57 protein-coding genes (1 of these 57 only partly in view) are annotated in these 55,305 nt (G+C 66.7%); 18 read left to right on the top strand and 39 right to left on the bottom strand.

The features are described from left to right. From GH664_RS18740 to GH664_RS18730, 3 genes are all read left to right on the top strand, one after another. Positions 1-1,327: the 3' portion of a sensor histidine kinase gene (locus GH664_RS18740; RefSeq protein ID WP_194270443.1), read on the top strand. Its footprint begins 134 nt before the window's first position; 1,327 of the gene's 1,461 nt are visible here — the last part of the coding sequence; its start codon lies beyond the left edge, outside the window; the stop codon is at positions 1,325-1,327. Then, positions 1,324-1,986, top strand: coding sequence for a response regulator transcription factor (locus tag GH664_RS18735; protein WP_153169585.1), 663 nt, complete (start codon positions 1,324-1,326; stop codon positions 1,984-1,986). The genes GH664_RS18740 and GH664_RS18735 overlap by 4 nt, the downstream gene beginning before the upstream one ends. 123 nt (positions 1,987-2,109) lie before the next feature. Beyond that, complete coding sequence (locus tag GH664_RS18730; RefSeq protein ID WP_153169584.1) at positions 2,110-2,598, top strand: heme-binding protein; 489 nt, start codon at positions 2,110-2,112, stop codon at positions 2,596-2,598. Between the two features lie 165 nt (positions 2,599-2,763). Here GH664_RS18730 and GH664_RS18725 read toward each other — a convergent pair whose 3' ends face one another. Further along, positions 2,764-3,753, bottom strand: coding sequence for a porin (locus GH664_RS18725; protein WP_228111613.1), 990 nt, complete (start codon positions 3,751-3,753; stop codon positions 2,764-2,766). 257 nt (positions 3,754-4,010) lie between these two features. Between GH664_RS18725 and GH664_RS18720 the strand changes: the two genes are divergently transcribed. Beyond that, positions 4,011-4,931, top strand: a complete 921-nt coding sequence (locus GH664_RS18720; protein ID WP_153169582.1) for a LysR family transcriptional regulator — start codon at positions 4,011-4,013, stop codon at positions 4,929-4,931. 89 nt (positions 4,932-5,020) lie between these two features. Here GH664_RS18720 and GH664_RS18715 read toward each other — a convergent pair whose 3' ends face one another. Together GH664_RS18715 and GH664_RS18710 are read right to left on the bottom strand one after the other, a co-directional pair. Then, positions 5,021-6,445 carry an MFS transporter gene (locus GH664_RS18715; RefSeq protein WP_153169581.1) on the bottom strand — a complete coding sequence of 475 codons (1,425 nt, stop codon included), beginning with the start codon at positions 6,443-6,445 and terminating at the stop codon, positions 5,021-5,023. A 120-nt stretch (positions 6,446-6,565) separates the two neighbouring features. Next, on the bottom strand, positions 6,566-7,495 hold the full coding sequence (locus GH664_RS18710; RefSeq protein WP_153169580.1) for a dihydrodipicolinate synthase family protein: 930 nt from the start codon (positions 7,493-7,495) through the stop codon (positions 6,566-6,568). A gap of 406 nt (positions 7,496-7,901) precedes the next feature. Between GH664_RS18710 and GH664_RS18705 the strand changes: the two genes are divergently transcribed. Continuing rightward, positions 7,902-9,119, top strand: a complete 1,218-nt coding sequence (locus GH664_RS18705) for an MFS transporter (RefSeq protein WP_153169579.1) — start codon at positions 7,902-7,904, stop codon at positions 9,117-9,119. Here the strand turns inward: GH664_RS18705 and GH664_RS18700 are convergent. Beyond that, entirely contained in the window at positions 9,116-9,823 is a 708-nt protein-coding gene (locus GH664_RS18700; RefSeq protein ID WP_153169578.1) for a hypothetical protein, read from the bottom strand. The genes GH664_RS18705 and GH664_RS18700 overlap by 4 nt on opposite strands. 280 nt (positions 9,824-10,103) lie before the next feature. Here GH664_RS18700 and GH664_RS18695 point away from each other — a divergent pair, with 280 nt between their 5' ends. Continuing rightward, the gene (locus GH664_RS18695; RefSeq protein ID WP_153169577.1) at positions 10,104-11,168 is read left to right on the top strand and encodes a hypothetical protein; all 1,065 of its coding nucleotides are present in this window, start codon (positions 10,104-10,106) and stop codon (positions 11,166-11,168) included. Positions 11,169-11,217: 49 nt separating this feature from the next. On the opposite strand, the gene GH664_RS18690 is transcribed toward GH664_RS18695, so the two are convergent. The 10 genes from GH664_RS18690 to GH664_RS18645 all read right to left on the bottom strand — a co-directional run bounded on the left by GH664_RS18690 (position 11,218) and on the right by GH664_RS18645 (position 18,717). Next, complete coding sequence (locus GH664_RS18690) at positions 11,218-11,544, bottom strand: thioredoxin family protein (RefSeq protein WP_228111612.1); 327 nt, start codon at positions 11,542-11,544, stop codon at positions 11,218-11,220. A 14-nt stretch (positions 11,545-11,558) separates the two neighbouring features. After that, positions 11,559-11,801 (bottom strand): thioredoxin family protein, encoded by a 243-nt coding sequence (locus GH664_RS18685; protein ID WP_153169576.1) that lies wholly within the window; start codon positions 11,799-11,801, stop codon positions 11,559-11,561. 2 nt (positions 11,802-11,803) lie between these two features. Continuing rightward, positions 11,804-13,273 (bottom strand): permease, encoded by a 1,470-nt coding sequence (locus GH664_RS18680; protein WP_153169575.1) that lies wholly within the window; start codon positions 13,271-13,273, stop codon positions 11,804-11,806. Positions 13,274-13,358: 85 nt separating this feature from the next. Next, positions 13,359-14,081, bottom strand: a complete 723-nt coding sequence (gene arsH, locus GH664_RS18675) for an arsenical resistance protein ArsH (protein ID WP_153169574.1) — start codon at positions 14,079-14,081, stop codon at positions 13,359-13,361. Next, positions 14,074-15,165: an ACR3 family arsenite efflux transporter gene (arsB, locus tag GH664_RS18670; RefSeq protein WP_228111611.1), complete on the bottom strand. Its 1,092-nt coding sequence runs from the start codon at positions 15,163-15,165 to the stop codon at positions 14,074-14,076. The genes arsH and arsB overlap by 8 nt, the downstream gene beginning before the upstream one ends. 1 nt (position 15,166) lies before the next feature. Next, positions 15,167-16,954, bottom strand: a complete 1,788-nt coding sequence (gene arsA, locus GH664_RS18665) for an arsenical pump-driving ATPase (protein ID WP_153169573.1) — start codon at positions 16,952-16,954, stop codon at positions 15,167-15,169. Between the two features lie 16 nt (positions 16,955-16,970). Further along, positions 16,971-17,336, bottom strand: a complete 366-nt coding sequence (gene arsD, locus GH664_RS18660) for an arsenite efflux transporter metallochaperone ArsD (RefSeq protein ID WP_153169572.1) — start codon at positions 17,334-17,336, stop codon at positions 16,971-16,973. Between the two features lie 38 nt (positions 17,337-17,374). Further along, on the bottom strand, positions 17,375-17,854 hold the full coding sequence (locus GH664_RS18655; RefSeq protein WP_153169571.1) for an arsenate reductase ArsC: 480 nt from the start codon (positions 17,852-17,854) through the stop codon (positions 17,375-17,377). 35 nt (positions 17,855-17,889) lie between these two features. Beyond that, a complete protein-coding gene (locus GH664_RS18650; RefSeq protein ID WP_153169570.1) occupies positions 17,890-18,312 on the bottom strand; it encodes a DUF2703 domain-containing protein in 423 nt (140 codons plus the stop codon). 42 nt (positions 18,313-18,354) lie between these two features. After that, entirely contained in the window at positions 18,355-18,717 is a 363-nt protein-coding gene (locus GH664_RS18645) for a helix-turn-helix transcriptional regulator (RefSeq protein ID WP_153169569.1), read from the bottom strand. A gap of 278 nt (positions 18,718-18,995) precedes the next feature. On the opposite strand from GH664_RS18645, the gene GH664_RS18640 reads away from it, so the two are divergent. Both GH664_RS18640 and GH664_RS18635 read left to right on the top strand, forming a co-directional pair. Next, a complete protein-coding gene (locus GH664_RS18640) occupies positions 18,996-19,652 on the top strand; it encodes an HAD family hydrolase (RefSeq protein ID WP_153169568.1) in 657 nt (218 codons plus the stop codon). Positions 19,653-19,669: 17 nt separating this feature from the next. Then, on the top strand, positions 19,670-20,113 hold the full coding sequence (locus GH664_RS18635; RefSeq protein WP_153169567.1) for a gamma-glutamylcyclotransferase family protein: 444 nt from the start codon (positions 19,670-19,672) through the stop codon (positions 20,111-20,113). Between the two features lie 161 nt (positions 20,114-20,274). Here the strand turns inward: GH664_RS18635 and GH664_RS18630 are convergent, their stop codons facing one another. The 4 genes from GH664_RS18630 to aroE form a co-directional block, all read right to left on the bottom strand. Continuing rightward, the gene (locus GH664_RS18630; RefSeq protein ID WP_228111610.1) at positions 20,275-21,027 is read right to left on the bottom strand and encodes a lytic transglycosylase domain-containing protein; all 753 of its coding nucleotides are present in this window, start codon (positions 21,025-21,027) and stop codon (positions 20,275-20,277) included. A 346-nt stretch (positions 21,028-21,373) separates the two neighbouring features. Beyond that, on the bottom strand, positions 21,374-21,928 hold the full coding sequence (gene ampD / locus GH664_RS18625) for a 1,6-anhydro-N-acetylmuramyl-L-alanine amidase AmpD (RefSeq protein ID WP_153169565.1): 555 nt from the start codon (positions 21,926-21,928) through the stop codon (positions 21,374-21,376). Positions 21,929-22,062: 134 nt separating this feature from the next. Next, positions 22,063-22,305, bottom strand: coding sequence for a hypothetical protein (locus tag GH664_RS18620; protein WP_153169564.1), 243 nt, complete (start codon positions 22,303-22,305; stop codon positions 22,063-22,065). A gap of 106 nt (positions 22,306-22,411) precedes the next feature. Then, positions 22,412-23,230, bottom strand: a complete 819-nt coding sequence (gene aroE, locus GH664_RS18615) for a shikimate dehydrogenase (protein WP_153169563.1) — start codon at positions 23,228-23,230, stop codon at positions 22,412-22,414. 63 nt (positions 23,231-23,293) lie between these two features. Here aroE and GH664_RS18610 point away from each other — a divergent pair, with 63 nt between their 5' ends. Continuing rightward, complete coding sequence (locus GH664_RS18610) at positions 23,294-23,467, top strand: type II toxin-antitoxin system YoeB family toxin (RefSeq protein ID WP_153169562.1); 174 nt, start codon at positions 23,294-23,296, stop codon at positions 23,465-23,467. A gap of 214 nt (positions 23,468-23,681) precedes the next feature. Here the strand turns inward: GH664_RS18610 and GH664_RS18605 are convergent, their stop codons facing one another. The 4 genes from GH664_RS18605 to GH664_RS18590 all read right to left on the bottom strand — a co-directional run bounded on the left by GH664_RS18605 (position 23,682) and on the right by GH664_RS18590 (position 27,214). After that, positions 23,682-24,866 (bottom strand): porin, encoded by a 1,185-nt coding sequence (locus tag GH664_RS18605; RefSeq protein WP_153169561.1) that lies wholly within the window; start codon positions 24,864-24,866, stop codon positions 23,682-23,684. 235 nt (positions 24,867-25,101) lie between these two features. Continuing rightward, complete coding sequence (locus tag GH664_RS18600) at positions 25,102-26,226, bottom strand: porin (protein WP_153169560.1); 1,125 nt, start codon at positions 26,224-26,226, stop codon at positions 25,102-25,104. A gap of 326 nt (positions 26,227-26,552) precedes the next feature. Further along, a complete protein-coding gene (locus GH664_RS18595) occupies positions 26,553-26,975 on the bottom strand; it encodes a type II toxin-antitoxin system VapC family toxin (protein WP_153169559.1) in 423 nt (140 codons plus the stop codon). A gap of 2 nt (positions 26,976-26,977) precedes the next feature. Next, positions 26,978-27,214 carry a type II toxin-antitoxin system Phd/YefM family antitoxin gene (locus GH664_RS18590; protein ID WP_153169558.1) on the bottom strand — a complete coding sequence of 79 codons (237 nt, stop codon included), beginning with the start codon at positions 27,212-27,214 and terminating at the stop codon, positions 26,978-26,980. A 148-nt stretch (positions 27,215-27,362) separates the two neighbouring features. Between GH664_RS18590 and rpoH the strand changes: the two genes are divergently transcribed. The 3 genes from rpoH to GH664_RS18575 all read left to right on the top strand — a co-directional run bounded on the left by rpoH (position 27,363) and on the right by GH664_RS18575 (position 28,856). Continuing rightward, on the top strand, positions 27,363-28,214 hold the full coding sequence (gene rpoH / locus GH664_RS18585; protein WP_153169557.1) for an RNA polymerase sigma factor RpoH: 852 nt from the start codon (positions 27,363-27,365) through the stop codon (positions 28,212-28,214). A 76-nt stretch (positions 28,215-28,290) separates the two neighbouring features. Further along, positions 28,291-28,527: a DUF433 domain-containing protein gene (locus tag GH664_RS18580; protein WP_153169556.1), complete on the top strand. Its 237-nt coding sequence runs from the start codon at positions 28,291-28,293 to the stop codon at positions 28,525-28,527. Beyond that, positions 28,524-28,856, top strand: a complete 333-nt coding sequence (locus tag GH664_RS18575; RefSeq protein WP_153169555.1) for a DUF5615 family PIN-like protein — start codon at positions 28,524-28,526, stop codon at positions 28,854-28,856. Before GH664_RS18580 ends, GH664_RS18575 begins: the two co-directional genes overlap by 4 nt. A gap of 17 nt (positions 28,857-28,873) precedes the next feature. Here GH664_RS18575 and GH664_RS18570 read toward each other — a convergent pair whose 3' ends face one another. The 5 genes from GH664_RS18570 to GH664_RS18550 form a co-directional block, all read right to left on the bottom strand. Beyond that, positions 28,874-29,461 (bottom strand): SCO family protein, encoded by a 588-nt coding sequence (locus tag GH664_RS18570; RefSeq protein ID WP_153169608.1) that lies wholly within the window; start codon positions 29,459-29,461, stop codon positions 28,874-28,876. Positions 29,462-29,600: 139 nt separating this feature from the next. Beyond that, positions 29,601-30,500: a heme o synthase gene (cyoE, locus tag GH664_RS18565; RefSeq protein ID WP_153169554.1), complete on the bottom strand. Its 900-nt coding sequence runs from the start codon at positions 30,498-30,500 to the stop codon at positions 29,601-29,603. Between the two features lie 11 nt (positions 30,501-30,511). Next, positions 30,512-31,555: a heme A synthase gene (locus GH664_RS18560; RefSeq protein ID WP_228111609.1), complete on the bottom strand. Its 1,044-nt coding sequence runs from the start codon at positions 31,553-31,555 to the stop codon at positions 30,512-30,514. Positions 31,556-31,562: 7 nt separating this feature from the next. Continuing rightward, a complete protein-coding gene (locus tag GH664_RS18555) occupies positions 31,563-32,216 on the bottom strand; it encodes a hypothetical protein (RefSeq protein ID WP_228111608.1) in 654 nt (217 codons plus the stop codon). Further along, complete coding sequence (locus GH664_RS18550; RefSeq protein WP_228111607.1) at positions 32,206-33,021, bottom strand: SURF1 family protein; 816 nt, start codon at positions 33,019-33,021, stop codon at positions 32,206-32,208. The genes GH664_RS18555 and GH664_RS18550 overlap by 11 nt, the downstream gene beginning before the upstream one ends. Before the next feature lie 54 nt (positions 33,022-33,075). Between GH664_RS18550 and GH664_RS18545 the strand changes: the two genes are divergently transcribed. Further along, the gene (locus GH664_RS18545; RefSeq protein WP_153169553.1) at positions 33,076-33,273 is read left to right on the top strand and encodes a twin transmembrane helix small protein; all 198 of its coding nucleotides are present in this window, start codon (positions 33,076-33,078) and stop codon (positions 33,271-33,273) included. 6 nt (positions 33,274-33,279) lie between these two features. Here GH664_RS18545 and GH664_RS18540 read toward each other — a convergent pair whose 3' ends face one another. The 6 genes from GH664_RS18540 to coxB form a co-directional block, all read right to left on the bottom strand. After that, entirely contained in the window at positions 33,280-34,146 is an 867-nt protein-coding gene (locus tag GH664_RS18540) for a cytochrome c oxidase subunit 3 (protein WP_153169552.1), read from the bottom strand. 101 nt (positions 34,147-34,247) lie between these two features. Continuing rightward, entirely contained in the window at positions 34,248-34,421 is a 174-nt protein-coding gene (locus tag GH664_RS18535) for a DUF2970 domain-containing protein (protein WP_153169604.1), read from the bottom strand. Between the two features lie 35 nt (positions 34,422-34,456). Further along, positions 34,457-35,056: a cytochrome c oxidase assembly protein gene (locus tag GH664_RS18530; RefSeq protein WP_153169551.1), complete on the bottom strand. Its 600-nt coding sequence runs from the start codon at positions 35,054-35,056 to the stop codon at positions 34,457-34,459. Beyond that, positions 35,053-35,184 carry a cytochrome oxidase small assembly protein gene (locus GH664_RS18525; protein ID WP_228111606.1) on the bottom strand — a complete coding sequence of 44 codons (132 nt, stop codon included), beginning with the start codon at positions 35,182-35,184 and terminating at the stop codon, positions 35,053-35,055. The genes GH664_RS18530 and GH664_RS18525 overlap by 4 nt, the downstream gene beginning before the upstream one ends. Positions 35,185-35,342: 158 nt before the next feature. Beyond that, entirely contained in the window at positions 35,343-36,917 is a 1,575-nt protein-coding gene (gene ctaD, locus GH664_RS18520) for a cytochrome c oxidase subunit I (RefSeq protein WP_153169550.1), read from the bottom strand. Between the two features lie 84 nt (positions 36,918-37,001). Then, positions 37,002-37,859 carry a cytochrome c oxidase subunit II gene (coxB, locus tag GH664_RS18515; protein WP_153169549.1) on the bottom strand — a complete coding sequence of 286 codons (858 nt, stop codon included), beginning with the start codon at positions 37,857-37,859 and terminating at the stop codon, positions 37,002-37,004. A gap of 334 nt (positions 37,860-38,193) precedes the next feature. Between coxB and GH664_RS18510 the strand changes: the two genes are divergently transcribed. Beyond that, a complete protein-coding gene (locus GH664_RS18510) occupies positions 38,194-39,882 on the top strand; it encodes a Na/Pi symporter (protein WP_308445478.1) in 1,689 nt (562 codons plus the stop codon). A gap of 148 nt (positions 39,883-40,030) precedes the next feature. After that, the gene (rfaE2, locus tag GH664_RS18505; RefSeq protein ID WP_153169548.1) at positions 40,031-40,519 is read left to right on the top strand and encodes a D-glycero-beta-D-manno-heptose 1-phosphate adenylyltransferase; all 489 of its coding nucleotides are present in this window, start codon (positions 40,031-40,033) and stop codon (positions 40,517-40,519) included. 60 nt (positions 40,520-40,579) lie between these two features. On the opposite strand, the gene GH664_RS18500 is transcribed toward rfaE2, so the two are convergent. Further along, positions 40,580-43,828 carry a hypothetical protein gene (locus GH664_RS18500; RefSeq protein WP_153169547.1) on the bottom strand — a complete coding sequence of 1,083 codons (3,249 nt, stop codon included), beginning with the start codon at positions 43,826-43,828 and terminating at the stop codon, positions 40,580-40,582. A 68-nt stretch (positions 43,829-43,896) separates the two neighbouring features. Further along, complete coding sequence (locus GH664_RS18495) at positions 43,897-45,381, bottom strand: hypothetical protein (protein WP_153169546.1); 1,485 nt, start codon at positions 45,379-45,381, stop codon at positions 43,897-43,899. Positions 45,382-45,529: 148 nt separating this feature from the next. Between GH664_RS18495 and GH664_RS18490 the strand changes: the two genes are divergently transcribed. The 3 genes from GH664_RS18490 to GH664_RS18480 all read left to right on the top strand — a co-directional run bounded on the left by GH664_RS18490 (position 45,530) and on the right by GH664_RS18480 (position 49,456). After that, positions 45,530-46,660, top strand: a complete 1,131-nt coding sequence (locus GH664_RS18490; protein ID WP_153169545.1) for a helix-turn-helix transcriptional regulator — start codon at positions 45,530-45,532, stop codon at positions 46,658-46,660. A 74-nt stretch (positions 46,661-46,734) separates the two neighbouring features. Next, entirely contained in the window at positions 46,735-48,564 is a 1,830-nt protein-coding gene (gene recQ / locus GH664_RS18485; RefSeq protein WP_153169544.1) for a DNA helicase RecQ, read from the top strand. A 55-nt stretch (positions 48,565-48,619) separates the two neighbouring features. Then, positions 48,620-49,456 (top strand): alpha/beta hydrolase, encoded by an 837-nt coding sequence (locus GH664_RS18480; protein WP_153169543.1) that lies wholly within the window; start codon positions 48,620-48,622, stop codon positions 49,454-49,456. A 79-nt stretch (positions 49,457-49,535) separates the two neighbouring features. On the opposite strand, the gene GH664_RS18475 is transcribed toward GH664_RS18480, so the two are convergent. The 4 genes from GH664_RS18475 to GH664_RS18460 all read right to left on the bottom strand — a co-directional run bounded on the left by GH664_RS18475 (position 49,536) and on the right by GH664_RS18460 (position 55,028). After that, on the bottom strand, positions 49,536-50,759 hold the full coding sequence (locus GH664_RS18475; RefSeq protein WP_153169542.1) for a FecR family protein: 1,224 nt from the start codon (positions 50,757-50,759) through the stop codon (positions 49,536-49,538). After that, a complete protein-coding gene (locus tag GH664_RS18470) occupies positions 50,756-52,534 on the bottom strand; it encodes a CHASE2 domain-containing protein (RefSeq protein WP_228111605.1) in 1,779 nt (592 codons plus the stop codon). The genes GH664_RS18475 and GH664_RS18470 overlap by 4 nt, the downstream gene beginning before the upstream one ends. A 249-nt stretch (positions 52,535-52,783) precedes the next feature. Beyond that, positions 52,784-53,773: a transporter gene (locus GH664_RS18465; protein WP_194270441.1), complete on the bottom strand. Its 990-nt coding sequence runs from the start codon at positions 53,771-53,773 to the stop codon at positions 52,784-52,786. A gap of 205 nt (positions 53,774-53,978) precedes the next feature. Then, positions 53,979-55,028, bottom strand: a complete 1,050-nt coding sequence (locus GH664_RS18460; protein ID WP_153169539.1) for a Glu/Leu/Phe/Val dehydrogenase dimerization domain-containing protein — start codon at positions 55,026-55,028, stop codon at positions 53,979-53,981. Positions 55,029-55,305 lie beyond the last annotated feature (277 nt).

The following is a 55,305-nucleotide window of genomic DNA, read 5'->3' as shown; positions in this document are numbered from 1 at the left end:
GACGGACGCACGCATTGCTCACCGCCTGATGTCCCAGCGTGCCGTGCAGCATGAGGCAATCCTGGCGATGCTCCAGCTTGTGCAGCCGGATTCGGCGCATGAGCTCGCCCGGCGCTTGGCTGCGGTCTATCCGCAGGTGCTCGACATACGTCGGGGCGATCCTGAGGTTGATGGAGCGCTTGGCGAGGCCCCGAGCGTGCCGCGATTGCGTGTGGATTGGTCCGCAGGTCGGTTCTGGATGGCAACGCCACCGGCGGAGACGGGAACCGCATATGCGCTGGAGATTTCCTTGCCGCTCATGGTGCCGTGGTCCGAGTGGCCATTCGGGGCAAGCCCGGAAAGAGGTACGGCCGAGGTGGCCCTCGTGATCGGACCCGACCGCTGGGTGGTGCAGAAGCGGCCAGCGGAAGAGGCGTTGTGGCGGTTCGAGTTCCGCAAGCATCTGGCCGCACCGAGCCAGCCCTTCGATCTGGTGGCTGTGCGCGCTTTTCTCTGGCGCGACCTTCCCTGGATGCCGCTGCTGCTTGCGTGGGCGATATGGGCAGCCCTCGCCTTCATGGCGCTGCTGCTGCGACGTCAGCGCGAAGCGCGGCAGCATGCCGAGGCCTTGCTGCGGCTCGGTCAGGTGTCGCGGCTGAATGCCCTGGGCGAGCTGGCGGCCGGGCTGGCGCACGAGCTAAATCAGCCGCTGACGGCGGTGCTGGCAGGTGCGCAAGCGAGCCGGCGGCTGCTCGCGGATGCACCGCCCGATGTCGAGGCGGCCCGCGACGCGATGCAGCAGGTGGTCGGCCAGGCACGCCGCGCGGCTGACGTGGTGGCGCGCCTGCGGCGGACAATCGACCGCCCGGGCGCACACGAGCGAGAAGCGGTCGAACTGCGGAGCGTGGTGCGCGAGGTGATGCAGTTGATGGCGACGGAGTGCAAGCGTCGCGGCGTCGCGGTGCACTTGCCCGCCGAAGAGGGCTGGGCGTTCGCGGATACGGTGGCGGTCGAGCAGATCGTGCACAACCTGGCGAGCAATGCCTTGCACGCGCTTGAAGACACCCCCACGCCCCAACTGACCTGGACACTGCAAGCGGGCGGCGGGCGAGTGCGCCTGTCGTTGCGCGACAACGGCCCGGGCCTGCCGCCCGAGGTGGCGGCGCGGATCTTCGAGCCCTTCGTGACCGCCCGACCCGGCGGGCTGGGGCTGGGACTGAGCCTGTGCGAAACATTGGCGCAGGAGATGAACGGCAGGCTTTGGCATGAAAAGCCGGCCGACGGTTCCGGGGCGATTTTCGTGCTCGAGTTGCCGGCGGCGTCGCCGGCACCGGAGGGAAGATCATGACCGCTGCACAGAATCCGGTTGCGTCGCTGTCGCCCCTGATCCACCTGGTCGACGACGATGCCGCCGTGCGCGAATCGCTCGCGCTCCTGATCGGCACCGTGGGCCTGCGGGTGCAGACCTGGGGCGATCCGGAACGCTTCCTGGCCGAGTTCGACCGACACTGCATCGGCGCCATCGTGCTCGATGTGCGCATGCCCGGCGTGTCCGGCCTTTCGGTGCTGGACACGCTGCAGGCAGCAGGCGTCGACCAGCCGACCATCATGCTCACCGGCCACGGCACGGTCGACTTGTGCCGGCGTGCCTTCAAGGCAGGCGCGGCTGAATTCCTGGAGAAGCCGGTCGATGACGAACTGTTGCTCGATGCCTTGCAGCAGGCCGTGCGCCGGCACGTCAGGTCGCGCGAGCGGCAGGCTGCGGATCGCGATGCCCAGCATCGCTACGCCGCGTTGAGCGAGCGCGAGCGGGAAGTGCTCGGCCTCATCGTCGAGGGGCTGACCAACAAGGAAATTGCCCGCGCCCTGGTGCTTTCACCCAGGACGGTGGAAACCCATCGCGCCAACCTGTTCGAGAAGCTGGCGGTGCCCTCGCTGGCGCACCTGATCCGACGCTACGCCGCCCTGGTGGAACAAGTGGATTCCAGCCGGGAGGCTCGCAACTGACGGCTCCGTAGTTTTACGGAGCATCGGGCGTAGCGCTACGCATGGCTCCGCAACGGCGGGTCAAATAAAGTTCTTTTCAACGGCGGAGCGGTTTCGCCGTACCCCGCACCGAGGAGAACTCTCATGAAACGACAACTGGCAATCCTTCTTGTTTCGGCCCTGGCGACTTCGGGCGCTTCGGCGCAGGCCATCCGTACGGAACGCAACATGTCGCTGGAACTGGCGAACCAGCTGGCCTCGGCCGCCGTGGCCGCGTGCGAGGAAAAGGGGTACGCCGTGGCCGTCACGGTGGTGGATCGCGCCAGCCAGGTGCGGGCCGTGCAGCGCGCCGACAATGCAGGCACGCACACCCTGGAGGCCAGCCGCGCCAAGGCCTTCACCTCTGCATCGGCGAAGAACACGACGCTTGCAATGATGGAAGGCGCCCAGAAGAACCCTGCGGCCGCGAATCTCGTGAATATCCCCGGCTTCCTGCTGCTTGGCGGCGGCGTACCGGTCAAGGTCGGAAACGAGGTGATCGGCGCCATCGGCATCGGCGGCGCGCCCGGCGGGCATCTGGACGAACAGTGCGCGATGGCCGCCCTCGAGAAGCACAAGGATCTGCTGAAGTAAGCCGGCTGCAGGAAGAGCCAGGGAATTCATCCTGGCTCATCCCAAGCGAGCCTCATTCTGCATTGCCAGCGCGCGGGGAATTGCCCCGGCGTCGCGGACGGGACGACATGCCTGAGCCCCCGTCTCACCCACGCCTGGTTCCTCCCTCGAGCAGATAGGCAGGCCTCAGAATGCGTGACGTATGCCGAAGGCCACGGTGTTGCCCGACGACGCGTCCGTTTTCTTGTCATACGAATAGACGGCATACACATCGGTGCGCTTCGAGAGCCGGTGGTCATAGCCGAACGAAGTCGTGGTGCGATGCTTTTCGACGCCGTTCGGCAGGTCGATACGCGAGCGCGCCCCTTCGAGCAGCAGGGTGCCGGCAGCGGACACCGGCACGGACAAGCCTGCATCATAGAGGCGCGTATCCGCCCCGCTGTCGATGCGGGTGCCTGCCGCGCTACCGTATAACTTCAGGGGACCGAAGTCGTAGTTCGCGCCCGCCAGCCACGAGTCCTGCGCCTCGGGCAACGGTCGATTGACGTTGATGCGCACGCGCTGCATCGACAGCGCCGCCATGAACGGTCCGTCGCGATAGGTGCCGTGCACGCCGAGGTTGGCTTGCCCGGTATGCCCCGGCACCTCTCCGGTGCCGTAAAGCACCGAGCCGCGCAGGCCCTTCAATTCGGGTGTGCTGTATTGCACAGTGTTGTTCCACACCGTGTCGCCGATGATGTTGCTGCCATAGGCCGCAACGAAGGATTGGACGGCCAGGGGCGAGAACACCACCGAGCTGCCGAACGGGCTCAACTGCGACATCACCGCATAGGTGGGATTGGTCTGGCGCCCGAGCGTCACACGACCGTAGGCGCTGTCGACGCCAACCCAGGCATTGCGCGAGAACAACGGATCGGCGGGCGTGCGGCCCTGCTCCCCCGTGTCCGGGCGGAAGAAGCTCTCCAGCGAGAAGATCATCTTCAGTCCGTTTCCAAGGTCTTCCTCCCCCCTGAAGCCCAGATACGATGTGGTCAGCCCCCCCGCACCCAGTTGCTTCGTTCCTTCCCTTTCGCCGCTACGCTGCACGCTGCCGGCAAACACCCCGATCAGGCCATACACTTCCACGGCCTGCGCACTGGCTTCGCCCGCCACCAGGCAAGTCAGCATTGCGGCCATCAGCACCTTCGGTGCCGTCGATCTGCACTTCATCCCTGTCTCCATCCACGTCGTCTTTTGAATTCATCCGGTCGGCATGCCCCCGCGCGGGATGAGCACTGCCTGACCAAACACCGGATGCCACCGAGCTCTCGTGTGAATCTGCGGTTCGGTCAGCAGCCATGAATGCAGTCTAGGGATGCGCTAGCCATGCAAGAAGTAGCAGATCTTGTATTTCAGATATACTTTTTTTGTATATAAAAGTGCGAGGCTCAGGCATGGATTACGCGACCTGGAAGCTCTTCATCGACGCCACCGAACTGGGCAGCCTGAGCAAGGTCGCCACGGCCTACGGCACCAGTCAGCCGCACATCAGCCGACAGATCGCCGAACTCGAAAGGGAATGCGGCGGGCGGTTGTTCCAGCGCACCGGTCGTGGCGTCGTGTTGACGGAACTCGGCCAGCGCGTTGCGCCGATGGTGCGTGCCTGGCTGGCGGGGACGGATCAGTTGGTCAACGACATCCGCACCACGGCGGGCAAACCGATCGGCCGGGTGAGGATCGGCATCCTGCCGTCGATGGCACATCCGCTGGTCAGTGCGCTGTACTACCGGATGCGCGAGCGCTACCCGCTGGTGCAGCTCATGGTGCGCGAAGGACAGGGCGCGCAACTGGAAACCTGGCTGGAAAACGGCAACGTCGACCTCGCCATCCTGTATCGCTACAGCGCGGCGCCCATGAACGGGGACATCTACCTTTTCGAGACGGCGACCTACCTCGTCGGTGCCGAGGGCGACAGCCTGACCGCCCAGCCGACGGTCCCCTTTTCGAGCCTGGACAAGCTCCCGCTCGTGCTGTTCTGCCGCCCCAACAGTTGGCGCGACCGGCTCGACCAGCTCTGCCTCGAACACGGCATCTCGCTCAACGTCGCCGTCGAAGCCGACTCCCTGAGCCTGCAGACGCACATCGCCGCCGACGGCGGCGCTCATGCCCTGCTCGGCCCTTATGCCTACGCGGCTGCCGCCCGGGAGTGCCGGCTGCAATCCTCGATGCTGGTCGAACCTGTTGTATTGCGCCACATCGCGCTGGCAATGTCACCTCACGGCGAACTGACGCTCGCATGCCGCACGGTCATGCAGGTGACGCAGGAAATCGCGAGGACGAGCGGGACGACATTGCCGCAGATCGCTGCGGACTGAGCACCCGTCGCGAGTGGGCGCGCCTGCGCCGCCGCCCCCATGCACGACCGATCCGCCTCTGCGACGGATCGGCACGGAACGCGATGCGATCAGGGCGACAGCTCCTCAAGCACGCGGCCCTTGGTCTCGATGGCGAAGAACAGCGTCACCAGGCCGCCCACCAGGGCCACCGCGGCGAAGGCGGAGAACACGTAGCGGATGCCGAAATCGCCGACGATGAAGCCGACGGTGATCGGCCCCAGCGCCGACCCCGCCCGCAGCCACGCACTGCCGAAGCCGGTGCCGACCGCCCGCAGCCGAGTCGGGTACAGCTCCGAGGAGTACAGGTACAGCGAGAACGACACCGTCTGCAGGATCGCGTAGGCGGCCGTGGCCAGGATCAGCACCTGGACCGCGGAGGTGGCGCCCAGCGACGTCAGCGTCAGCAGCGGGATCATCGCCAGCAGGAAGGCCGCCGCATACCAGGGCTTGCGGCCCACCTTGTCGATCATCAGTGCGCAGATGATCGAGGCGATGACGCCCACGCCCGAGGTGATCCAGCCGTAGGCGAGGCTGGTCTGCAGCGGCAGATGGAAGACCTGCTTGTACAGCGTCGGCAGCCAGGTAATGAGGCCGTTGTTGACCATGTACACACACATCCAAAGGCCCCAGATGGTGAAGGTCCGCTTGCGGTAGATGCCCTGGAACAGCTCGCGCCAGTCGGACTTGGCGGTCGCCCGCGGATCGAGCGGCTTGACCGCCGGCTCGCGCAACACGCCACCCCGCCTGGTCACGTCGTTCTCCAGCAGTTGCACGACGGCCTCGGCCTCCTTGATGCGCCCGCGCGAGGCTAGCCAGCGCGGCGACTCGGGCAGGAACCAGCGCAGCGGGATGGTCAGGATCGATGGCACCAGACCCACCACGAACATCGCCTTCCAGCCGTAGATCGGCACCAGGAAGTAGCCCGCCATGCCGGCGAACATCAGCCCGATCGGAAAGATGACTTCGTACAGCAGGAAGAAGCGGCCGCGCTTCTCGGCCCCCACGAACTCGTTGATGTAGGCACTGGCCACCGGCACTTCGCCCCCGGTCCCCAGCCCCTGCAGGAAGCGGAAGAGCATCAGTGATGCACCGCTCCACGCGAACAGGCAGGCGATGTCCATCGACACGAACAGCACGATGGTGATGAACAGCGTCTTCAGGCGCCCGAATTTCTCGGCCAGCGAGCCGAAGATCACCGCCCCGAAAAGTTGGCCGACGTAGCCCGCCGAGATGATGAGGCCGACCTCGGTCGGCGACAGCTTCCATTCGGACACCAGTTGCGGCATCGCGAAGGCGATCGCCAACACCGTGTACGCATCGAAGAAAGTGGCGATGCCCACGATCACGCGGATGAGCATCAGCCGGCGCGTCACCGGCAGCCGCTCCAGCCGCGCCACCAGTTCGGCGTTCGCGGCGCCGTGGGCGGCCGAGCCACCCGTTACAAGTTGATCCGCCCGTAGTGCTGCGGCGCCATTGGCGACGAGTCCCGACATGGCTTTTGTCTCCTCTCATTATGAAGACGGCGGAGCGGAAGCCCGCTCCGCCGTCCGGCGATTTCGCCTCAGTCTGCCGATCGACACCTCACCGGCATGACGCTTCTGTCGTCAGATGGATCACACCACCCGGCCCAGGCCGGCCGCGCGCATGGCGTCGGCGATCTCCTTGTCGGCACCTTCGGCCAGCGGCAGCAGCGGCGAGCGCACGGTGGCATGGTCCAGAATGCCCCGGGCAACCAGCGCCCACTTCAATGCGACCGAGCCTTCCATGTGGGAGCCGCGGTGATAGACGTTGGCGGTCACCGGCAGCAGCCGATCGTGCAGCTCGCGCGCCTTCTTGTAGTCCTTGGCCTTGCCGGCGGCGATCATCTCCACCAGCAGCTCGGGGGCGATGCAGCCATAGCCGACCAGCGCGCCATCGACGTCGAACATCGTGTGCAGCAGGTACTCGTCGTGGCAGGTCAGCACCGGCACGTTGGGACGCTCCTTGCGGAACACAGGGATCTCGCGGTCCCAGCGCTTCATGTTGCGCACGCCGTTCTTCATGGCGACCACACCGGGCAGCGCGGCGATGTCGAGCTGGGTTTCCAGGTCATAGGTGCACTTGGTGGCATCCGGGTACTGGAACAGGATCATCGGCAGGCCGCTGCCGTCATAGATCGCCTTGTAGCGGTCCTGCGGAGCGCCCTTCTGGTAACCGAAGCGCAGCCAGCCGTGGGACGGATAGATGAGGCCGACCGAGGCACCGGCTTCCTTGGCGCGCTTCGCTTCGTCGGCAGCGACCTTCGTGCCCTCCAGCGTGATGCCGGCGATGATGGGGATGCGGTCATCGACGGACTTGCGGAAGGCTTCGATGACCTTGAGCTGCTCGTCGCGCTCCAGGAAAGTGCCTTCGCCGGCGTGACCCAGCACCGTCAGACTCTTGACACCCTCGATGCTGGCGAGCCAGGCGCCCAGGCGCTGGATGGCGGCGTAATCGACGGCGCCGTCGCGGGTGAAGGGGGTCACGGGGGCGGGGTTCAGGCCGCGCAGGTCGATCGTGGTCATGGCTTTTCCTTTAGGGTGTGTGAGTGCTGCAATGCTCGTCTCCACCGTTGGGCCGGGCATCTCCGGATGCCCCGGCGCCACCACTTGATGGCACCTCGCACAACGACAGCTCGCCGCCTGTTTCGCTTGAAGCTCTGGTTTCCGACAGCGTGCGAGACGCAGTGTAGGGAGGCCCATGTCATGCCGGAACTGGCAGATTTGACATTACAGCTATGCGTCACCTGTATTTCAGATCATGCTCCTCTGACAATGCCGACGAGAGGCGCCGCCTGGATGGATTTCCTCTTGCAGCAGCGCGTGCATCGATCAGGCTGCGATGCGCAGCCCGGCATCACCTCGATGAACACCGCGACCGACGCGCAGATGGGTACACTCGAGTCCCTCCAAAGCCTCGAGAATGCGCCACATGAGCCAAGGCCCCCCCGTCCCACCGCAGGACCGACGCATGGTCCTGCTGCTGATCGGCATCCTGCTGGTCGCCACCAACCTGCGTGCGCCGATCACCGGCCTGGCGCCGGTGCTGTCCCTGATCCAGGACGCGTTCAACCTCTCGACCGCGCGCGCCGGCCTGCTCACCACCTTGCCGCTGCTTGCCTTCGCGCTGGGTTCGCCGGTGGCGCCGTGGCTGGCGCACCGCTTCGGGCTGGAGCGCTCGCTGTTCGGCGCGCTCGTGCTGATCGCCGGCGGCGTGGTGTTGCGTTCTGCCGGGCCGGCATGGAGCCTTTTTGCGGGCACGGCGGCGATCGGCGCGGGTATCGCGGTAGGCAACGTCCTGCTGCCCAGCCTGCTGAAGCGCGACTTCCCGAGCCGCATCGCCACCGTCACCGGCGCCTACGCGCTGACGATGGGCATCGCCGCCGCCGTGGCCTCGGCGACGGTGTATCCGCTCGCGACCACCGTCGGGCTGGGCTGGGCGGGCGCATTGCTGGCCATGGTGCTGCTGCCGGTGGCGGCCATGCTGTTGTGGTGGCCGCAGCTCGGCAAACCTGCCGTCGGCCAGGCCACCGCCGCGGCGCAGGCCGGCAGCCCCATCTGGCACCACGCGCTGGCCTGGCAGGTGACGCTGTTCATGGGCCTCAACTCGTTCATCTACTACGTGATGATCGGCTGGCTGCCCGCCATCCTGGCCAGCCTCGGCTATTCGGCTGCCGAGGCCGGCTCGCTGCATGGGCTGATGCAGCTCGCCTCCGCGGTGCCCGGCCTGCTGCTGGGGCCGCTGATCCAGCGCCTGAAGGATCAGAAGTTGGTCGCGCTCGTGATGTCGCTGCTGGTCGCCGCCGGGCTGCTGGGCCTGCAACTGCTGCCAGGCCTGGCGAGCCTGTGGGTGGCCTGCTTCGGCTTCGGCGCGGGAGCGTGCATCATCCTGGCGCTGATGTTCATGGGCCTGCGCACCGAGAACCCGCGCCAGGCGGCAGCGCTGTCGGGGATGGCGCAGTGTGCCGGTTACACCCTTGCGGCCTTCGGCCCGCCGCTGATCGGCGGGCTGCGCGACCTGTCGCAGGGCTGGAGTGCGCCGCTGGCGATGTGTGTGATGCTGTCGCTGGCGATGGCAGTCGTGGGAATGCTCGCCGGCCGCAACCGTCGCATCCGCACCACCCCCGGCCCGGCGCGACAGCCGGCCTAGCGCTCTCGCCCGGGCGGCAGCAGGTCCTTGTCCTGCGCCTTGGCGTACAGCGTCACCGTGTCCGAGTAGCCGGCGAACGGCCACAGCGACAGCGGGCCGTCCCAGTCGATGGCGACCGCTTCGTCGATGGTGGCCAGGGCCCGCCGCACCGCTTCGTCACCCTGGCGCCCCTCGCGCAGCAGGCGCGACACGATGTCGTCCTCGGGCGAGACTTCGCGGTAGTGCGCGAGGTCCGCGCGCTTCAGCGTGCCGCCGTTGATCGCCGGCACCAGCACGTCGGCGGCGGCGTGGAACATCAGCGCATGCGCGGCCACCGATGTGGCAGTGACGTCGCCGCCCAGGCGGTAAAGCTTGCCCAGCAGGTAACGCTGCACCTCGACGCCTGCACCGCTGAAGGCCGCGCCGAGCATGCGCCGGGCGAGGTATTCCGCGGTCTCCTCGTGCGCGAGCCGGGCATCCGCTTCGGGCGGATCGTAGTGGATGACCTCGCCGGTTTCGTAGTTCAGGACGGTGTAGTCCTTGAAGATGTCGCATGCGTCCATGTAGGCATGCATGCAGCGATCGAAGAACAGGTTGCGCTCGGTGTCGCTGCGCGCACCGAGGATGTTCTGCCAGGCAGAGCGGATCAGCTTGTCGTCGATCTCGCGCGCCGACGAATGGCGAAAATCGATGAACGCCCTGCCCCCCATGCGCGGGAACTTCATGGCCCGCAGGGCTGCGGCGAAGGGGTGGTCTGCCGAGTGCGCTGCGTGCGCCGCGACTGAGCTGGCTGGAGTGGATTGAATCATGGCTACGAAAGAACGGTGATCGGGCAATTGGCGCACCGGCCTTGCGACGGCAGGCGGTAACGGGGGGCGTCATTGTCGCACCGATGGCCACAGGGGCAAAAACGCGCGTCAGCAGGGTTTCCCCTCGGCGCAGCTCTGTCTATCTTGAAGGCATAAGAAATGTGCGCCGTGGGCCATGACCTGAGGGAGGATTGCCATGCAGAACTGGAATCGTGCGTTCACCAATCTGATTCGCAACAGTCGCCCCGCCTACTGGGGGAACTGGGCGCTCAACCCGCAGATCAAGCCCGGCGCGGTGGGCGTCGTCGATCCCGTGTCGGGCGAGTTCCGTCTGGTGGCCGCAGACCTGCTGGCGGTCAAGGTCAATGACATGCCCGTGTCGAACACCTGGCTGCTCTCGTCCGAGCATGTGTCGCGCAAGGAGGCGACGATGAAGCTCGACGGCACCAGCGTCGACCCTGAAACGGGCACCACGGTGGAAGCCGGCCTGGAAGTGAAATGGGGGCTGGAGAAGGCGGGCGCGATCGCCTCGGAGTTCGCCCTGTCGCACGAAGCGACGGTCGACGACTTCGGCAGCGTGATCCTCGACAACATCGACCGGCTGGCGGTCAAGGCGAAATCGGTCAGCATGGGCGACGGCACGAACATCGCGCAGGGCTTCGGCGTCGTCACCGGCGTGCTGTGGGCGCACAGCGGGCTGAACGTCGGCTCGCAGGAAGACAGCGGAAGCTTCTCGATCGCGGGCTCGGTCAGCGGCATCAACGGGATGCTCGGCAAGGCCTCCGGCAAGGGCTCCTATCTGTCGACGAACCAGGAGAAGAGCATCGACCGGCATCTGTGGCCGGAACGCTCGGGCACGCTCGCGCCGGTGCCGGTGCCGATCGCCTACAGCTTCGCGTCCTTCGACGGCCGCCTGCTGATCCCGAACTGGATCATGCCCTTGGGCGCGTTCGAGCTGGTGCTGGTCAATCAGGTCGGCTGCACCTACATCGTCGACGCCACCCTCACCTACGACACGCGATCCGGCCCACGGACCCAGAAGACCCAGATCAGCGGCGGCCTGACGAAGACCTTCGGCGATATCCCGCTCGACGCGACCAACCTGAAGTTTCACCTGCGCTTCATCGGCATGATCCACGACGACCACTACGAACTCCACTGGCCGGCGCCGCTCGGACAGTGGCTCAACGGCCAGCGCCACGTCGACATGTGGGGCGTGTGGCCCGCCGCGACGCACCTCAGGGAGCGCGAGGCGCGATAGGGTGACGCCCCCCGTCCGGCGCCAGGCCGCGACCGGACGTGGACTGCGCTCAGCGCGCGGTGTCGATCTGCCCGAGTGCGTTGAGCATCTCGCTCGCCTCCGTCGGCCGCACCAGGCGCGCGACCTCCTGCCCGTTGCGCAGGAACACCAGCGTCGGCCACAGCTTGATTCGGAACGAGCGCCCCAGCCGGCGGCCGGGGCCATCTTCGATCTTCAGGTGGCGCACGCCCGGATGCGCGGCGAGGGCTTCGGCGATCGCCGGCTGCGCCCCCCGGCAGTAGCCGCACCAGTGCGCTCCGAACTCGACCACCGTCGCGCCCGCCAACCCATCGACTTCGCTGCGCGCAGGTTCCTGCTCGAGATAGCTCGTCTGCACTTGGATTCTCCGGCTCACAGCGCCGCGCGGATCCACTCGGCCACGCTCGCCGGCGTGGGAATGCGCCCGGACGACACCAGCTTTTCGTTGATCACCAGGCCCGGTGTCTTCAGCACGTCGTAGGCGACGATCTGCTGCATGTCGGTGACCTTGCTGATCTCCGCCTCGACGCCGAGCGTCGTGACCGCCTCGCGCGCGACTTCTTCCAGCTTGCGGCAGTTGGCGCAGCCGGGGCCGAGAACCTTGATGCTGAGCATGATCAGACTCCTTTCAATGAGGATGAGCTTGCGCGACGGCTGGCCAGCGACAGCAGCACGGCCAGCAAAGCGATGAAACCCGCCAGATACAGGGCGAGCGAAAACGGCGACATGCCGTCGATCCAGGCGCCGTACGTGAATCCGGCCGTCGCGCTGAAGAGCGCGACCAGTCCGACATAGGTGGCCGTCTTCTTGCGCCCGATGATGGCCGAGATGATCAGCATGCTCTGCAGCGACAGTTCGGGGTCGGACATCAGGTAGGCGAGCAGCGGCCCGCGGTGCATGCCGAGGTCGAGGAACATCTTCGCGATCGGCACTTCGACCAGGGTCGGGAAGTACATGAACACGCCGAATGCCACGCCCGCCAGGTTGCCGGTCAGCGAGTTGCTGCCGGCGAGCATCTCGATCCACTCCGGGCGGATGACCACGCGGATCATGCCGACGATGAAGACGCCCACCACCAGGAGCGGAAAGATCTGCTTCACGAAGCGCCACGACTCCCACAGCCAGTCGCGCAACTCGTCCTCCGTCAGGCGGTCGCGGATCAGCACGTAGAGCACCGCCAGCGCCGCGGCCACGCCGAAGAACTTGCCGGTGAGGCCGATGCGCAGCCCGCCCGGCAGCGGCTGCACCGCCAGCGCGGCCACCAGCAGCGTGGCCGCGATCAGCATGAGGCTGGCCCACGTCCAGGCGTTGGGCCCGTCCTGGATGTTCTCCAGCCCGCGCCAGGCGCTGAAGCCGATCGAGGCCAGCAGCCCGATCAGCACCACACCCTGCACCGACACACCCTCCTCGCCCTTCGCGGCGTCGTAGGGCACCAGCCGGTCGAGCGTGGCCTGCCACCCCTGCGCATCACCGACGGGCAGATCGAAATTCAGGTAAGTGCCGGTCAGCACGCCCAGCTTCAGCGTGCCGGCCAATAGCAGCGCCACCCACACGAACAGGAACACCAGCGCCATGCGCCCCATGCCGGCGCCCTGCGCGGCGAAGGCGTTGTCGGTGGCCAGATCGTGCGCGGCGTCGTCGGCGCGAAAGATCAGCGCCATGATGAGGCCGATGCCGATGCCGAAGGTCAACGACAGCAGCAAGCGCGCGATCGCCAGGTCCGGGCCGATGACGCCGCCGGTGTACACCAGTGCCAGGATGTTGGCCGCCGGCGCGAAGAACAGGAAGGTGATCGCCGGGCCCAGCCCCGCGCCCTTCTTGTAGATCCCGGCAAACAAAGGAACGATGGTGCAGGAGCACACCGCCAGCAACGAGCCCGCCGCCGCCGCCGCCGGGTAGGAAACGGCCTTGCTCGAGTTACGCCCGAGGAAGCGGGTAACTGTTTCCTTCGGGATCAGCGCCGCCATCGCCCCGGCAATGAAGAAGGCCGGCAACAGGCACAGCAGCACGTGCGCTGCCAGGTAGGCGGCCAGATTGCCCGCACCGCCGTAGAACACGGCCAGCGCCGAATGGAGCATGCCTTCCATCGCACAACCTCCCGCGGAAAATCCCGCTGCGAAGCTCAGATGACTGAACGCTAGCGGGCCGCGCAAACGGCCACAAGCAGCCAGATCAAATCGAGCGCTGATTCACCCGCTTGGACAGTTCCTCCGCGCTCTCCTTGCGCTCGCTGTAGCGGTCGACCAAGTAGGGTGTGATGTCGCGCGTCAGCAGCGTGAACTTCACCAGTTCCTCCATCACATCGACCACGCGGTCGTAGTAGGTCGAGGGCTTCATGCGATCGTGCTCGTCGAACTCCATGAAAGCCTTCGCCACGGAGGACTGGTTGGGGATGGTCAGCATCCGCATCCAGCGCCCCAGCACGCGCATCTGGTTCACCGCGTTGAAGGACTGTGAGCCGCCGCACACCTGCATCACCGCCAGCGTCTTGCCCTGGGTGGGGCGCACCGCGCCGACCGATAGCGGAATCCAGTCGACCTGCGTCTTCATGATGCCGGTCATCGCGCCGTGACGTTCGGGCGAGCACCACACCATGCCTTCGGCCCATTGCGTCAGCTCGCGCAACTCGACGACCTTGGGATGGGTGTCGGGCGCGTCGTCCGGCAGCGGCAACCCGCTCGGATTGAAGATGCGCACTTCCGCCCCCATCGCCCGCAGCAGCCTGGCTGCCTCTTCGGCGAGCAGCCGGCTGAACGAGCGTTTGCGCAGCGAGCCGTACAGCAGCAGGAAGCGCGGCGGATGAGTCGAAGGCTGTGCCGGACGCAGCAGCGCCCCATCGGGTATGCGGAACAGGTCGGCGCGGACATTCGGCAGATCGGTCAGGGCGTCAGACACGGCGACCCTCCGCGTCGATCACGGCCTGCCGGCCTGTCGTGCCGGGATCGCCTGCGCCGCTGACCGACCCGTGGCGATACCAGTGTTCGGTCCGGTTCACCAGCGCCACCAGCGACAACATCACCGGCACTTCCACCAGCACGCCGACGACGGTCGCCAGCGCCGCGCCGGAGTTCAGCCCGAACAGCGAGATCGCCACCGCCACCGCCAGCTCGAAGAAGTTGGAGGTGCCGATCAGGCAGGCGGGGCCGGCGATGTCGTGCGGCAGCTTCAGCATGCGCGCGCCGATCAGGCCGATGGCAAAGATGCCGTAGCTCTGCACGACGAGCGGCACCGCGATCATCGCGATGACCAACGGCTGGGCGACGATGGTGCCGGCCTGGAAGCCGAACAGCAGCACCACTGTGGCGATCAGGCCGACGATGGACCAAGGCTTGAGCCGGGCGACGAAGTCCGCCACCGCGTGCGTCGAGCGCCGCTCCAGCGCATGGCGCGTGGCCATCCCGGCGAGCAGCGGCAACACCACATACAGCACGGTGGAGAGCACCAGGGTTTCCCACGGCACGGTGATGTGGGTGACGCCGAGCAGGAAGGCGGCGATCGGCGCGAAGGCGAACACCATGATGAGGTCATTCACCGACACCTGCACCAGCGTGTAGTTGGCGTCGCCCTTCACCAGTTGGCTCCACACGAACACCATCGCGGTGCACGGCGCCACGCCGAGCAGGATCATGCCGGCGATGTATTCGCTGGCCGACTGCGGATCGACCCAGGGTGCGAAGAGGTACTGGAAGAACAGCACGCCCAGCGCCGCCATGGTGAACGGCTTGATCAGCCAGTTCACCACCAGCGTCAGCACCAGTCCACGCGGCCGCTTGCCCACGTCGCGCACCGCATGCCAGTCGATCTGGATCATCATCGGGTAAATCATCACCCAGATGAACACCGCGACGACCAGGTTCACGTGATAGATCTCGAGCCCGGCGATGAGCTGGAAGGCATCGGGTGCGGCGAGGCCCAGCGCCACGCCGGCGACGATGCCCAGCGCGACCCAGACGGTCAGATAGCGTTCGAACAGCCCCAATTCAGACTCCTTCAGTGATGTTGCGAGTTTCGCCGGCCAGTTCGAGCAGACGCCCTACACCGACCGGCTCGGTTTGCAGCAGCGGCACCACCGCAACGCGGGCCGCGTGGCGGGTGGCAACTGCGTCGATCTCGCGCAATTCGGTGGCGGCGCGACGCCTCAGCAGCGATGAGCGCGTGTCGGCCGCCGCGACGCTGGCATTGACGACCCAGGCCCAGGGTTCGATGCCGGCGCGGCGCAGGTCGGCCTGGAGACTTGCCGCCTCGAGCACCGGCGTGGTCTCGGCCAGCGTGGCGATGAGCACCTTGGTTCGCTTCGGATCCTGCAACTGCATCATCGGCGTGGTGAAGTTCATGCCCGTGCCACCCATCTGCCGCGCCACCTCGCGGTGGTAGGCGCCGGTGGCGTCGAGCAGCAGCAGCGTGTGGCCGGTGGGCGCCGTGTCCATCACCACGAACTTGCGCCCCGCCTCGCGGATGATGCGCGAGAAGGCCTGGAACACCGCGATCTCCTCCGTGCAGGGCGAGCGCAGGACCTCCTCGAGCAGTGCGCGGCCGGCATCGTCGAGCGCGCCGCCCTTGGTCGCCAGCACCTGCTGCCGATAGCGCTCGGTCTCGGCCTGCGGGTCGATGCGGCTGACGCTGAGCCCGGGCAGCGATCCGTCCAGCGTCTCGGCCAGGTGGGCGGCGGGATCCGAGGTCGTCAGATGGACCGGCAGGCCGCGCTGCGCCAGCCCGACCGCGATCGCCGCCGCGAGCGTGGTCTTGCCGGTGCCGCCCTTGCCCATCAGCATGACGAGCCCGTGGCCGTCGGCAGCGATGTCGTCCATCAGGTTCGCCAGCGTAGGCGCCTCCATCCGGCCGGGCATCGACGCCAACGGATCCCGCGCGGACTCACCGGCCTGCGCGTCGTCGAACAATCCGCGCAGCGCATCGACGCCGACCATATTGAAGGGCTTCAACGCGATGCGGTCGCAGGGCAGCGCCGCGAGCGTTTCCGGCAGGGCGGCCAGCGCCTGCGCCTCGCGCGCATGGATGGCGGCGGCGAGCGCATCGCCCGCAGCCTCGTCGGCGGGCAGCAGCCCGTTGATCACCAGATACTGGCGGGTAAGGCCGATCGCGGCGAGTTCCTCGTGCGTGCGCGCCACTTCGCGCAGCGTCGCCGGCTGCGCGCGTGCGACCAGCACCAGCCGGGTGCGTGCCGGGTCGGCCAGCGCGTCCACCGCGGCGCGGTACTGCGTACGCTGCTTCTCCAGGCCCGCGAGCGGGCCGAGGCAGGACGCGTCGCCCTTGCCCGCCTCCAGGAAGCCACTCCAGGCACCGGGCAACTGCAACAGGCGGATCGTGTGGCCGGTGGGCGCGGTGTCGAACAGGATGTGGTCGTAGTCGGCCACCAGCGCGGCATCGGTCAGCAGCGAGGTGAATTCGTCGAAGGCGGCGATCTCGGTGGTGCAGGCACCGGACAACTGCTCCTCGATGCCCTGCACCACGGCGTCGGGCAGCACGCCGCGCACCGGCCCGACGAGGCGGTCGCGGTAGGACTGCGCCGCTGCCTGCGGGTCGATCTCCAGCGCGGCCAGGCCCGGCACCGCGGCGATCGGCGTGATGCGGTTGCCGATCGCCAGGCCGAACACCTGGCCGACGTTGGACGCCGGGTCGGTGCTGACCAGCAGAACCCGTCGGCCCGCGGCGGCCAGGCGCAGCGCTGCCGCACAGGCGATCGAGGTCTTGCCCACGCCGCCCTTCCCGGTGAAGAACAGGAAGCGCGGCGGATCGGTGAGGAAGTTCATGGCTCGCCTTCGGTGATCAGCAGCAGCGGCCGCCGGAGCAGCAGTTCGAGTCAGCGACGGGTTTGAGCTTTGCCGGCTCGGCGATGCCAGCCCAGCGCGCCAGGTCGCTGCGCGTCGGGTAGCGGCCGGCGAGCGCGAGCTGGCCATCGACCAGCACCAGTGGCAAGGCCTCGGCGCCGGAGCGCTCGAGGACGCCCTTCACCACCGCGTTGTCGGCGAAGGCCAGCGGCTGCTGGGCCAGGTTGAAGCGCTCGATCTGCGCCCCGTTCTGCCTGGCCCATTCGACGTCGGCAGCGACGCGGATCAGCGCCTCGTCGACGTCCACACCGCACACGCCGGTGCTGCAGCACAGGGCGGGATCAAACATCTGGATATTGGCCATTTCGATACTCCATCGAAGATTGAAACGTGAGTGAAAAATCAGACTCGCAGCGTGCCGATGCGGTCCAGTTCGGCCTTCAGCCGCACGCGGTCCTGCGCCAGCTCGGCCAGCGGTAGCGCGAAGAAAGCCTCGATGCGGGCGCGCAGGATACGGTAGGCCGTCATGAAGGCGGCGTCCATCTCGGCGTCCGTGCCGCTGGCGTGCGCCGGATCGTCCACGCCCCAGTGGGTGCGCAGTGCCGACCCGACGTAGACCGGACAGGTTTCGCCGGCGGCGCTGGCGCACACGCTGACGACGATGTCGGGCGTGACCGGCAGCGCATCCCACGACTTGCTGTGAAGACCTTCCGTGGGGATGCCTTCGCGCGCCAGCAGCGCCAGCGAACGCGGATGCACGTAGCCGGCGGGCTGGCTGCCAGCGCTGATCGCCTTCCAGCCTGCGGGCGCGAGGTGGTTGAAAGTGGCTTCGGCGAGGATGGAGCGGCATGAGTTGCCGGTGCAGAGGAAGAGGACGTTCATGGATGGGGCGGTTTGCAGGAAGGAGTGCGGAGAAGTCAGCAGCAGCCCGGGCCGCTGCCCGGCTGCGTGGGATCGAGCAGGCGGCTGGCGGCGATGAGACCGGCGCGCACCACCAGGCTTTCGGGAATCGTCTCGTAGATGGCCCCGTCGACCTCGATCGTGCGGCACTCGGCATCGCCACAGGCGTCACAGCAGGGGCTGGCGCCCGGCGCGCCGTCCAGCCAGGCTTCGAGTGGTTGCCCATCGATCCAGATGCGGTTGGATTCCAGCGGCCGGTCCTTGAAAGCCTCGGGCGTGATTTCGCGCGTTTCCAGCCGCGGTTCGACGCCCAGCGGCACGAGCGCGGCCTTCAGGCGCTCCACCGCCTGCTCGATCGACTGCTCGGTGCCCTCGCAGCGCGGACAGGTGCTGCCACCGGCGTCCACCAGGCGTTGCCAGACGATCGTCAGTGTCTTCATGGTGCGCTCGGATCTGTCATGTTCATCTCGGCCGGCGGGGCATCACTGCATCGCGCGCGCCGACCCGCAGGCCGCATCCACGCAGGCCCCCGCCTCGGTCACGCCGGCGCACTGCTCCGGGTGGCCGGCACAGCATTCGGCGGTGAGGTAGGCGATCAGGTCCACCATCAGCGGCATGTTGGCGCGGTAGCGCTGGAAGCGGCCTTCCTGCGCCACCGACACCAGGCCCGCATGCGCCAGCGCCTTCAGGTGGAAGGACAGGTTGGTCGGCGGCACCTCGAGCGCAGCGCCGATCTCGCCCGCCACCAGGCCTTCCGGCCCGGTCTTCACCAGCAGGCGATACACGTCCAGCCGCGTGGCGGAGGACAGGGATTCGAAAATCGAGAGGGCTGTCGGCTTGTCCATTTGCGGATGATACAACAATTCTTGAAATATTGAATTCACTCCTGCGCGGTTCCAGCCTCTCCGGGAGTTCGCGACACGGCAGATCTGCGGGAGGGCGATGCGTGGAGCGGGTGAGGGCTGTTCGAGTCCCGAGCGCAGCGAGGTCGCGCATTTATGTGAGTTCCGCAGCCCGACGGAACGCCCCCCCGGCGGCAGACTGGATTCGTGGCCGTCCCGCATGAGGTTCCGCGGTGCTGTTGGCAATAGAATGGCTCCATGCCCCTTGCCCGCCCCCATCCATGCCCCTGTACCCGCACGTGCTGTTCGATCTCGACGGCACCCTGATCGACTCCGCCCCCGCCATCCTCGCCAGCTATCGCGAAGCCTTCGCAGCCGCCGGCCGCGCGCCGGTCATGCCGATCGATGCCGGCATCGTCGGCCCGCCGCTGCTCGAGACGCTGGAAATGCTCACCGGCAGCACCGATCCGGTGCTCATCGCCGAACTCGCCGCCCACTTCAAGGCCAGCTACGACACCACCGGCTACCTGCAGACCGCCGCCTATGACGGCGTCGGCGACATGCTGACGCGGCTGGCCGCCGGCGGCTGCCGGCTGGCGATCGCCACCAACAAGCGCCTGCACCCGACGCGGCTGATCCTGCAGCACCTCGGCTGGGCGGGGCATTTCGACGCGGTGTACGCGCTCGACATGTTCGAGCCGCGCCTGCCCGACAAGGCGACGATGATCGCGCGCCTGATGGCCGATCGCGGCATCGCGCGCGACATCGCGGTGTACGTGGGCGACCGCAGCGAGGACGGTGAATCGGCCGATGCCAACCACCTGCCCTTCCTCGCCGCCACCTGGGGTTACGGCAGCCTGGACGCAGCCGAGATGGCGCCGCACTGGCGCGCCGTCACCAGCCCTGCGGCGCTGGCCGAACTGATCCTTCAGGACTGATGCGAACGGCCACGCGCATGCATGAACATTGCTTCACCTACGGTTCGCTGATGTGCGAGGACATCATGTCCGCGGTGTGCGGCACGCCCTGCACTCGCCACGCGCCCGCCACGCTGGCGGAACATCGCCGCCACTCGGTGATCGGCCAGCACTACCCCGGCATGGTGCCCACGCCCGGCAGCGCGGTGCAGGGCGTGCTCTACCTGGACCTGCGGTCGTCCGCCTGGGCGCGGCTGGACGCCTTCGAGGGCGAGGAATACACCCGCGAACGGGTCACGGCGACGCTCGCCGACGGCCGCAGCCTGGCGGCCTGGACCTATGTCTTCAAGCCTCGATACGCCGGCCGGCTCGCCGCCGGCGACTGGGATTTCGAACACTTCCTGCGCCACGGCAAGGCACGCTTCGAAGCGGCTTATCTCGGCTTCTCGACGCTGGGCCGGAATCCGGACGACATCGAGTAGGAGCGGGCTTGACCGCGACCGGGCCGCGACCGGACCGCGACCGGGCAAGGCACAGGTCGCGGTCGAGCCCGCTCCTGCGAGGCGGATAGTGCTCTTCCTGTGGGAGCGGGCTTGACCGCGATCCGATTGGCAATCGCGCTCAAGTCGTCGGCGGCGATCGCTCAGCCGGCCGAGGCCACTTCGATGCGGCCGGCGGCGGCGGCGACAATGCGCTTCTTCATCGCCATGACCTTGCGCGGGTAGCGCATCGACGGATCGCCGAGCGAACCGTTGTAGGCCTGCAGCGCCCGCTGCACGTTGCCGTAGCGGGTGATGGTCTCGTGCAGCACCTGGGTGCCGACGTGGACATTGAACTCGGGGTCGAAGAGCGCATTCTTGCCGCGCTTCTTGCCGATCTTGTCCTGGTGGTAGCGCGGGATGATCTGCATCAGCCCCTGCGCCCCCATGTTGCTCACCGCGCGCGGGTTGAAACCCGACTCCACCGCCATCACCGCAACAATCAGCATCGGGTCGATGCCACGGTCGCGCCCGGCCTCTTCGGCCGCAGCAAGTACCGGTTGCAGCGTTTCGACAGGCATGCCGTAACGGTCGGCCACCCAGTCCCGGACGCGCCCCATTTCGGGCGACAGGCCACCTTCTTCGGCAACAGCCTGGGCAAGGTGGACCGGCTTGCCACCGGTTGCGGCTGAGGTCCCTTGCGGAGCTTCCACCGCGAGGCCGGCATGCGCGCCGACCTGCTGCACGGAGATCGCGTTACGCGTGTCCGTGTAATTGACGCTGACCGGATCCAGCCTGTCGGGAACGACCGTGGCCATTCCCATCAAGCCACCAGCCAGCAATGCGCCGTGCGCGAGGGTTAAAAGAACGCCGCCCGCCTGACGCGCGAGGCCCTGAGTTCGAGTTGCGTGTTTCATGGTGTCCTCCATGCTGTGGCCAGAGCTCGACGTCCCGCATGCCCTTGTGAGGCTGACGGCTGCCCAGTGCCGGTGAGGCCCTGAACACGCGCGAGGGCTGCGGTCAGCAGCCCTCGCGTGTCGGAATACTCGGTCGCCAGTAGGTGTTAAAGCCTGCCGCCGCAACCAGACGACAAGCCCCGCGGTGCGTACGTCCATGAAACTGCGCCTTCCCGAAGGACTGCGCCGCACCGATGGTTAATGGTTAAAAAGGCTAAGTTGAAAATGTTGCAGAGCAACATTGGGACGCAGTGTATTTCCTCCTGCCCGTCCTGTCAAATTTTGACAGCGCATACTAAACAAGCACTTAACGCCTTGCAACAAGTGTGAAACCCTGCAGGCAGGCCCAATCGAAGCACGGACCCGGGTCTGTCTTGCGTCCTGGCGCGATATCGGCGTGCCCGACGACAGCCCGAATCGGGTAGTTTGCCTGCAGAATTTCGAGCAGCCCGGCAAGCCTGCGGTACTGCTCCGGCGCGAACGGCAGGCTGTCGCAACCCTCCAGTTCGATGCCGATGGAGAAGTCGTTGCAGCGCTCCCGCCCGTCCCAGCTCGACACCCCCGCATGCCACGCGCGCGCATCCGCCGACACGAACTGGATCAGCTCGCCGTCGCGCCGGATGAAGAAATGCGCCGACACCCGCAGATGGCAGATCGTCGCGTAATACGGGTGCTCGTCCGGGTCCAGCGTGTTGGTGAAAAGCTGCTCCACCCCCGGGCCGCCGAACTGGTCGGGCGGCAGGCTGATCGCATGCACCACGATCAGGCTGGGCACCTCGCCGTCGGGACGCTCATCGAAGTTGGGCGAAGGAATGCGGCGGGCGCAGGCGAGCCAGCCGCCGGAAAACGCCTCGGATTTCATTCGTCGGGAAAGATCATGCTCGGATCGATCTTCGCGGCCAAGCCGAGCAGCCGCTTATCGCTCGACAGAATCCGCGCTCGGTGCGCATCACGAGGTTCATCGCCGCCGAGGCGTCAAGCACCACTCTCACGGAATCAACGCTCGCGATCGTCGCGGATCAGTTGTTCCGGAGAAGGCGCGAGGGCGCCGGCGTCCGGGCTCAGACCGAGCTTGATCCGCTCCAGGACCGTCCTGCGCCGGTGTCCCGCCGTGCCTTCCACGTCGCCCGCGAGTTCGACCAGCGCCTGTTGCGCAAGGCTTCGGTGCGCGCGCTCAGCGCGCAAGGCAAGCGCCTGATAGACGTGGTCAGGCAGGCTACGAATCTGCAGAGAATGCATGCTTGGGCTCCTCCAATCACGTTGCATCATCATAATGCATGCATCGTGATGCGAGACATCAGGCAAGGCGAGCACGATCAAGCGCTCCACCCGCTGCGCTGCGCAATCAACGCTTGCGCAGCATCGCGATCACCGGTTCGGTCTCGGGCCGCACGCCGCGCCACAGGTGGAAGGATTCGGCCGCCTGGCCGACCAGCATGCCCAGGCCGTCGGCCACGCGCGCCGCGCCCTGCTCGGCGGCGCGCTGCATGAAAGGCGTGGGGCGGTCGCCATAGACCATGTCGTAGGCCAGCGCGCCGGCGTCGTACGTGCCCGCCGGCAGCGACAGGCCCTCGCCGCCCAGGCTGGCCGAGGTGGCGTTGATGACGAGGTCGAAGGCCTGGCTGCCGAGCTCGTCGAAGCGCGCCACGCCCACCTCGCCACGGCCTTCGCACAGCGCCTTCAGCTCGAGCGCCTTCTCCGGCGTGCGGTTGGCGATCACCAGGCAGGCCGGCTGCTCGTCCAGCAGCGGCAGCAGCACCCCACGCGCCGCGCCGCCGGCCCCCAGCAGCAGCACGCGCCGGCCAGCGATGGGCGCGCCCAGGCGGTCGCGGATGTCGCGCACCATGCCCACGCCATCGGTGTTGTCACCGAGGATGCTGCCATCGGCCTCGAACTTCAGCGTATTCACCGCCTGCGCATGCCGCGCGCGTTCGGTGAGCCGGTCCGCCAGCTCGAACGCCTGGATCTTGAACGGCACCGTCACGTTCATGCCCTTGCCGCCCTCGCGCATGAACTGCCGCACGCAGGCCTCGAAGCCGTCCAGCGGGCCGAGGATGGCGTCGTAGCGCATGTCCTGCCCGGTCTGGCGCGCGAATGCGGCGTGGATGAGGGGCGATTTCGAGTGCGAAATGGGGTTGCCGATGACGGCGTAGCGGTCGGTCATGGTTTGGCGCCAAGGAGGAAACCCGGTCAGATTGTCCAGATTGATCGGCACCACGCAAGGCCGATGCGTAAGCGCGCGGCTGCGGTCGATACGATTGCGCGCATCGGCAAGCAGGAACCAATGCGCTGCGATCTCTCCGGCTACTGCTCACGCCGCATCGACGACGTGAATCGCCTGATCTATCGGGCGAACGACCGCGAGCTGGTGATCATCGCCTGCCGCTTCCACTACAACTGACCAGGGCGCGCCTTCCCCGAAGCACACTCAAGGCGTCCAGCCGATCATGTAGGAGCGGGCTTGACCGCGACCTGCCCTGCGAGATCGCGGTCAAGCCCGCTCCTACAAAAACCGCCTGTTTCCACACCCACCGTCGCCGGAATCACGAGCGGCGCCAAGACGCAAAAACGGGCACCGAAGTGCCCGTTTTCCTTGAACCGCAAGCTGCGACAGATCAGAACACGTGGCGCAGGCCGAGGTTGAAGCCGCGCTGGTAGCCACCGCCGCCGCTGGTGGCGTCGCCGACCGAAGCAGCAGTAATGGCCTCGCCAGCTTCGACAGCCTTGGCAGACCCCTTGTTGTTGATGTCCGAGTAGGCGGTGTAGATCGAGGTGCGCTTCGACAACGCATGCTCGTAACCGAGCGCCCACTGGCCGGACTTCGCATCGGAATCCGTGTTCAGACCAACTGGGCTCTTCGCACCGGCTGTCAGCTCGGACTTACGGTGCACATAGGACAGCAGCACCTTGCCCGACGGCCCGACCGGCACGGTGGCGCCGACCAGCCACTGTGTGCTCTTCTTGAACAGCGGGTTGAACAGGAAATCGCCGACCACATCGCTGTCAGCCTTGCGCTGACCGAAGATCGCCGACAGCTTCACGACACCAAGATCATAGCTGCCACCGATGTCCCAGACCTTGACCTTGTCGCCATCCGAACCAGCAAGCAGATTCGGAACGCCGCCAACGGAGTTAGCCGCCTTCAGGGTCGCCTGATGGTAATTGAGGCCAACTTTAAGCGGTCCATTCGCGTAATTGGGGTTGATCGCCCAAACGCGAACATCGCCGTAGAAACCATCGCCCAGATCCGTCGAGTTGTTGCCCTTGGACTCGTTCCCCGCCGCGCTGAACGTATAGCCGGCGACCACGTTGAAGCCGTTCCAGCTCGGCGAGGTGTAGCTCACTAGGTTGTCGAGGCGAACTTCGATGGCGTAGATGTTGTTGGATGCGCCAACCTGGCCGGTGCCGAACGGATCCATCGAGTCGAGCAGGATGAACTGCGGCGCGTACTGGCGGCCGAGGGCGACGGTGCCGAAGTTGCCACCGAGATAGGCGAAGGACTGGCGACCGAAGGTCTTGCCGTCCTGGGTCGACGTACCGGTATCCGCAGCAATGCCCTGCTCCAGCACGAAGCCCGCCTTCAGGCCGTTGCCGAGGTCTTCGGTGCCCTTGAAGCCCAGACGGCTGCCGTTGGCGATGCCGGAATCGATGCCGTTGCGGTTCTTGACACCATCAACCACGTTGTCGCCGCGATAGGCGTAGCCCATATCGACGATGCCGTAGATCGTAACGTTCGACTGGGCGAACGCCGGGACGGAAACAAGACCTGCGACAGCGAGCGCAATCAGCTTCTTTTGCATAAGAGTCTCCAAGGGTGTCGAGAAAATCGGGCGAAGGAACTGCCGGTTTTGCCGTCAGTCATTCGATGGACGAATCCTAAAGACGAGCGACGCACGGTCGCAAGCACGAGCTTGCAGATGCAATGAATCTGCCGCAAATCTGTTGCCGCCGCGCAACGTCTTGCCCGCCTGGTCGCGTAGACGAAAAAACGGGCGCCGAAGCGCCCGTTCTGGCTAAACCCGTCGTGAGACGAGATTAGAACGAGTGGCGAACACCCAGGTTGAAGCCACGCTGGTAGTTGCCAGCGCCAGTGTCGCTCGCGTCGCCGATGCCAGCGCCGAGACCCGTGAAGGTATTCACGTTCTGGTTAGGCGTGCCAAGAGTCGCGCGTTCCTGGTCGTTGTTCTGGTTCTGCTGCGCGTAGACCGCATACAGCGCGGTGCGCTTCGACAGCGCGTGCTCGTAGCCCAGACCCCATTGGCTGACCTTGGCGCCGTCGTAGGTGTTGCCACCTTCGTCGAACTTGCGCTGGCCATACATGACCTGAACCTTGCCGGCCGGGCCGACCGGAACGGCGCCGGTCAGGGCCCACTGCTTGACCTTCGCGTCATCGATCTTGCGCTGGCCATAGATGGCGCCAACCTTGACCATGCCGAAATCATAGGTACCGGCCAGATCCCACACCTTGGCGCTGTCGACGCCGGTCTGAACCGGATCCAGCTTGTGGAAGTTGGCAGCGACGAAGATCGGGCCATTCGTGTAGCTCGGCGAGATCACCCAGGCACGAACGTCGGTAGTATTGACATTGTTGCGCGGGGTCGGGTTCGCCTCGTTGGTACCGGCGCCGTTGCCGTTACCCGCACCGAACGTGTAGCCGGCGGCGACGTTGAAGCCAGACCAAGTCGGCGACACGTAGGCCACCAGGTTGTCCAGACGCGCTTCGCCGATGTAGAAGTTCTGCAAGCCGGCGGCCGTGCCCTTGCCGAAGCCGAACGGATCGACGGCGGCCATGATCTTGTGCTGCGGCGTGTATTGACGGCCGAGGGCCACGGCACCGAAGCCGCCGGACAGACTCACGAACGACTGACGAGCCCAGGTACCGCTCGACGGGGACGAACCGGTGTCGACCGCGATGCCCTGCTCGAGCACGAAGCCAGCCTTGAGCCCGTTGCCCAGGTCTTCGGTGCCCTTGAAGCCGATGCGGCTACCGCCGGAGATGCCGGAGTCGATGGCATTGCGGTTCTTGACGTTGCTAGCGACGTTGTCGCCCTGGTACTTGTAGCCCATGTCGACGACACCGTAGATCGTGACGTTGGACTGCGCGAAGGCCGGAACCGAAACCAGGCCAGCGACGGCCAGCGCGATCAGTTTCTTCTGCATGTGTTTCTCCTCAAATTGAAGTCGAGACTCAGGAAGAGCCTTCCTTGGTCTTGCTCACCTCTCTGGCGAGAAGTTGAGCGGATTGTGCGGAGCGGGTAAGGGCGTGGCAAGCGTGGAATCACAAAAACGCCACATATCCGGGCATCTTGTTGTTTGGTTGCAACATGGGCACTTCCTCGGCTGGACGACCCGACGAGGCAAGCGAGGCTCTCGGCTCTTTCCCGCAATCTCCATGACGTCGCGATCGTGGCTCAGGTAGTTTCCCTGGCGGAGGTCTGACAAAAAACCAGATTCCGACTGCGCTTCTCAAACACCGCCGCCAGTCGTCACGCGAGCAGCATGGCCTGGACGCCCAGGCCCCGCGCAGCGTCCGCCATGCCCCGGTCGAGCGTGCAGACCAAGGCGCCCTGCCCAGCCGCAATCGCCAGGTGAAGCGCATCGCCCGCCCTCAGGCTGGCCGTCCATCCTTCGAGCAATCGGGCCGCATCGCGATGATCCGCGTCCTCAACCGCACACTGACGAAGATGCCGCGCAACGACCTGACGGTAGGTGCGATAGACCTCCGCGGCGAGCTCCCTGGTGAGCTGCCCGGTTCGGATCTTCAACCCGAGGGCGGACAGCAATTCGGTTTCCACCCAAGAGCTGACGCACAGCGGCGGGCCGGGACTGCGCATGAAAGCCTCCGCGCAGTCGCTTTTCGCCTCGCGGGTCAGATACGCCAGCAGGACGCTGGTGTCGACATAGCGCATCGTCAATAGCGCGCCCCGTCCCGGAGCGCGCGCAGGAAATCACCGGCCGATTCCGTCTGCAGGGGTTGGCCTGCACGCAGCGCCGCCAGGCTCGGGAGCTCCTGCCGTGCGGCCCGCTCGGCCACGAGCCGGGCAACGGGTTTGCCGCGACGCGTGATCGTGACCTCCTCGCCTTGCTCGACCAACTCGATGAGACGACTCAGATGTGCTTTTGCATCCGCAAGACTGATGGTTTGCATACGCTCCTCCTGACCAGTTGATTAGTCTTTTAGAACGAACGCACGGACCGGTCAAGGAGCGAGTTGCGACGATGGTCTGAACTTGCATTCACGTTTAGCACTCTCAGTTGCCGAGTGCTAAGATTGCACGCAAGGAGGAAACACGCCTATGTCTCTTACCCTTTCGTACCCCGTCCCGTCGGCTGGCAGCATCGATCAGTACATCCAGTCGGTGAATCGCATCCCCATGCTCACCGAGCAGGAGGAGGTGTCGCTGGCGACGCGGCTGCGCGAGGAAGGCGATGTGGATGCGGCGCGCCGACTGGTGATGTCGCACCTGCGCCTGGTGGTGGCGATCGCGCGCGGCTACCTGGGCTACGGCCTGCCCCACGCCGACCTGATCCAGGAAGGCAACATCGGCCTGATGAAGGCGGTGAAGCGCTTCGACCCGTCGCGCGGCGTGCGCCTGGTGTCGTTCGCGATGCACTGGATCAAGGCCGAGATCCACGAATACATCGTGAAGAACTGGCGCCTGGTGAAGATCGCCACGACCAAGGCGCAGCGCAAGCTGTTCTTCAACCTGCGCGGCATGAAGCAGGACACGGCGACGCTGCAGCCGGCCGAAGTGCGCTCGATCGCCGCCCGCCTGGGCGTGAAGCCCGAGGAAGTGGTGGAGATGGAAACGCGCCTCACCGGCCGCGACATCCCGCTGGAAGGCAGCAGCGACGATGACGACGAACGCTTCGCCCCGGTCGCCTACCTGCCCGACCCGCACGCCGAGCCGTCGGAAGTGCTGGAGCAGACCCAGCTCGCCCGCCTGCAGGACAGCGGCCTGCGTGAGGCGCTCGCCAGCCTGGACGAGCGCAGCCGCCGCATCGTCGAGCGCCGCTGGCTCACCGAAGGCGACGCCGCCACGCTGCACGAGCTCGCCGCCGAATACGGCGTATCGGCCGAACGCATCCGCCAGATCGAAGCGAAGGCCATGCAGAAGATGCGGGGGGTGCTGGCGGCGGTGGTGTGAGGGCAACGTTCGGGACCCGAAGCGATGGCGGAATCGCAGCTATACTGAGTGACGATTCTGTGGGTGGAGAACCGCGGTGAAATCCAACAGCGATTTGCTCGAAAGAATCACCGTGTCGCCCGACCATTGCGGGGGACGGCCCTGTATCCGCGGATTCAGGCTGCGGGTGTCGGATATCCTGAGTCTGTTGAGCGCCGGAGCCAGTTTTGGCGAGATCGTCGAGGATTATCCCTTCCTCGAAGAAGAAGACGTTCGTGCCGCCCTTGAATATGCTGCCCTGCAAACCGATCACGCGATACTGGTCGCGGCGTGAAGCTGCTGGTCGATAACCAGTTACGGGTGGCACTCGCGCGCTGGCTTGCCACGACTGAACTTGATGCGGTGCATGTCACGGACTTCGGGCTCGGCAGCGCATCGGACCACGAGATTTGGGCGTTCACTCGCGACGCCGGAATGGCGATCGTTACGAAAGACGACGATTTCCGCATCCTTGCAAACCAGCAACGCAGCATCCCACCCCAGGTAGTGTGGGTTCGGCTTGGAAATTGTCGGAAACAGCCACTCCTGGATGCGTTCGCTTCAATTCTTCCTCAACTGGTACAAGCGCTGAACGCCGGTGAGTCAATCATTGAAATCCGCTGAAACGGTAGGCCCTTGCCTCACTTCCCCGCCAGCAGCGCCTTGATGTCTGCGGCGATGACTGCCGGGTCTTCGGCGTGTCTCACGTACAGGCGCAGCCGGCCGCTCGGGTCGAAGACGTAGGTGCCGGCGCTGTGGTCGATGGTGTAGTGGCCGTTCAGGTCGCCGCTCTTGCGGTAGAACACGCGAAAATCCTTCGCCACCTCGGCGATCTGCTCCGGCGTGCCGTAAAGGCCGAGGAAGCGTTTGTCGAAAGCCGGGACGTACTCCGACAGCAACGCCGGGGTATCGCGTTCGGGGTCGACGGTAACGAAGATGACCTGCAGCCGGTCCCCATCCGGTCCGAGCTGGCGCATGACTTCGCTCATGCCCGACAGCGCGGTGGGACACACATCGGGGCATTGGGTGTAACCAAAGAAGACCGTCACCACCTTGCCGCGGAAATCGGCCAGGGTGCGCTTCTGGCCGTTATGGTCGGTCAGCGCGAGCGACTTGCCGTAATCGGCCCCGGTGATGTCGGTGGAGCGGAATATCGGTTCGGCCGGCTTGCAGCCCGCAAGCAGCGCCACGCCGAGGGCGAGCGCCGCCCCCCTGCAACACACCATCATGAAATCTCTACGCTGCACACCCATCTTCCAACTCCAGCACATCATCTGCACGCGCCGATGATAGTCGGCCGCCGCGGCAGGCGTTAATGCGCTGCGTCAATTCGCCGCGGCCGCGGCTGAAGTCGTGCCGGGGGCAGGCTCAGTAAGGCAGGTAGTGGTCGAGCAGCAGTGCGGCGAAGAGGCCGAACAGGTAGGCGATGGAGAAGCGGAAGGTGCGCCGCGCCAGGGCATCGCTGTAGTCGCGATGCAGCCGCCAGGCGTAATGCACGAAGCGTGCGCCGAGGGCGACGGCGGCCAGCAGGTAGACCACCCCGGACATGCGCGTGGCGTAAGGCAGCAGCGTGACGCCGAACAGGATCAGGGTGTAGAGCAGCACGCTCAGGCGGGTGTAAGCCTGGCCGTGCGTGACCGGCAGCATGGGCAGGCCGGCGCGCGCGTAGTCCTCGGTGCGGTACAGCGCCAAGGCCCAGAAATGCGGCGGCGTCCAGGCGAAGATGATGAGGAACAACAGCAGCGCGTCGGCAGACACCTCACCGGTGACTGCCGACCAGCCGAGTACCGGCGGCATCGCTCCGGAAGCGCCGCCGATGACGATGTTCTGCGGTGTGCGCGGCTTCAGGAACAGCGTGTAGACGACCGCGTAGCCGACGAAGGTGGCCAGCGTCAGCCACATCGTCAGCGGGTTCACGGCACGATGCAGGACGGTGAGGCCGATACCACCCAGCAGCCCGGCGAAAGCCAGCACCTCCACCGGGGCAAGCTCGCCACGCGGCAGCGGCCGGCCCCGGGTGCGCGCCATGCGGGCGTCGATGTGCTGCTCCACCAGGCAGTTCATGGCTGCCGCAGCACCCGCGACGCAGGCGATGCCGACGGTGGCGCAGAACACGACGAAGGGCTCGGGCAGGCCTGCTGGCACGGCGAGGAACATGCCGATCACCGCGCAGAACACGATCAGCGTATTCACCCGCGGCTTGGTCAGCACATAGAAGGCCCGCGCGCGACGCGCGAAACCATCTTGAGCGGGGGCCAGGATCCTCATTGCACGCTCCTTCATACGGTGACAATGGCGAGTTCGTGGCGCGCACGTGCGGGCGCGCCGGCCAGCCGGTAGTTGATCGAAACCATCAGCGCCAGCAACAGCGCGGCGCCCGCGTTGTGCGCGGCGGCCAGCCCCAGCGGCAGCGACAGCCAGACGTTGGCAGCGCCCAGCGACACCTGCAGCAGCAGCGCGGCGGCGAGGGCAAGCCCGAGGCGTTCCATCCCCTTCCGGCCGGCAAGCGTGAAACCCAGCGCCAGCAGCACGGTGCCGACGACCACCGCGCCGATGCGATGCGCCCAATGGATGGCGGTGAGCGCCGCATTCGACAGCAACTCGCCATCCGCCGTCATACCGAGTTCTCGCACCACATGGAAGGCGTTGCCGTAGTCGGCGCGGGGCCACAGGCTGCCGTGGCAGGTGGGGAAGTCGGTGCAGGCGAGCGCGGCGTAGTTGGTGCTCGTCCAGCCGCCCAAGGCGATCTGTGCGAACAGCAGCGCAAGGCCGATGCGCGCCGCCATGCACAGCCGAGGCGCGACGCCACCGACACCCCCCGCCTGCAGCCGCGCCACACCCATCGCGCGCAGCGCAAGCCAGGCGAGCAAGGCCAGCGTCGTCATGCCGCCCAGCAGGTGGGCGGTGACGATGGCCGGTTTCAACAGCAGGGTGACTGTCCATTTGCCCAGCAGCCCCTGGAACACCACCACCCCGACAAGCAGGCTGGCCACCCGTGCGGATACCGTCGCCTGGCTGCGCAGCCGCCAGGCGAGAAAGGCGATGGCGATGATCAGCAGGCCAAGGCTGGCCGCCAGGTAGCGGTGGGTCATCTCCTTCCAGGCCTTGGGCAGGCTCACCGGGCCGTGCGGCGCGGCCTCGTGTGCATCGAGGATTTCCGCCGCCGCATGCGCGGGGCTGAGCTTGCCGTAGCACCCTGGCCAGTCGGGACAGCCGAGGCCGGCATCGGACAGCCGCACATAGGCGCCGAACACCACCACACAGGCGGTGAGGCCGAGCGCCAGCAGCACAAGGCGGCGATAGAGCATCAGCGCGCGGTCCATGGCCGCCCTAGCCCTTCGCGCCACGACCGAGCGCGGAATACTTCAGCAGGCGCTGCAGGTCCTTGGTGAGGCCGCGTGCGGCACGGATCGAGTCGGAGTCGTCGTCGAAACGCATCATCACGTTGCCGAGCGGATCGACAAGGAACACCGCGCCCGCCACCGCGTCGGCGCCCAGCGCGGCCAGCCAGGCGGCGTCGGCGCGTGCCAGGCGCAGGCCTTCCTGCGCGGCCAGCGCCGGGGCAGCAGGCGTGCCGGAGTCGGTAACGAGCCACACGCGCGCGACGCGTTCCGCGTCCTGCGCCTGCGCCAGCCTCGCCTGGCGCGACACATAGAGCGCACGCGCACACGCTGCATCGCAGGCCGCGGGCGCAGCGAACACCAGCGTCCAGCGGCGCTCCAGCTCCGCACGCGCCAGCGGGGCCTGCCCGCTAACGCCGTCGAGCACCGTTGCCGGCAACATTGCCGGAGTCAGCAGCGTGCCGTGGTTGACCCGGCCCTGTGGCTGCCACAGATAGAAGGTGAAGTAGGAGGCGAGCACCGGCAGCACGCAGACGATCGCGAGCAGGATCAACGTGCGGCGGCTGCGCCGCCGCTGGCCCGGTGCGTGGGGCTGCAAGTCTGCCACTGCGTCAGCGCGATGAAGGGTCAGGCTATCGTTCATGAAAGGATTCCCGCGTCAGGAGGCGCCCCGCATACCAGGCCGTCAGCGCCGCAAAAAGTCCGGCCAGCGCGTACCACTGCAGCGCATAGCCACGGTGGCGGTCGGCGCCCACGAAGGGTTCCGGCCAGTCCCGCGACAAGCCATCGGCCGCCGCGGAGGTCTGCTGCACCATCCAGCCGGCCAGTTGCGTGCCGGCCGCATCGCCAATCAGGCGGCGATAACGGTCGACATCGAGGTGCTGCCAGCGGCGGCCGTCCGCCACGTCGGCACCCAGGGAGAAGGGTCTGGCCTCGAACGGGCGCACGCGGCCTTCGACGGTCTGCGGCCCGGGCGGCGTGAGGGTGACGGGCAAGCGGCTGCGGTCGGCATCGGCCGCCACCCAGCCGCGGTTCACCAGCACGGTGCCCGAGCCGTCGGCAAGGCGCAGCGGCGTCAGCACGTGGTAGCCGGCACGCCCGCCCTGGGTGCGGTTGTCGAGCAGGATGCCGTGCTGCGCCAGCCATTCACCTTCGAGACGCAGCGGCTGGCCGGGGGCTGGCAGGTCGCTGGCGCGCGCTGCGACAAGACCGCCGCGCGCCAGCAGGTTGAAGCGTTGCTGCAGGTCAGCCTTTTCCTGCGCCCTGCGCGTCTGCCAGTTGCCCAGCGACACCGTCAGCGCAACAAGCAACAGGCCAGCCACCAGGGGCACCGCCGTGCGCAGCGCCGTGGCCATCGAGCGCCCTCCGCGCCGGACCGCGCCGGGCGACGGCCCCTGCGCGACGGAGCGCAGGCGATGCGCGGAACGATCGGCCGCCTGAAGGCTCATTGGCCCCGCTCCGCCGCCGCATTACACTGGCGCGACACCGTCCGGAGCCCGGCCATGCGCATCATCGTCATCCTTTTCCTCATCCTGATCGTGTCCAGCCTGGGCTCGGCGCTGCTGTTCCTGCTGCGCGACCGCGGACAGGGTGGCACGCGCGTGGCGCGCGCGCTGGCGATCCGCGTCGGCCTGTCGCTGACGCTGTTCGCGCTGCTGATGGCGGGATTTGCGACGGGGCTCATCGACGGCAGGCTCTGACGGTTTTCACAGCCAATAGACGACGACGAAGAGCAGCAGCCACACGACATCGACGAAGTGCCAGTACCACGCCGCGGCCTCGAAGCCGAAGTGGTGCTCCGGGCTGAAATGGCCGGCAAAGGTGCGGAACAGCATCACCGTGAGCATGATGGCGCCCACCGTGACGTGCATGCCGTGGAAGCCGGTGAGCAGGTAGAAGGTGGAGCCGTAGATGCCGCTTTCGAGTCGCAGGTTGAGCGCTTCGTAGGCGTGGATGTACTCGTAGGCCTGCAGCGCAAGGAAGATGGCGCCGAGCAGGATGGTGACCGCCAGCCCGAGCTTGAGTTGACCGCGCTTGCCGTTGAGCAGGCCGTAGTGCGCGAAGGTGAGCGTGACGCCCGAAGTCAGCAGGATCAGGGTGTTGATCGCCGGGATTCCCCACGCAGCCATTGGCGTGAAGGGGTCGGCAGCGTATGGGCCGGCAGTCGGCCACGCGCCGCTGAAGCCATTCCACAGCAGGGCGGCATTGTCGCCCGACGACAGCCAGGGAACGGACAGCACGCGGGCGTAAAACAGGGCACCGAAGAACGCCGCAAAGAACATCACTTCGGAGAAGATGAACCAGCCCATCGACCAGCGGAAGGACTTGTCCACCCGCCGCCCGTAGCGTCCTCCCTGCGATTCGCGCACGACCTGGCCGAACCAGCCGAACATCATGAAGATGAGGGTGGCGATGCCGAGGAAAAACATCCAGCGCCCGGCAGGCACCGCGTTCAGCCACAGGGCCGCACCGCTGCCGAACAGAAGCAGGGCGACCGAGCCGACGATGGGGTACTTCGACGGTTCGGGGACGAAGTAATGATCCCCTGCATGCATGCCTGAAGCCCGGTTCATGACTTTGCCTCCCATTTCAGTTCTTGCTCCGCGGGCGCGGACGTCGCCGCGACTCCTCATACGTCATGCCGCCAAACTTTGAATCGCTCCTGGATCCATCCCTAGAGGCCGGCGACGCCGACGATCCACTGCACGATCAGCACCAGCACGATCACGAACACCGCCCCCGCCAGCACGCCGGCCACCACGACGGCGAGCGGGTTGAGTGAGCCCGCGTCGTCGATGTAGGCCTGACGCCGGCGCACCCCGAAGAACGACCACAGCACGGCCCGCATCGTGGCGAGGAAGCCGGCACGCCGAGGGGCGTCGGTCACGATGCCCTTCCTCCTGCGCTGCTCGCGGCACTGCGACCCTTGAGCTCGAAGAACGTGTAGGACAGCGTAATGGTATTGACGTCGGACGGCAGCGCGGGATCGACGACGAAGACGACCGGCATGATTCGCCGTTCACCCGGCGCGAGGGTCTGCTGCGCGAAGCAGAAGCAGTCGAGCTTGCGGAAGTACTGCCCGGCCAGTTGCGGGCCGTAGCTGGGTACGGCCTGGCCGGTGATTGGTTCAGCGCGAGTGTTGGTGACTTCGTATTCGACATGGACGAGCTGCCCGGGGTGCACGCTGACCGAACGCTGCACGGGCTGGAAGCGCCACGGCAGGTCGTGCAGGTTGGCGTCGAACTGGACGAGGATGCTGCGGCTGGCGTCGACCTGAGAGTTGAGCGGGGCGTCTGCCGCGAAGCGGGCGCCGGCTTCGGCCTCAGGGCGTAGGACGTTGTTGATGCCGGTGGCTTCGCAGATCTTTTCGTAAAAAGGGACGAGCAGGAAACCGAATCCGAACATGACGAGCGCGGACAGCGCCAGCCGCAGCAGCAGGCGCCGGTTGTCTGAGGCGAGGCCGTTGTCGACGGGCGAATTCATCGGCCGAAAACCTTGTACTTGAGGATGACGAAGAGGAAGAAGGTGAGCGCCACCGCAGCCAGGGCCAGGCCCATGCGGAGGTTCGCGGCGCGGCGGTCAGACTTGGTCATCTCGATGGTTCCGTTCATGAGTGCCTGCGATCCGCGCCAGTCGGGGTGTGCGCGCCGCACCCTGCGGAACTCGCCCTCGCTGCGCTCGGTGCTCGGACAGTCCTCGGATGCTCTGCGCACACCCCGACCGTCGCTCTCTCCAGATAAATACGGCGCCCATCATGGTCACCAGCCGCTCACCGGACGACCGGCGCTTCCTCGAACGTGTGATACGGCGCGGGCGAAGGCACGGTCCATTCCAGCCCTTCGGCGCTTTCCCATGAGCGTGCCGCGGCGCGTTCGCCACCGCGGATGCATTTCACGACGACGACGATGAAGATCAGTTGCGACAGTCCGAAGCCAAAGGCGCCGACGCTGGCGAGGGCGTTGAAATCGGCGAACTGCAGCGCGTAGTCGGGGATGCGGCGCGGCATGCCGGCCAGCCCGAGGAAATGCATCGGGAAGAAGGTGATGTTGAAGAAGACGAGGGAGCACCAGAAGTGCAGCTTGCCGAGGAATTCGCTGGGCATGTGGCCGGTCCATTTGGGCAGCCAGTAGTAGGCGCCGGCGAAAAGCGCGAACAGCGAGCCGGCGACCAGCACGTAGTGGAAGTGGGCGACGACGTAGTAGGTGTCCTGCACCTGGATGTCGATCGGGGCGATGGCGCAGATGAGGCCGGTGAAACCGCCCATCGTGAACACGAAGATGAAGCCGGTGGCCCACAACATGGGCGGCTCGAAGCTCAGCGAACCGCGCCACATGGTGGCGATCCAGTTGAACACCTTCACTCCGGTGGGCACGGCGATCAGCATCGTCGCATACATGAAGAAGAGCTGCCCGGCGGCGGGCATGCCGGTGGCGAACATGTGGTGTGCCCACACCGCGAAGGACAGGATGGCGATGGAGGCGGTGGCGTAGACCATGGACGCGTAGCCGAACAGCGGCTTGCGCGAGAAGGTGGGGATGATCTGGCTGACGATGCCGAAGGCCGGGAGGATCATGATGTAGACCTCCGGGTGGCCGAAGAACCAGAAGATGTGCTGGTACATCACCGGGTCGCCGCCGCCGGCGGCGTTGAAGAAGCTGGTGCCGAAGTGGCGGTCGGCGAGGATCATCGTCACGGCGCCGGCAAGCACCGGCATCACCGCAATCAGCAGGTAGGCGGTGATGAGCCAGGTCCAGCAGAACAGAGGCATTTTCATCATCGTCATGCCGGGCGCACGCATGTTGAGCACCGTCACGACGATGTTGATGGCCCCCATGATGGAGCTCACGCCCATGATGTGGATGGCGAAGATGGCCAGGTCCATGCCCATGCCCATCTGCACCGACAGCGGCGCATAAAGTGTCCAGCCCGCAGCGGTGGCGCCGCCGGGCGCGAAGAACGAGCCGATGAGCAGGATCGCGGCCGGCGGCAGCAGCCAGAAGCTCCAGTTGTTCATGCGCGCGAAGGCCATGTCGGAGGCGCCGATCATCAGCGGGATCATCCAGTTCGCGAAGCCGACGAAGGCCGGCATGATGGCGCCGAACACCATGATCAGGCCGTGCATGGTGGTGAGCTGGTTGAAGAACTCCGGCTGCACCACCTGCAGCCCCGGCTTGAACAGTTCGGCACGGATCGTCAGCGCCAGCACGCCCCCGGACAGGAACATGATGAAGCTGAAGATCATGTACATCGTGCCGATGTCTTTGTGGTTGGTCGTCGTGAGCCAGCGCATCACGCCCCTGGGGGCGTGATGTCCATGCAACTGATCCGGGGTGACGGCAGCCATGCGAAGTTCTCCTGGCGGATGGCGACGAGTGCGACGGTTACGACGAGTGCGACGGTTGCTGGACGCAGGTGCCGGGGCGGCAGCTCAGCCCTTGTCCGGCGCGGTGGCGGGCGCGGAATCGGGCTCGGCTGATGGCGCTGCAGACGCAGTTGCCGCAGCCTTGGCCTTCTGTTCCGCAACCCAGGCGGCGTATTTCTCTGCTGACAGCACCTGCACGACAATGGGCATGAAGCCGTGGTCGCGGCCGCAGAGTTCGGCGCAGTTGCCGCGATACACCCCTTCCTTGTCGGCGCGGAACCAGGTGTCGCGGATGAAGCCGGGAATGGCGTCCTGCTTCACCCCGAAGGCGGGCACCCACCACGAATGGATGACGTCGTTGGCGGTGAGCAATACGCGGATCTTCTTGCCGACCGGGACCACCAGCGGGTTGTCGACTTCCAGCAGATAGGCATCGCCCTTGGGCGCGCCGCCGTCAATCTGCTCGCGCGGCGTGGACAGCGCCGACAGGAAGCGGATGCCCTCGCCTTCGCCCTGCAGGTAGTCGTAGCCCCATTTCCACTGATAGCCGGTGGCCTTCACCGTGAGGTCGGGGTTGGAGGTGTCCTTCATCGCGATGACGGTCTTCGTCGCCGGCCAGGCCATGCCGAGCAGGATCAGCACCGGAATGATGGTCCAGGCGATCTCGACGGCGGTGTTCTCGTGGAAATGGGCAGCGACGGCGCCCTTGGACTTCCGGTGATTGAACACCGCCCAGAACATCACACCGAACACGCCGACGAAGATGATCAGACAGATCAACAGCATCAGGGTGTGCATGTCGTTGATCTGCTCGGCGATCCCGGTCACCGGTTGCTGCAGGTTGTAGCGGGCGTGCGGCTCGGCGTGCGCGAGCGAGACAGACGAGGCGAGGCATAACGCTGCGATGCGACCGGCACGACCCATGACTTCCCCCAGGCGGATGCAGTATTAGCAATTTCGATCGATGGTGCCATAGCGAATTTAATGATCGCAACATAGGTTTTTGATAAAAATCAATATGCTGCGTTGCAGCACCTGCTAGTCACCAGAGCCTGCAACCGCTGCGGGGCCAAATTGGGGGTTTTCCCGCAGGGCATTTTTTCGCTACGCAACATCGCCTGATGCGCGGGCATTCCCGTCCCTGGCGGAGACACACCAATCCGCCCTAACCCGCGTCCGTCGGGCGTGACGGCTGCGCATTCCCGGGTGGTGCAATCAGTATTACCCTGATGACTCCTTCCTTAGGCGCCACGAGACCTTGGGCACTGCAACCTCGCCCCCTTTCGACCTGTTTGCCAGCCTGACGGGCGGCATCGGCATGTTCCTGCTCGGCATGCACATGCTGACCGAAGGCCTCAAGCTCGCCGCCGGCCGCGCGCTCGAGACCCTGCTCGAAAGCGGCACGTCGACGCGCCTGCGTGGCCTTGCCGCGGGCGCCCTGATCACCGCGCTGGTCCAGTCCTCGACCGCAGTCACAGTGGCCAGCATCGGCTTCGTCAACACCGGGTTGCTGTCGCTGCGCAACGCGATGTGGGTGATCTTCGGCTCCAACGTCGGCAGCACGCTCAACGCCTGGCTGGTCGCCGCGCTGGGATTCGGCCTCAAGATCGACGCCTTCGCGCTGCCGCTGATCGGCGTGGGCGCGATCATGCTCTTCGCCGGCCGGACGGTGCGCTCGCGCGCCATGGGCCAGGCCCTGGCGGGTTTCGGCGTGCTCTTTCTCGGCATCGACGTGCTCAAGGAGGGTTTTTCCTCGTTCGGCACACGCCTCGAGCTGACCAGCTACCTGCGACCGGACTACGTCGGCTACCTGATCCTGGTCGGTGTCGGGACGGCGCTGACGGTGCTGATGCAGACCTCCAGCGCCGTCATCGCGATCGTCATCGCCGCCGCGCAGGGCGGCCTGATACCGGTCGATGCGGCCTGCGCCATCGTCATCGGCACCAATGTCGGCACGCCCTCGACGGCCATCCTCGCCGCCATCGGCGCCACCGCCAACGCACGCAGACTGGCGGCAGTCCACGTGCTGTTCAACCTGGTGACCGGCGCCGTGGCCCTGTTGATGCTGCCCTTGCTCATCGCCCTGCTCGACGTGATGCGAAGCTGGTTCGACCAGCCTGCAACACCGGCGGTGATGATCGCGATGTTCCACACCGCCTTCAACGTGCTCGGCGTGCTGCTGATGATCCCGATCGCCGCCCCCATGCTGCGCATCGTGCGCAAGCGTTTCCGCACGCGCGAGGAAGAGATCGCCCGCCCCCGCCATCTCGACCGCAACAGCCTCGCCGTGCCCGACCTAGCGGTGCGGGCGCTGCGCATGGAGCTCGCCCGCACGCAGGCTTTCGCGAGCGCCAGCCTCGACGCATCGGCCGCGATCCCGCCAAATGAATGCCTCCTCGCCCGCGAGGCCGGCGCGCTGCAGGCGCTCGCGCCGGCAATAGCGAACTATGCCCGCCAGCTCAGCGGAGCACGACTGCCGCCCTCGCTGGTCGATGTGCTGGCGCGTGCGCTACGCACCCTGCAGTATCAGGAGAACGCCGTCGAAGCGGCGCGCCAAGCAAGCGCGCTGGGCAGTACGCTCGGCGTACCGACCGACCCCGAACTCGCCAGCCGGCTCACCGCCTTCCATGGCGCACTCGACGCCCTCGCCACGAGCACCGACATCGACAAGACGGCGTTCAGCGTGGGCGCCGTCGAGATCCTGCTGGACGCGGCGGAGGAGCACTACGCCCACCTGAAGGAGAGCCTGCTGCAAGCCGGGGCGAACGCGCGCATCGACATCCGCAGCATGCAAGACTGGTTGCGGCTCGCCAGCCTGCAGCGGCGAGCCACCGAGCAGGTCGCCAAGGCCGCGCGCATGCTGGCGGCGCTAGAAAGCGGCACCGCCGCACCTGCGGAGATGCGCGCCGAGGCCGACGACGGCGCGCTGGCGGCGAACGGCAGCTGAACGCCGCCCCGCTCCTGGCCGCTGCCTTGAAGGGTGAGGCGCAGGCCCCTCCCCCAGCATCATGTATTTGCGGTGGGCGCTGGGTCAGTCGCGGCCTGCGGTGGCCGATCCTCTACAATCCGTCGCTTCTCGAGACTCCCGCGCCGCCATGTCCTACGCCCGCCCCGCCTTCGAAGGCAAGATCTGCCCGCCCGACCAGCTCGCCACCCGCGCCGCCGCGCTGCCGCGACCGCTGGTGTTCACCAACGGCTGCTTCGACATACTCCATCGCGGCCATGTGACCTACCTTGCCCAGGCCCGCGCGCTGGGCGCCTCCATGGTGGTGGCGCTGAACACCGACGCGTCGGTGAAGCGCCAGGGCAAGGGCGACGACCGGCCGATGAACCCGCTCGAAGACCGCCTGGCGGTGATGGCGGCGCTCGACAGCGTGGATCTTGTCACCTGGTTCGATGAAGACACGCCGATCGCCCGCATCCTCGAAGCGCGACCCGACATCCTGGTGAAAGGCGGCGACTGGGCGCCGGAGAACATCGTCGGCGCGCCCGAGGTCATCGGCTGGGGCGGCGAGGTGCACTCCATCCCATTCGAGGTCGAGCGCTCAACCACCGCGCTGATCCGGCGCATCCGGGGCGCGTAGCACGCATCGGATGGTGGCCGTCTGCGGACGCCATCGGCCGAACAATCTGAGGCAGTAATCCTAAGACAGGGAAGCTGCACATTGCGGATCGCCCGCAGGCTGATCATGTTGGTTGGTCCGGCACGCACCGCCTGCGCATGCTTTTTCATAAGGTGCGTCATCGCTCGCGATCTGCTCCATGTTGCAGCGCGCATGTCGAGACAGATACCAGCCAAGCGGGTACATGACTTTCCCCTGCTCAAGGTTGATGTCCACGACCGGCAGTATCTGGTTGCGTGCTGCCCGTTCCCCGTTGTCGACACCAACTGTTTCGGGACGTACCGCATCAACCGCCTTTGCTTGCAGGCTTTCCCCCAGGCGTCCGTTTGCGCCGATGCCTCCGGCTGCAATTGCGGTGACGACCGGCCCCAGAAAATCCACAAACAGCTCCATCTGGCCAGCACATCTGGGCCGGGATTTATCGCTCGAATCGCAAGGTAGTTCTGCCTTGTCCCGGCTTGCTGCTGTAGGGGTGAAAACATCATTTCGGATCATGACGACCTGAGGAACGAGATGGGCGCGAAGCCAGTCGCGCTGCTCCGTCCTTAGTCCACCAATCGCGCCGCTATGCAGTACTTGCCGCAATGTGCGCAGGATGTCCCCCGTGGTGTGGCCCCCGCTGTTGTCAAAATACCCACCATCCGCAAGATGGCCGCAGATCACCTCGGCGTTCCCTTGCGCGGATTGCGAGCATCTCGCAGCTGGTATTCGGACACTGCCGATGGCATTGACGTAGGGAAAGCGCGCCGCGTTGTGTGCGGCTGTACTGACGGGCAGACCAAGGCCCAGAAATTCGATCTGATCGCGTGCGGTCGGAAAATCGTTGGACGCAATGCGGACATCGCTCGCAATCGCTCTCTCGCCAGTTTCCACCCAAGTGCTGTTCAGGAACAAATGAGGCAGGTGCGTCGAACCGGAGCGCGACAATGACGCGAGCGGTTTCCGCAGGTCCACATCGGACTCGGCCACACCTTCTTCCAGAGCGCGCTCGAACCACGCGCCACGGCTCAGGAATCCGCAGCCAGGCTGGGCACACCAATACGTCGGAATGAAGCGCGCCAGCACATCTTCGAACATCCAGCTCCCTAGCAGCGGCGTCAGTAGGTCTCTCGCACCAAGACTACGGATGCAGGTTCGCAGCCTATCAATCCCATCATCGCCCGGATGACGTTCACGACATACTCGATAGATGCTGATACCGACGGCACCGCCGGACACCCCAGACAACGAAAACGTGCGCCGATCGAACTCCGTGATGCGAGCGGAAAGCTCCGCTAGCACGAGCGCGGGCCAATACGCCGCACGAATGCCACCACCTTCGGCAGAGACGAAGTAAACCGTCAACGATTCAGGACCCTGGCAGCGATTCGACTCTCCCGCACTCCTCCCACACAGGTGTTCCAGCCATGCGACAAGCGCCTCTTCGAGCGTCTGCCGCGGGTCCTTGGCACTCTTCCACTCCTCACCGGACGCGGTAGCGGATTGCTTGCCGCCCAACCCACCGGTCTGATCTTCAGCGGCGCCGAAACACGCCGTTGCACCCGCCGAGTTCGTGTGTACGCAATCCGCAACGCGTGGCCCGAGCATGACAGTGGCAAGTAACGCACCCCCGAACAGGTAGCGCCGCCAGCCGGTGGCCATACGCCATGTCATCAGGGCACCTGCCATCAACAAAAAGGCAATTGCTGCCTGCGCGAACCACATGTCGGACATAGGCAGCGGCGGGATCGCTGCCGCCATCTCTTTCCACGCCACGTGGTTGTCGGCCACACCCGCCCATCCAAGCCCACCAACCACCAATACAAGCAAGCCAAGCACGGGGAAGCCGCTCCGCAGGGTGTACTGCGCGAGCAGACCGACAACGCCGACCCAAAGCGTCATCGCACTGCAGATGACGGCCAGCGTAAGCGGAGGCTGATCCGGAAGCCAAAGGTTCAGCCCGCGTAGGGCAAGCAACAGTAGCAATGCGGCGATCGGCAAACGCGTCGGTGCCTGGGCAAGACCAAGGAAGCGATATCGCTCAAGGTGCAGTTCCCCTCGCGCACCGTCGCTGTCACCCTTGTATTCGAAGTACGCGTCCGGGGCGACGGGCCACTTCGTACGTTTGCTATCCGCACTACGCCCCCAAAGAAAGACGATCGCACCGACCGTGGTCATCGCACCGAAGCCGAGCAGCAGGTAGGCGCTCGACAGCGCCTCAGCGCGGACGGCATCACGCGCTGCAAGACCGCACAGCCAGACAAGCATCAGCACTGGCGCAGCGCCCAGCAGACGTGCCCACCACTTGGCAAACTGGTGGGCCTCGGACGGCCACGTCCGTGGATCTGCTGCTCGATCAACACCGGATTGGCGCTTGATCGCATCCCTGAATGAGGTCGGCCGCCTGAGCCTGCACAGGATTCGCGTCCACATCCAGCACGCATACGCCAGCGCCCAGATCGAGACGGCGCTCACGATCATCGCAAACGCCGCACCTGGGTACAGCCCGGACTGCCAACCATGTGCGATGCCGGCCAACACATCACGGCTCTGATTCAGAGCCAGCACGAGACCAGCGAAGAAGACCAGCGTCGCGAGAACGTAGCGGCTGCGCCAGATGACGTCCGACACGGCGAAACGGAGCAGAGCCCGCTCCAGCACATTCAGGGCAGTGTCCGGCCGTCTGCTGCTGTCCCCGAGCGCCAGGAACCACCGCAGAAATGACAGCAACAGCAAACCGACGGCACAGAAAAAGTAAAGCCACTTCGAAAGAGTTGCCGAAGCTTGCGCCCATGTCGGCAAGTTCAAGTCGTTCGCCAGCAGCGCCCACAAACCGAGCCCGTTCTCGATCTCGTCGGCCACCATGGCCGCCAGCGAGAAAAGGACGATCGCGCACATCAGCATGTGCTGCCGCGGCCAGTTCGGATTCAACGTCGCGACCTTGCCGGAGATCCCGATCAGCAGCACCCCGTAAAGCGGGACGAAGATAAGCGCATCGATGCCCAGATAGGCCAGCGCCAACCACCACACTCCGTGATCCTTCCACCCACATGCGATTGACGAATGATCCGCCTCCAATCTGAGGAAACGCGTCATGCCCTGATCATCGTCCAACTCGAGCACCAAGCCCATCACGCCCAGCAAGATCAGGATCAGGCCGGCGCCCACCGACAGCAGGACGAGCCTGTCGGCAGTCACCGACTCAACGCGTCGAAGGATCGCGGCGCACACCGACTTGCCGCGCGTCCCACCATCTTTCCCGTCGCTGCCCATGATCATCCCCTCCAGCATGTTTCCGAATCCAAACTCGCTGCACTCGACAGCACGGGCGTGCAGCGATCGCACCCCATCCAGCTTGATCAGCCGGACGCAGCCTGTGCCGCCGGCTTACGCCCCGCGCCGCGCAGGCTGACGAGCTTGCCGAGGAGGTCGAACCAGAACGGCGCGCCGAGCCCGGCCATGATCGCGGTCGCGAGCCAGCCGAGAACCGCCCGGAACGTACGCCAACCATCCCATCCGGCACTCACTTCACCGATCCAGCCCACTTCGGGCAGCTTGGCGAGGGCCGTGTCGACACCGTCGGCGAACTTCTTCGTGTCGGCGTCGAGCGCCGCGAGGTAGGTCTTCAGCGCCTCCATTTCCGCATTTCCTTGATCGGACACGACGGCTCGGGCGAGCAAGCGCCCCAGCGTCGGGTTGATCACGCGGTCGGTCTGCGCCCACAGGACCGCCGACTTGCGGAAGCGCTCGATCGCCGTATCGAGGTCTACCCCATCCGACCGCGGACAACGCAGGTATTGAACCCAGTCGGCGAGTGGTGCGGCATCGACAGGCTGTGGCAGCGGCGATTCACCACAGGGCTGGCCCGCGGCGGCCGACAGTTCGGGCAGCGCGGCGGCAAGCGCCTTGCTTCTCGCGCCGAGCGCCGTCGCGGTCAGGAACGGCCATGCCGCGTTCGCCAGGAGCGGGTTCCAGTGGTTGGCGTCGTGCATCATGCGGAGCGCGAGCGCGGTCGCGTCGCGCGTGCCGGCAGCCTTCAGTTGATCCGTCGGCGTCTTGTTTGCGGACGCCTTGTGCGGTGCGACCTGAGTTGCGTCGTCACGCATGCGCACGGCCCAACTGCCCACCACCGCGGCGAAGCGCTCGGGTGACTTCGCCTCCTCGCCGGTGACGGCATCGACGCTCATCTGCAGCGCAGTGGCGCGCAGGGCCTCATCCTTCAACAGGCGGCTGCCGATGTAGAAGCTGTCGAGATTGAAGACGGCGGCAAAGACGAAGGCGAACAGCGCCAGCCAGAGCTGGGTGCGCCGTTTGTACCAGCCGGAGGCTCGCTCCATGGCGGCATCGAAGCCCGCCTCCATCGACGCCCTGACCTTATCCAGCGAATCCGCGCCGTTGGTGAGCGCCGTCTCGATCATCGCGCGGACGCCGGCCGGCAGCGCAACGCTCGGAGTGGCGACGATCTCGCGCAGCCGGGCAACGGTCAGCGACTCGCCCGGCGCCAGCCCCGCCGCCTTGCGCACCAGATCGAGCAGCACTTCGGCATACTGCTCGCGCGGAATGTAGCTCGGCCGCGAAGCGCTATCGGCAGTCATCACCCGCGCCGTGCTGAGCGCACGGATCAGCGCATGGCCATAGAACCGGGAGGTCCAGTTGTCATCCGCGCCTTGTGCGCCGCCGGCGCGATTCGCGGCGCCTTCCACCAGCTGCGCGATGCAACTCTCCAACCCCTTTGCGCGCAGCTTCAGGTAGCTCGCGACGGCCTCGACGACGAAGGAGGCAACGACCGCGGTCAGCAGGTACAGCAGGGCCAGGCCGATCAAGAGTTCGAGCAGGACGTTCATGGCACGCTCCCCGGAGTGACGGTAGGCAAAGCCTAGCAGCCGCGCGAAACTGCGCCATCACCCGATCGGGTGAAAAAGCCGCAGCGCATCACCTATATTGCGTATGTCGGGCCAGCATCCCGGCCACCCCGTCGTGGAGACATCGACCATGAACGCCCCCGACATCCATCAGCTCGACCCGGTGATCTCCGCCCTCTACGAGGCCACGCTCGAGCCCGACCGCTGGCCCGGCGCCCTGCAGGCGATGGCGCAACTGGGTGAGGCGCAGGCCGCGGTCTTCGTCGACATGGACTACGCGCTGTCGGTGCTGTGGCGGCACGTGCTGCACAACGTGGACGAGGAGGCGCACCACGTCTATCTGAAGCGGTACGCGCAGCTCGACCCGCGCCTGCCGGTGATGATGAAGGCGCCGGAACTGCAATGGATCTCGGACGTCGAGGCGCTGCCCGCCGCAACGCGCGCCGAAAATCCGGTCTATCGCGACTACCTCGTACCCCGCGGTCTGCAGGAATGCCTGATGGCGAAGACCGCGGTCGAAGGTGCACGCCACGGTAACCTGGTGCTGCTGAAGGTCGGCGCTGCCGACCGCTTCAGCGCGGCGCAGCGCGCGATGCTCGCGCTCCTGTTGCCACACGTGGATCGTGCAGTCCGCATTTCACGGCGGCTCTCGGCCTTTGCCCGGGCGTTGGCGTTCGGCAGCCGCGGAATAGACGAAAGCGACGAGCCGGTGGCCGCGCTCACCAGCACCGGCCAGGTCAACGAAGCGAATCCCGCCTTCGAGTGCCTGCTCGCGAACGGCGACATCTTCGTCCTTGGCCGTGGTCGCACGCTGCGCTGCACTTCGGACGATGCACAGGCCCGGCTCGGACGTTCGATCGCCGACGCGCTCGAACTGGCCAAGGGCAACACGCGTCACGACGGGCGCAGCTCGCCGGTGGTGGCGGTAGACCGCGCAGAAGGCCCCCCGCTGCTGGTGACCGTCGCGCCGCTGATGCAGATGGGCGCGCACCCCTGGTTCGAGCAGGCGGGGGTCCTGATCAAGGTGTCCGATCCACTGCGGCCACCGAGCGAGGCGGTGCTGCAGCAAGGCTTCGGCCTCACGGCGGCCGAGGCGCGGCTGGCCTGCACTCTGCTGGGCGGCGGTACGCTGGCCGACGTCGCATCGCGCATCGGTGTTTCGGCAAACACGGTGAAGACGCAACTTCAGGTGGTGTTCCAGAAAACTCGCACCACCCGGCAACCCGAGCTGGTCGCACTGCTGCGCGCCATCCAGCACTGAGGCCGCCGGCCCCCAGCCAGCGATCCGGCAACGCCACACGGCGACACCACCGAAACCCGGTAAAATCCCGGGCGATGAGCTTCGCCCGCCCCGCACCTTCCGCCCTTCACGTCCTCGAGCACGTCTTCGGCTACACCGCCTTCCGCGGCGAGCAGCAGGCCATCGTCGAGCATGTGGCGTCGGGGGGCGATGCGCTGGTGCTGATGCCGACCGGCGGCGGCAAGTCGTTGTGCTACCAGATCCCGGCGCTGCTGCGCGAAGGCACGGCGATCGTGGTGTCGCCGCTGATCGCGCTGATGCATGACCAGGTCAGCGCGCTGGTGGAAGCCGGCGTGCAGGCGGCCTTCCTGAACTCCAGCCTGGACGCCGATGCCGCGCGTGCGGTGGAACGCGCGCTGTACGCGGGCGATCTCGACCTGGTCTATGTCGCGCCCGAGCGACTGATGACGCCGCGCTTTCTCGACCAGCTCGACCACCTGCGCGACACCGGCCGGCTGGCGCTCTTCGCCATCGACGAGGCACACTGCGTGTCGCAGTGGGGCCACGACTTCCGCCCGGAATACCTGCAGCTCTCCATCCTGCCCGAGCGCTATCCGTCCATACCGCGCATCGCGCTGACTGCCACCGCCGACCGCCAGACGCGCGAGGAGATCGCCCAGCGCCTGAACCTGCAGGATGCACGCCGCTTCGTCTCCAGCTTTGACCGGCCGAACATCCGCTACACCATCGTCGAGAAGGACGATCCGCGCCGCCAGTTGCTGCAATTCATCCGCGAGGAGTTCTCGTCGGAAGCGGGCATCGTGTATTGCCTGTCGCGGCGCAAGGTGGAAGAGACCGCCGTCTGGCTGCAGGAGCAGGGACTCAACGCCCTGCCCTACCACGCCGGGCTGCCGCAGGAGGTGCGCGCCGAGCACCAGACCCGCTTCCTGCGCGAGGACGGACTGATCATGGTGGCGACGATCGCCTTCGGCATGGGCATCGACAAGCCCGACGTGCGCTTCGTCGCGCACCTGGACCTGCCGCGCTCGATCGAAGGCTACTACCAGGAGACCGGCCGGGCGGGGCGCGACGGCCTGCCGGCTCAGGCATGGATGGCCTGGGGTGCACAGGACGTGGTGCAGCAGCGGCGCATGATCGACGAATCGGAAGCAAGCGAGGAGTTCAAGCGCCTCGCCCGCAACCGCCTCGACGTGCTCGTGGGTCTGGTCGAAGCGACCACCTGCCGCCGCCAGCACCTGCTCGCCTACTTCGGCGAGCAGGCGCCGCCCTGCGGCAACTGCGACAACTGCCTGCATCCGCCGCAGACCTGGGACGCCACCGAGGCAGCGCGCAAGGCACTGTCCTGCGTGTACCGGACCGGCCAGCGCTACGGCGCCGGCCACCTCATCGACGTGCTGCGCGGCGAGCGCACCGACAAGGTGGTCGAGCGCGGCCATCAGGACATCACCACCTTCGGCATCGGCAGCGATCTCGACGAGAAGCGCTGGCGCACGATCTTCCGCCAATTGGTGGCACGCGAGCTGGTGGCGGTGGACCACGAGCGCTACAACGCGCTGCGCCTGACCGACGCCGCCCGCCCGCTGCTGCGCGGCGAAACCGAATTCCACCTGCGCCTCGAACGCGAACAGGGTCGCAGCCGCAGCAAGCGCCGCAGCGCCACCAGCATCGACATTCCCGGCGGCATCCCGACCACGCTGTTCGACCGCCTGCGCGCGTGGCGCGCCACTCAGGCGAAGGAACGCAACGTGCCCGCGTACGTGATCTTCCACGACGCCACGCTGCGCGAGATCGCCATCGCCCGTCCGGGCAGCATCGGCGAACTGGCCGGCATCAGCGGCATCGGCGACCGCAAGCTGGAGGCCTATGGCAGCGCCATTCTCGACGTGATCGGCGAGACGAGCTGACCCCGCCGCCGGTTGCGAACGAGCCCGCCCTCCCGCGCGCCGGTGCAAGTCCATCATGCCGAGCCCGAAACGCAAGCCCATCACCACCGTACTTCGCATGCTCGCCGCGGCTGCGCTGGGCTACGCGATCGTCCTCGGCTACCTGTACCTGAATCAGGAAAGCCTCCTCTTCCATCCGGAACCCCTGCCCGCCGATTACCACTTCGACCTCGACCATCCGGGCCAGCGCGTCGACGAAGTGCGCATCCCGGTGCCGGACGGCGAGATCCATGCGCTGCACTTCCGCCAGCCGGCGGCGCGCGGGCTGGTGTTCTACCTGCACGGCAACGGCGGCAACCTCGCCACCTGGACGACCAATGCCGACTTCTACCGACAGCAGAACTTCGACCTCTTCATGCTCGACTACCGCGGCTACGGCAAGAGCCGTGGCCGCATCACGAGCGAGGCGCAGTTGCACGCCGACGTCCGTGCGGCCTGGGACACGGTGGCGCCCGCCTACGCCGGCCGGCCGGTGGTGGTGCTCGGCCGCTCGCTCGGCACCGCGCTCGCCACCTGGCTGGCGCGCGACGTGCGGCCGGACCTGCTGGTGCTGGTGACGCCCTACACCAGTGCGCTGGCGCTCGCCCGCCAGCATTACCCCTTCGTGCCGGGCGCGCTGGTGCGCTATCCCCTGCGCAACGACACGCTGATCGGCGAGATTGCCAGCCCGGTGCTGCTGCTACACGGCACCGCGGACGATCTGACGCCGCTCGAGCATGCGCGCACGCTGCTCGCGCTGGCCCGCTCGCCGGCCGAACTGCAGGTGATCGCCGGTGCGGGGCATGACGACATCCACGGCTTCCCTGCCTACCGTCAGGGGCTGGCGACCCACCTCCAGGATCTGAGCCGCTGAACGGCCGATGACGTCGGAGTCCCCGCCGGTCCGGCTGAGAACCGCGACAAACTGCCAGCCCCACCCGACGACCGCCCCGCTACTGCAATGGCGGCGCCGGCTGCGGCAGAGGCTTGATCTGTTCGATCAGGTTCGGCACGTCTGCCGCACGCGGGACATGGCAGGCGCGCGCAGCCGCCTTCGGGTCACGGTAGAAGCGTCCCTTGACAGACTCGCATCGCTCTCGGGTGGAAGCCCGCACCTGCCCGCGGTTGCAGCAATAGCCCTGCTCCGCCCGCCGGCAGACGGCCTCGGCGCGCGCCCCACTGGTGAAGAACTCGCCGCCGGCACGCTCGCACCTGTCGCGAACGGTCTCGAACAGCTTGCCGCGGTCACAGCAGTAGCCTCGCTCCTCCGCCGGACGGCAGGTTTCAGCGGCCTCGTCGCGGCCCACAAAGAAGCGGCCACTGCAACGATCACGGGACGTCGCGCTCAGGCGACCGTCGCTGCAGCAGTAGCCATTCTGCGGCTCGTCGGGACGTGGCTGTTCGCATCGCGCCGCAGCCTCGCGCTCCGATGCAGAGAAGAACCCGCGGCAATCATCGACCGCGCTGCGTCGCAGGCGGCCACGCTCGCAGCAGTAACCGATGCGCGCCGGTTCCGCCTGGCCGCCTGCGGCAGCGCCGTCGATCCCGGCGATCCAGTTTCGCGCCGCCTCCCACTCTTGCGGCGAGGCACGCTGCACGCTGGGCACGCTGCGGTTCGGGTAGTCGGACAGCAGCATCTCGCCGCGCTGCAGCCGCATCGGGCTCCAGCGACCCGTGCGCGAGCGGCACACGACGACACCCTCGAGCACGACGACCTTCAGCATGCCGCCGCGCACGACCTGCAGCACGTACTCCGTGCCCTCGACGCCGGTAACGACGTTCTCGGTGTCGACCTCGAACAGTCCACGCACGCGCGCCAGGATGCGGCCGAATTCGACGAACAGCGACCCCGTTCGCACGCGGGTGTTGCGGTCGAGCACGATCTCGCCGCCATCCGGGTAGCGAATCACCGCGAGGGCGTCCGGTCCGGTGTGCACCACGTCGCCCGGCTGCAGCGCGGCGGGCGGTTTCACCGCCAGCGTGCGGCCGTCACGCCACACCTCCACCATGCCGGCCAGCTCCGTGCCCCCGTACGACTGATAGCGGCCCGGGCGCAATGGATCCTCGCGCATGACATTCACCAGCGATGGCGCACAACCTGCCAGCATCAGGCCTGCAAGCAGCACGGCGATGGCGCGCAGCACGACGCAGACCGGCGTGGCAACACGGGCGTTCATGGACCACCTCCAGGAATGGGGACGCCAGCCGCCTTGCGCTCGAGCCTGCCAAGCAGCAGGAAGGCGGCCAGGAAGGCGCCGACATCGTAGAGCGGATTGAGCAGCACACCGGCTGCGGCGAGAATCGATGCGCTGAAGGCGAGATATGCCAGCACCACGGCGACGGGCACGAGCATCCGGATCGCGCGGGACCGCCCGACGAGGAAGAAGGCGGTCACCCCACCCGCCAGCGCCAGCACGACCATGCCGCCAAGCTGCGCCGCCCAGCCGGGTGGCCGCAGCGTGGAACCGACAAGCAGGCTGCGCATGGCGTCGGCCTGCAGCTCGACGCCGAAGCGGTCCTCGGTGCGCAGGCCACGGCGCACCGAGTGCTCGTCGAGCGCCGACGAAGTGGCGATGCCGACGATGACCAGCCGGCCACGCGCCTCCGCGGCGGAGGCATCGGTCTCAAGCCACCGGGCGTAGGCATGGCGCCGGGCGGGTGCGCGCCAGTCGTCCAGTGGCGACAGCCACAGCAGGCGCGAGGCGATCACGTCGTCGTCGGCAAGTGCCGGACAGTGCGAGCGCGCCCGCCGCCGGATTTCGGAGAAGCCGACCGGCGCCACCCCGGGGCCGGTGCTGCGCAGCGTGATCTCGCGCGGCCCGCGCCGGATGAGGTCGGGCGTGCCGCCGAACACCGCGGTGAGCGCCAGCGCCGGGGCCTCGGCCGGCTCGGCGTCCAGCATGGTGAAGGGGTTGGCCGCGCGTTGCCTGTCCACAGCGCGGGCGAGCGGCATGGCGAACAGATAACCCTCCTGCTCGCCCAGGCAGGCCACGCCCCACTCGGCGCCCGCGTTCAGGAGCGCGGGCGCGAGCCGCGGGCGGCCGTCGTCGAGCTGCTTGACGGCGAACACGACACGGCTGCCGCGCTGGCGCGCGCGAGACAGCGCCGCGACAAGCATGGCGTCGGCAGGGCTCTCGCGCTCGAGAAAGAAGTCGAGGACGATCACCGCCGCGCCGGCCGCCGACAGACGGTCGATGAGCTGGGCGTGCAGTTCGCGCCAGGCGGGCGAACCATCGTAGGCGCGGCCGAGTCGCCGCTCGCTGTCGTCGTCGAGCGCGACGATGAGCACCCCCTCCTCGCGCCCCAAGACCGTCGGTTCGCCGGCCAGCGCCATGCTGTAACTGGCGATGCGGGTGTCCAGCCCCAGCAGGCCGAACAACCCCAGCCAGGCGGCGAGGAAGGCGAGCAGAACGACCAGCGGCACGACGACGGCGCCGCGCGCGGCAAAGCGCAGCAGGCGCTGCACCTCGTCCACCCGCCGCCGCACGAAGCCGCGCGGGCGGCCGAGCACGGCATCGACCAGGCGCTCGAAATCGTCGCGAAAGTGCGCGGCGTCCAGGGCCAGCGCCTCGCAGTCGGCGAGCGGGCGCAGCGCCGCCGGCAAGGCCTCGCGCGCGGGCATCGCAGCGCCTTCGACCAGCACCGGGATCACCCGCTTGCGCAGCGCCAGCCCGGTCGCCAGCTCATGCGCAACGAAGTCTCCCGCCGCCCACAACCGTGGCTGCCCTCCCGCATCGGCGATCGTCGCCCAGCGCGGGCCGATCACCGCCAGCAACACGTCGCACGCCGCCAGCCCGTCCTCCAGCCGCCGCGGGAACGGCTCGCCGGGCGGGATGGACTCGCGATCGAAGAAGACCCGGTCCATCCCGAACTGCCGCTCGCACCAGTCGAACAGCCGCCAGGTACTCCCGGCGGAGTCGTCACGGCGATAGCTGATGAAGATCCGCGTCATCGATCCGGCCCCGGCCCGCATGCGCGTCCTCCCGCGGTGCGTATGCCTTGCATTCTAGGTGCGCCGGCAGCGGATTGCCGGCCGACGGAATCCCGCTACGGGAAGCTGTGCGAATGCGCCGAATCCGGCGGGGCGACCGGAGGACGCACCGGCGCGATCAGGTCGGCAACCGACTGCGCGATGGTGTCCGCGATGGCGCGATTCCTCCTCTTTCGCGGCGAGGAATCGCGGCCTTCGATCGCACGTCTGTCAGAAGGCCTTGCTGACGCCCAGCATCCCCGCCCAGTCCGACGTGAGCTGCACGCCATTCACATGCTGATGGAGCGGCAGCTGCACGAAGGCATAGGCCTGGAAATCGCGCGCGATCGCGTAGCTCAGGCCGGGGCTGAGGAACAGCTTGCGCGAGCCGCTGTCCTCGGGCTCGGCCTCGATGCCGCTGTCGCGGCTGCGCAACTGGAAGTTCGCCTGCACGAAGGCGGCCCACTGCGGTGCCAGTTGCCGCTGCCAGCCGACATCGACGCTGTACTGGTTGCCGGGCCGGAAACCATCGCTCTGGCCGACGGCCACCTGAGCCATCGCCTGCACGAACAGCGCCGAGTCGCCGTCTTGGAGCGGCAGCCGATACCAGGCACCGACGATGCCGTCGGTGGTGCCGGTGCCTGGCTGCAGGCTGCGTTCCGCCCGCTGCCCGTCGGCGTTGTCCACCTTGTGGCTGCCGGTGGGCAGCTTGACGCCGAAGTTCACGCCGGCGCTCGGCGACAGGCCGTCGCCCATCAACTGGTAGCGCCCCACCACGCGCACGTCGCCGACGCGGCTGAAATTCCAGGCCTCGGTCTCGTGCGCGATGCTGCCATCGTCTTCGTGATGATTGTGGACGTGCGAATGGCTGCGGCTGGTGACCGGCATCGTGACCGACACGCCCCAGCGCGGGTCGATCGCATAGTCCAACGTGCCCAGCCAGTTGCGGTTGATCGTGCGCAGTTCGTCGTGGTGGCGTGGAACGTCGCCGACGGAGGCCTCGTGCGAGCCGCGGCGCAACTGGTCCTGGTCGATGAACTGGTACTGCAGGTCAAGCCGCAGCCCAGGCTCGGTCCATACCCCCTGCGCATGCCAGTTGGTGTTGATCGAGCAGAACGCTTGGCCGCATGAGGCCGTCGCCAGCGGTGAAGCCGAGGCAGCGGCGAGCGCGAGAAGGAGCGGGCGGAGCGGGCGGAGTGCGGGTCTGGCACATGCATTCATCGTGAATTCCTGGCTATTCGTCGGCAGGCAATATAGCAAGGACCCCCTGTAGCCGCTCATGCGACGCAATGTCGCACCGCCAGTTGGCTGCAACCTCGTCACTGCATGTCAGTCCGCCGTCCGCCACCGCGTTCTTGCCGACCATGAGACAGGACGGGAGCCCCGTGGGCTCCCGTCCTGTCTCACAGCATCTGCAGCAAAGGAATCAGCGCTTGAAGCGCTCCTCGGCGATCGCATCGGCCACTTCGCCGGTCGGGCGTTCTTCCTTGCGCGAGCGCTCGAAGACTTCCATCAGGTTGTCGTAGATACCCTCGATGTGGCGCAGCAGCACACCGCGATCGAAGCCGGTGCGCTCGTGGTACACGTCGATGATGCCGCCGGCGTTGATGACGTAGTCGGGCGCGTACAGGATGCCGCGGCGGAACAGCTCGGTGCCGTGGCGGGCCTCGGCGAGCTGGTTGTTGGCGGCGCCGGCGACGATCTTCGCCTTCAACTGCGGGATGGTCACATCGTTGAGGATGGCGCCCAGTGCGCAGGGGGCGAAGAGGTCGACGTCCAGGCCGAAGATATCCTCGGGGGCGACGACGGTGGCGCCCAGTTCGCGCGCGGCCGCGGTCAGCGATTCGCGGTGGATGTCGGTCACCCACAGCTCGGCGCCGGCTTCCTTCAACTGGCGGGCGAGGTCGAAGCCGACGTTGCCCACACCCTGCACCGCGACGCGCAGGCCTTGCAGCGAATCGCGGCCGAGGCGCTCCTTCACCGCGGCCTTGATGCCGACGAACACGCCGTAGGCGGTGGCCGGCGACGGGTCGCCGCTGCGCACGCCGTCATCGGTGGGCTTGTCGACGATGCCGGCGACGTGACGGGTGAACTGCGCCATGTACTTCATGTCGGCGACGCTGGTGCCCGAATCCTCGGCAGCGATGTAGCGGCCGTTCAACTGCTCCAGCGCGCGGGCGAAGGCGGCGAGCAGCTCCGGCGTCTTCTGCGTGCGCGGGTTGCCGATGATGACCGACTTGCCGCCGCCCAGCTTCAGGTTGGCCATCGCCGACTTGTAGGTCATGCCGCGCGACAGCCGCAGCACATCGCGGATCGCCTCGTCCTCGGTGGCATAGGGCCACATGCGGCAGCCGCCCAGCGCGGGGCCGAGGTTGGAATTGTGGACGGCGATGATCGCCTTCAGTCCGCTCGCGTCGTCGCTGACGAAAACGACCTGCTCGTGATCGGCGAAATCGATCTGGGAAAAAACGGCCATGGGTGTCTCCTTCCTTATGGTGAAGTGTGCCGGCCTGCGCGCCGCGAGGCGGTTGGCCACGAGACTGCGTGGCCGGCGGGTGGTTGATTCGGTTGAATGATGCGTTGCCGCCTTGTAGGAGCGGGCTTGACCGCGATTTGACGGGGTCGGTCGCGGTCAAGCCCGCTTATATGGACGCCTCCCGGTTTGGCAAGTGAAGTTTGCATTTGACGCTTGAGGATCTGGCTGCAGTCTTATATCCGGCCTGTTGTGCAGACCCGATGTCTGCTGGCCCTGA

Origin of the sequence: Thauera sp. 2A1, from assembly GCF_009469595.2 — a bacterium.
Taxonomy (GTDB): Bacteria; Pseudomonadota; Gammaproteobacteria; order Burkholderiales; family Rhodocyclaceae; genus Thauera.
This window is presented reverse-complemented; position numbering and strand designations above follow the sequence as displayed.

Bases quoted from the DNA above. Each gene is read 5' to 3' on its own strand.
- GH664_RS18735 (WP_153169585.1), top strand. From the start codon at position 1,324: ATGACCGCTGCACAGAATCCGGTTGCGTCGCTGTCGCCCCTGATCCAC.
- GH664_RS18730 (WP_153169584.1), top strand. From the start codon at position 2,110: ATGAAACGACAACTGGCAATCCTTCTTGTTTCGGCCCTGGCGACTTCG.
- GH664_RS18725 (WP_228111613.1), bottom strand. From the start codon at position 3,753: ATGGCCGCAATGCTGACTTGCCTGGTGGCGGGCGAAGCCAGTGCGCAG.
- GH664_RS18720 (WP_153169582.1), top strand. From the start codon at position 4,011: ATGGATTACGCGACCTGGAAGCTCTTCATCGACGCCACCGAACTGGGC.
- GH664_RS18715 (WP_153169581.1), bottom strand. From the start codon at position 6,445: ATGTCGGGACTCGTCGCCAATGGCGCCGCAGCACTACGGGCGGATCAA.
- GH664_RS18710 (WP_153169580.1), bottom strand. From the start codon at position 7,495: ATGACCACGATCGACCTGCGCGGCCTGAACCCCGCCCCCGTGACCCCC.
- GH664_RS18705 (WP_153169579.1), top strand. From the start codon at position 7,902: ATGAGCCAAGGCCCCCCCGTCCCACCGCAGGACCGACGCATGGTCCTG.
- GH664_RS18700 (WP_153169578.1), bottom strand. From the start codon at position 9,823: ATGAAGTTCCCGCGCATGGGGGGCAGGGCGTTCATCGATTTTCGCCAT.
- GH664_RS18695 (WP_153169577.1), top strand. From the start codon at position 10,104: ATGCAGAACTGGAATCGTGCGTTCACCAATCTGATTCGCAACAGTCGC.
- GH664_RS18685 (WP_153169576.1), bottom strand. From the start codon at position 11,801: ATGCTCAGCATCAAGGTTCTCGGCCCCGGCTGCGCCAACTGCCGCAAG.
- GH664_RS18680 (WP_153169575.1), bottom strand. From the start codon at position 13,273: ATGGAAGGCATGCTCCATTCGGCGCTGGCCGTGTTCTACGGCGGTGCG.
- arsA (WP_153169573.1), bottom strand. From the start codon at position 16,954: ATGAACTTCCTCACCGATCCGCCGCGCTTCCTGTTCTTCACCGGGAAG.
- arsD (WP_153169572.1), bottom strand. From the start codon at position 17,336: ATGGCCAATATCCAGATGTTTGATCCCGCCCTGTGCTGCAGCACCGGC.
- GH664_RS18655 (WP_153169571.1), bottom strand. From the start codon at position 17,854: ATGAACGTCCTCTTCCTCTGCACCGGCAACTCATGCCGCTCCATCCTC.
- GH664_RS18650 (WP_153169570.1), bottom strand. From the start codon at position 18,312: ATGAAGACACTGACGATCGTCTGGCAACGCCTGGTGGACGCCGGTGGC.
- GH664_RS18645 (WP_153169569.1), bottom strand. From the start codon at position 18,717: ATGGACAAGCCGACAGCCCTCTCGATTTTCGAATCCCTGTCCTCCGCC.
- GH664_RS18640 (WP_153169568.1), top strand. From the start codon at position 18,996: ATGCCCCTGTACCCGCACGTGCTGTTCGATCTCGACGGCACCCTGATC.
- GH664_RS18635 (WP_153169567.1), top strand. From the start codon at position 19,670: ATGCATGAACATTGCTTCACCTACGGTTCGCTGATGTGCGAGGACATC.
- GH664_RS18630 (WP_228111610.1), bottom strand. From the start codon at position 21,027: ATGAAACACGCAACTCGAACTCAGGGCCTCGCGCGTCAGGCGGGCGGC.
- ampD (WP_153169565.1), bottom strand. From the start codon at position 21,928: ATGAAATCCGAGGCGTTTTCCGGCGGCTGGCTCGCCTGCGCCCGCCGC.
- GH664_RS18620 (WP_153169564.1), bottom strand. From the start codon at position 22,305: ATGCATTCTCTGCAGATTCGTAGCCTGCCTGACCACGTCTATCAGGCG.
- aroE (WP_153169563.1), bottom strand. From the start codon at position 23,230: ATGACCGACCGCTACGCCGTCATCGGCAACCCCATTTCGCACTCGAAA.
- GH664_RS18610 (WP_153169562.1), top strand. From the start codon at position 23,294: ATGCGTAAGCGCGCGGCTGCGGTCGATACGATTGCGCGCATCGGCAAG.
- GH664_RS18605 (WP_153169561.1), bottom strand. From the start codon at position 24,866: ATGCAAAAGAAGCTGATTGCGCTCGCTGTCGCAGGTCTTGTTTCCGTC.
- GH664_RS18600 (WP_153169560.1), bottom strand. From the start codon at position 26,226: ATGCAGAAGAAACTGATCGCGCTGGCCGTCGCTGGCCTGGTTTCGGTT.
- GH664_RS18595 (WP_153169559.1), bottom strand. From the start codon at position 26,975: ATGCGCTATGTCGACACCAGCGTCCTGCTGGCGTATCTGACCCGCGAG.
- GH664_RS18590 (WP_153169558.1), bottom strand. From the start codon at position 27,214: ATGCAAACCATCAGTCTTGCGGATGCAAAAGCACATCTGAGTCGTCTC.
- rpoH (WP_153169557.1), top strand. From the start codon at position 27,363: ATGTCTCTTACCCTTTCGTACCCCGTCCCGTCGGCTGGCAGCATCGAT.
- GH664_RS18570 (WP_153169608.1), bottom strand. From the start codon at position 29,461: ATGATGGTGTGTTGCAGGGGGGCGGCGCTCGCCCTCGGCGTGGCGCTG.
- cyoE (WP_153169554.1), bottom strand. From the start codon at position 30,500: ATGAGGATCCTGGCCCCCGCTCAAGATGGTTTCGCGCGTCGCGCGCGG.
- GH664_RS18560 (WP_228111609.1), bottom strand. From the start codon at position 31,555: ATGGACCGCGCGCTGATGCTCTATCGCCGCCTTGTGCTGCTGGCGCTC.
- GH664_RS18555 (WP_228111608.1), bottom strand. From the start codon at position 32,216: ATGAACGATAGCCTGACCCTTCATCGCGCTGACGCAGTGGCAGACTTG.
- GH664_RS18550 (WP_228111607.1), bottom strand. From the start codon at position 33,021: ATGAGCCTTCAGGCGGCCGATCGTTCCGCGCATCGCCTGCGCTCCGTC.
- GH664_RS18545 (WP_153169553.1), top strand. From the start codon at position 33,076: ATGCGCATCATCGTCATCCTTTTCCTCATCCTGATCGTGTCCAGCCTG.
- GH664_RS18540 (WP_153169552.1), bottom strand. From the start codon at position 34,146: ATGAACCGGGCTTCAGGCATGCATGCAGGGGATCATTACTTCGTCCCC.
- GH664_RS18535 (WP_153169604.1), bottom strand. From the start codon at position 34,421: ATGCGGGCCGTGCTGTGGTCGTTCTTCGGGGTGCGCCGGCGTCAGGCC.
- GH664_RS18530 (WP_153169551.1), bottom strand. From the start codon at position 35,056: ATGAATTCGCCCGTCGACAACGGCCTCGCCTCAGACAACCGGCGCCTG.
- GH664_RS18525 (WP_228111606.1), bottom strand. From the start codon at position 35,184: ATGAACGGAACCATCGAGATGACCAAGTCTGACCGCCGCGCCGCGAAC.
- ctaD (WP_153169550.1), bottom strand. From the start codon at position 36,917: ATGGCTGCCGTCACCCCGGATCAGTTGCATGGACATCACGCCCCCAGG.
- coxB (WP_153169549.1), bottom strand. From the start codon at position 37,859: ATGGGTCGTGCCGGTCGCATCGCAGCGTTATGCCTCGCCTCGTCTGTC.
- rfaE2 (WP_153169548.1), top strand. From the start codon at position 40,031: ATGTCCTACGCCCGCCCCGCCTTCGAAGGCAAGATCTGCCCGCCCGAC.
- GH664_RS18500 (WP_153169547.1), bottom strand. From the start codon at position 43,828: ATGCTGGAGGGGATGATCATGGGCAGCGACGGGAAAGATGGTGGGACG.
- GH664_RS18495 (WP_153169546.1), bottom strand. From the start codon at position 45,381: ATGAACGTCCTGCTCGAACTCTTGATCGGCCTGGCCCTGCTGTACCTG.
- GH664_RS18490 (WP_153169545.1), top strand. From the start codon at position 45,530: ATGAACGCCCCCGACATCCATCAGCTCGACCCGGTGATCTCCGCCCTC.
- recQ (WP_153169544.1), top strand. From the start codon at position 46,735: ATGAGCTTCGCCCGCCCCGCACCTTCCGCCCTTCACGTCCTCGAGCAC.
- GH664_RS18480 (WP_153169543.1), top strand. From the start codon at position 48,620: ATGCCGAGCCCGAAACGCAAGCCCATCACCACCGTACTTCGCATGCTC.
- GH664_RS18475 (WP_153169542.1), bottom strand. From the start codon at position 50,759: ATGAACGCCCGTGTTGCCACGCCGGTCTGCGTCGTGCTGCGCGCCATC.
- GH664_RS18470 (WP_228111605.1), bottom strand. From the start codon at position 52,534: ATGACGCGGATCTTCATCAGCTATCGCCGTGACGACTCCGCCGGGAGT.
- GH664_RS18465 (WP_194270441.1), bottom strand. From the start codon at position 53,773: ATGAATGCATGTGCCAGACCCGCACTCCGCCCGCTCCGCCCGCTCCTT.
- GH664_RS18460 (WP_153169539.1), bottom strand. From the start codon at position 55,028: ATGGCCGTTTTTTCCCAGATCGATTTCGCCGATCACGAGCAGGTCGTT.